Raw genomic sequence first — 53,865 nt, forward strand, 5'->3', positions numbered from 1 at the left:
AAGTCGTGGTTGGCCGGGTCGTAGGAGATGTTGCCGGTGCCGTCCTGCTTCTCGATGCCGCCGATCCGGTGCTCCAGCCCCGGCGTGCCCGGCACGGCCCACGGGCGGGCCAGCGTCTGCGGGTCGCGCTTGTACGGCCAGAACACCTCCGTGCCGTCGGCCTGCGTGTGGTTCGGGCCGGTGGCGAAGGGGGTGCGCAGGTCCGGCAGGCCGTTCACCTCGGGGATCCGCCAGGGCTCGGAGCCGTTGGCGAGGTAGCCGTCGGAGAGCAGGAAGACCGGCGTGCGGTACGTCAGCGCGATCCGCGCCGCTTCCAGGGCCGCGTCGAAGCAGTCGGCCGGCGTCCTCGGCGCCACGACCGGCACCGGCGCCTCGCCGTTGCGGCCGTACATGGCCTGCAGCAGGTCGGCCTGCTCGGTCTTGGTCGGCAGGCCGGTGGAAGGGCCGCCGCGCTGGATGTCGACGATCAGCAGCGGCAGCTCCAGCGAGACCGCCAGCCCGATCGTCTCGGACTTCAGCGCCACACCGGGGCCGGAGGTGGTGGTGACGGCCAGCGAGCCCCCGAAGGCGGCGCCGAGCGCGGCGCCGATGCCGGCGATCTCGTCCTCGGCCTGGAACGTGCGCACGCCGAAGTTCTTGTGCTTCGACAGCTCGTGGAGGATGTCGGAGGCCGGGGTGATCGGGTACGAGCCCAGGTACAGCGGCAGCTCGGCCTGGCGCGCGGCGGCGATCAGCCCGTACGACAGGGCCAGGTTCCCGGAGATGTTGCGGTACGTGCCGGTCGGGAAGGCGCGGGTGGCGGGGGCGACCTCGTAGGAGACGGCGAAGTCCTCGGTGGTCTCGCCGAAGTTCCAGCCCGCCCGGAACGCGGCCACGTTCGCCTCGGCGATCTGCGGCTTCTTCGCGAACTTCTGCCGCAGGAAACTCTCCGTGCCCTCCGTCGGCCGGTGATACATCCACGACAGCAGCCCGAGCGCGAACATGTTCTTCGAGCGCTCGGCCTCCTTGCGCGACAGGCCGAACTCCTTCAGCGCCTCGATCGTCAGCGTCGTCAGCGGCACCGGGTGGACGCGGTAGCCGTCCAGCGACCCGTCCTCCAGCGGCGAGGTCGCGTAGCCGACCTTCGCCATCGCCCGCTTGGCGAACTCGTCGGTGTTCACGATGATCTCGCCGCCCCGCGGCACGTCCCCGATGTTCGCCTTCAGAGCCGCCGGGTTCATCGCGACCAGCACGTTCGGCGCGTCGCCGGGGGTCAGGATGTCGTGGTCGGCGAAATGCAGCTGGAACGACGACACGCCCGGCAGCGTCCCGGCAGGCGCACGGATCTCCGCCGGGAAGTTCGGCAGCGTCGACAGGTCGTTCCCGAACGACGCCGTCTCCGAGGTGAACCGGTCACCCGTCAGCTGCATCCCGTCACCCGAGTCACCCGCGAACCGGATGATCACCCGATCGAGACGGCGGACTTCCTTCTCCGTGCCGTGGCGGGCCTCCGCCGGGGCGCTGCGCTGCTCCCCGAGCAGGGCCTCGCCGGCCTCGCTACTGACCTGGCTGGTCACTTACTGGACCTCCCTAGCGGCAAGCGGGACTCTTCGCCCACCCTACGACTGCGGGGTGTGCGGTCCCGGGGATTCTCACATGGTGGGCCTCGGTCTGAGATGCCCTTACGTCCTGCGTTGTCCCGTTCTGCGCCTACCCGGATTGCTCCGGAACGCGCCATTCCGACTCGTTCTTCCGTCCTAGGACCCCCGGCTCCCGGAGGGTCCACATCTGACAGGGTGTCAGAAGATCAAGGTTGCGCGGCTCACCGGAGCCGCCCCGGCGCGCTCACGACCTGAGGTACGTCAGCACCGCGAGCACCCGGCGGTGGTCGCCCTCGCTCGGCGACAGGCCCAGCTTCAGGAAGATGTTCCCGATGTGCTTCTCGACCGCCCCGTCGCTCACCACCAGCTGCCGGGCGATCGCCGAGTTCGTCCGGCCCTCCGCCATCAGACCCAGGACCTCCCGCTCGCGCGGCGTCAGGTGCGCCAGCACGTCCTGCTGCCGGCTCCGCCCGAGCAGCTGCTGCACGACCTCCGGGTCCAGGGCCGTACCCCCCTGCGCCACCCGCACCACGGCCTCCGTGAACTCCCGGACCTCCGCGACCCGGTCCTTCAGCAGATAGCCCACCCCGCGCGTCGAACCGGCCAGCAGTTCGGTGGCGTACTGCTCCTCGACGTACTGCGACAGCACCAGCACCCCGAGCCGCGGATACTCGGCGCGCAGCCGCACCGCCGCCCGTACCCCCTCGTCCGTGTGGGTCGGCGGCATCCGCACGTCCGCCACCACCACGTCCGGCAGCGCGCCCGCCTCCGCCAGCTCCGCCACCGTCTTCACCAGCGCGTCGCCGTCCCCGACCCCCGCGACGACCTCGTGGCCCCGGTCCGTCAGCAGGCGGGTCAGTCCCTCGCGCAACAGCACCGAGTCCTCGGCGATCACCACACGCACCCGGTCCGCCACCTCAGCCACACCCACGCCCGCTGCCCCCATGTCCCTGCTCGGCTCCTCGCGACCCGGTCGGTGTCGCGTGATCAGCATCGCAGGAATGGGCGTGCGAAGGGGGGCCGCCCGAAAGGCAGCCCCCACATTGCCGGAAACATGCCGGGACCGAACGGCCCCCGGCCCGCGGCGCCCCGCCGCACGGCACCCCGCCGGGGCGGCCCGACGGGGTGCCCCGACGCTCACCCCCGCCAGGGCAGCTCCGCCGTCACCGTCGTCGGACCGCCCGCCGGCGAGTCCACCGCCAGCACGCCGTCCACCGACCGCAGCCGCTCCGCCAGCCCCGCCAGCCCCGCGCCGCGCGCCGGGTCCGCGCCGCCCCTGCCGTCGTCCCGGACCTGCAGCATCAGCCGGTCCTCCGACCGCCACACGTCCACCGACGCGCGCCGCGCCGCCGCGTGCCGCTCCACGTTCCGCAGCAGCTCCACGACCGTGAAGTAGGCCAGGCCCTCGATCGCCGGCACCGGCCGCCCGGGCAGCTCCACCGTCACCGCCACCGGCACCGGGCAGCGCGCCGCCACCGCCGACAGCGCCGCGTCCAGACCCCGGTCGGTCAGCACCGCCGGATGGATGCCCCGCGCCAGGTCCCGCAGCTCCTTCAGCGCCAGCTTCACCTCGCCGTGCGCCTCGTCCACCAGCACCGCCGCCGCGCCCGGGTCCCGCGACAGCGTCTCCTTCGCCAGCCCCAGGTCCAGCGCCAGCGACGCCAGCCGCGCCTGCGGCCCGTCGTGCAGCTCCCGCTCGATCCGCCGCAGGTCCGCCGCCGCCGTGTCCACGGCCGCGCCCCGGTCCGACTCCAGCTCCGTCACCCGCTCCGCCAGCCGCCCCGGCCCCAGCAGCCCCGCCACCAGGACCCGGTCCACCGCCGCGAGACCCCGCACCACCGGCGGCCACGCCAGCACCACCAGCAGCCCGACCGCGCAGGTCACGCCCACCTCGAACGGCGAGTCGACGTACAGGGCCCGCTGCTCGTCCCCGTAGATCTGGATCCCGTCCTGGCTCAGGTACGCCGGGAACACCCACCGCCACAGCGGATACGTGAACAGGCCCCAGCCGACCGAGAAGACCGTCACTGACACGACGAACGAGAACACCGCCCACGGGAAGTGCACCAGCGCGTACAGCAGGTGCCGCCACGAGGCCCCGCTCCGCAGCATCGCCGCCATCCACGAGAACGGCCCGCCCGTCCGCCCGCGCACCGGCTCCGACGCCGGCACGTCCACCCCGAGCAGCCCCCGCACCCGGGCCCGCTCCACCGCCCCGAACCCCCGGCTCACCGCCAGCGCCGCCGCCAGCACCGGCACCCCGAGGAAGGTGATCAGCAGCCCGGCGCCCGCCGCCGTCAGCGACACCGCCAGCGAGAACGCCACCACGCTCAGCGGCAGCCCCACCAGCGTGAACAGGAAGGCCCGCCAGGTACGCCCCTGGAACGGGGCCCGGAGGGCGGAGGGAACGAGCTGCGCGGCCATCAGGACGTCCTTCACCGAGGAGGAGAGAGAAAGAGAAACCGGGAACCAGGAACCGGGAACCGGGAACCGGGTCCCGGACACGACTCCAGGGTTCCGTCCGGCACCCCCGCCGCACCATGAGGCGGGTCGGCGTCTCCCGAGGGGGGATATCCCCACCCCGGGCCGGCGGGCGGACGCTCAGCCCCGCCGGTCCCGCCACGGCAGCTCGGCCGTCACCGTCGTCGGGCCGCCCTCCGGCGACTCCACGACCAGCAGGCCGTCCACGGCGCCCAGCCGCTCCGCCAGACCGGCCAGCCCCGTGCCGCCGCCCAGCCGGGCGCCGCCCACGCCGTCGTCCCGCACCTGGAGCAGCAGCCGGTCCTCCGCCCGCCACACCTCCACCGACGCCGACCGGGCCCGGGCGTGCTTGGACACGTTCTGCAGCAGCTCGGAGACCGTGAAGTACGCGATCCCCTCGATCGCCTCCGCCGGCCGCTCGTCCAGGTCGACGCTCACCGCCGCCGGCACCGTGCACCGCCCGGCCAGCGACGCCAGCGCCGCCCCCAGGCCCCGGTCGGTCAGCACCGCCGGATGGATGCCCCGCGCCAGGTCCCGCAGCTCCTGGAGGGCCAGCTTCACCTCGCCGTGCGCCTCCGCGACCATCGCCGCCGCCGCGTCCGGATCCTCGTGCAGCTTCTCCTTCGCCAGGCCGAGACCCATCGCCAGCGCCACCAGGCGTGCCTGCGCACCGTCGTGCAGGTCCCGCTCGATCCGCCGCAGGTCCGCCGCCGCCGTGTCCACCACCACGCCCCGGTCCGACTCCAGCTCGGCGATCCGCCGCTCCAGCTCGTCCGACGGCGACAGCAGCCCCCGCACCATGCCCCGGTCCGCCGCCGCCAGGCCCCGCGCGATGAACGGCAGCACCGGCCACAGCGCCACCAGCGACACCAGCGTCACCGAGAAGGTCAGCACCCCCCAGGGCAGCCGGATCAGCCCGTACAGCTGCGTCCGCCACGCCACCGGGTCCTTCAGCCGCGTCCACAGCCACGGCAGCGCCCCGCCGCCCCGCGGCAGCCGCGACGGCTCGGCCACCTCCACGTCCAGCAGCCCGCGCGCCCGCGCCCGCTCCGACCGCCCGATCCCGCGCGCGCCCGCCAGGCCCGCCGCCAGCAGCGGCAGCCCGACCACGGTCACCGACAGGGCGACCCCGACCGCCACGGACGTGACGGCGTAGACGAAGCCCACGAGGGCGGCGGGCAGGTTCAGCAGCAGGAAGGAGATCTCCTTCCAGGTCTCCTTCCCGTACGCGGTCCGCCGCCGCGCGGGCGGGTCCACGGCCGCGACGGCGGGGTCCACGGCCGCGGCGGCGGGGACGGGGGAGCTCGGGTGATCAGCGGTCATGCCCCCAGCCTGCCGCCCCCCGGTCCCTCCCGGCCATGGGGGAGGTGGGTGTCGGCCCCGGGGGATAACCCCACCCGCGGCCCGGACCACCCCACCCGTGGCTGCTTACGCTCCTTTTAGCAGGGCCTAGACTCGCGTGCGTGAAAACGGCGGCGAGGGACTGAGGGGCGGCGGACGTGCGGGAACCGACCGTGATCGCGGCGGACTATTTCGATACGTACTCCGTCGTCGGCCTGCTCGCCGTCGTCGGCGTGCTCTTCGTGGCGGTCGCCTTCGGCGCCGGCCGGCTGCTTCGGCCCGTCGTGCCGACCCCCGAGAAACTGCTCACCTACGAGTGCGGCGTCGACCCCGTGGGGGAGGGCTGGGCCCACACCCAGGTCCGCTACTACGTCTACGCCTTCCTCTACGTGATCTTCGCGGTCGACTCGATCTTCCTCTTCCCCTGGGCGACGGTCTTCGCCGCGCCCGGCTACGGCGCCACCACCCTCGTCGAGATGTTCGTCTTCCTCGGCTTCCTGGCCGTCGGCCTGCTGTACGCGTACAAGAAGGGCGTCCTGGCATGGACGTAACACCCGCATCCGAGGGGAGCGCCGTGCCCCTGCCCGCCCCGAAGCTGGGCACGCTCTCCCGCCTCGCCCCCGAGCCCATGAAGGTGGTCCTGAACTGGGGCCGCCGCTACAGCCTGTGGGTCTTCAACTTCGGCCTCGCCTGCTGCGCGATCGAGTTCATCGCCGCGTCCATGGCCCGCCACGATTTCATCCGCCTCGGCGTGATCCCCTTCGCGCCCGGCCCCCGCCAGGCCGACCTGATGATCGTCTCCGGCACCGTCACCGACAAGATGGCCCCGGCCGTCAAGCGCCTGTACGAGCAGATGCCCGAACCGAAGTACGTCATCTCCTTCGGCGCCTGCTCCAACTGCGGCGGGCCCTACTGGGACTCGTACAGCGTCACCAAGGGCGTCGACCAGATCATCCCCGTCGACGTGTACGTCCCCGGCTGCCCGCCCCGCCCCGAGGCGCTCCTCCAGGGCATCCTCAAGCTCCAGGAGAAGATCGCCCGCGAGAACCTGGGCGAGCGGTACGGCACGACGGCACCGGCCTCGGTCGCCCAGCTCACCAGCCCGCTGGTCACCCCGCCGCCGGGAGGCGACGACCGATGAACCGCTACGACTCCCTCCCCGAAGCGGTGACGGACCTGTTCGGCGACGAGGCGGCGGCCGAGCGGGCGTACGACCTGCTGACCGTCGACGTCCCCGTCACGGAATGGCTCGACGCGCTGCGGACCGCCCGCGACGAGCTGGGCTGCACCTACTTCGACTGGCTCAGCGCGGTCGACGAGCCCGGCACCGGCTTCCGGGTCTGCGCCCACGTCGCCGCCGTCGGTGACGGCGTCCCGCGCCGGCTGCTGCTGCGCACCACCGTGCCGCACGACGCGCCCGCGCTGCCCACGGCGACCGGCGTGTTCGCGGGCGCGGCCTGGCACGAGCGCGAGACGCACGAGATGTTCGGCGTCGTCTTCGAGGGCCACCCGAACCTCACGCCGCTGCTGCTCCCCGAGAACTTCGAGGGCCACCCGCTCCGCAAGGACTTCGTCCTCGCCGCCCGCGTCGCCAAGGCGTGGCCGGGCGCCAAGGAGCCGGGCGAGTCGCACGACGGCGGCCCCAAGCGGCGCCAGATGCTGCCGCCGGGCGTCCCCGACCCCAACGAGTGGGGCCCCCTCAAGGGCCAGCTCCCCCCGGCCCCGGACCGCCCCGCCCGCGGCGCCGCCGACCGCCCCCGCCGCGCCCGCACCACCGCGGAGGGCTCGGCCACCCAGGACGCCCCGGTCCGCCGCACCCGCACGGCGTCGGCGGGCTCCGCGAGCCAGACCGCCCCGGCGGCGCCCGCGGCCCCGGACGCCCCCGAGGCGCCCGCCCGCCCGCCCCGCCGCACCCGCTCCGCCGCGGACGGCTCCGCGAGCCAGACACCCCCGGAGACCCCCGGGACCCCGCCGACCCCGGCACCCGGCGAAGCCCCGGCGGCCCGCCCCCGCCGGACGCGCTCGGCGTCGGAGGGCTCGGCGAGCCAGACGACCCCGGCGACCTCCGGGACCCCGGAGACCCCGGCGGCCCCCCGCCCGGCGCCGCGCACCCGCAGCGCGGACGCCCCCTGGCACCACGCCCGCCCAGCCTTCGACGACCCGCCAGAGACGAAGCCCGAGCCGCGACCCGACCCCGCCCCCGCGCCCGAGCCCAAGACCGACCCCGCCCCCCAGACCGACCCCGACCCCGACCCCGCCGGAGGCGATCCGCGTGACTGACGCACTCGACGTCGCCGTCCGGCTGCTGCTCGTCTTCGCCGCGTTCCTCGTGCTGCCGCTCGTCGTCGGCCAGACCGAGCACAAGGTGATGGCCCACATGCAGGGCCGGCTCGGACCCATGTACGCGGGCGGCTTCCACGGCTGGGCGCAGCTCGTCGCGGACGGCGTGAAGTTCGCGCAGAAGGAGGACGTCGTCCCGAAGGACGCCGACCGCCGGGTCTTCCAGCTCGCGCCGGCCGTCGCCCTCCTCCCGTACCTCCTCGTCCTCGTTGCGATCCCGGTCGCACCGGGCTCCGTGGGTGCGGTCGTCGACGCCGGCGTCTTCTTCGTGCTCGCCGTCATGGGCGTCGGCGTGCTCGGCAGCCTGATGGCCGGCTGGGCGTCCGCCAACAAGTTCTCGCTGCTCGGCGGCCTGCGGACGGCCGCCCAGCTGCTCGCGTACGAGCTGCCGATGCTGCTCGCCGCCGCGTCCGTCGCGATGGCCGCCGGCACCGTCTCCCTCACCGGCGTCCTCGACGCCTTCGAGTGGTGGTGGGTGCCGTGGCAGATCGTCGGCGCGCTGGTCTTCTTCGTCGCGGGCCTCGCCGAACTGCAGCGCCCGCCGTTCGACATGCCGGTCGCCGACTCGGAGATCATCTTCGGCGCGTACACCGAGTACACCGGCCTCCGCTTCGCGCTGTTCCTGCTCGCCGAGTACGCCGGCATCGTCGTCCTCTGCGGCCTCACCACCGTCCTCTTCCTCGGTGGCTGGCACGGCCCCGGCGGCGCGGACGGCCTCGGCTGGCTGTGGACACTGCTGAAGACCGCCGTCCTGGCCTTCGTCGTCATCTGGCTGCGGGTGAGCTACCCCCGGCTCCGCGAGGACCAGCTCCAGAAGCTGGCCTGGACGACCCTCGTCCCGCTCGCCCTGGCGCAGATCGCGCTCACCGGCATCGTGAAGGTGGCGATCCAGTAATGCCCCCGATCCCCGGCTCCGGCCTCGCCAAGGGCCTCGCCGTCACCCTCCGCACCATGACGCGCAGGAGCGTCACCGCGCAGTACCCGGACGCGCAGCCCGAGCTGCCGCCCCGGTCGCGCGGCGTGATCGGGCTGTTCGAGGAGAACTGCACGGTCTGCATGCTGTGCGCCCGCGAGTGCCCCGACTGGTGCATCTACATCGACTCCCACAAGGAGACGGTGCCGGCCGCCGTCCCCGGCGGGCGCGAGCGCAGCCGGAACGTCCTCGACCGCTTCGCCATCGACTTCTCCCTCTGCATGTACTGCGGGATCTGCATCGAGGTGTGCCCCTTCGACGCCCTCTTCTGGTCGCCGGAGTTCGAGTACGCCGAGACCGACATCCTGGAGCTCACCCACGAGCGCGACAAGCTCCGCGCGTGGATGTGGACCGTCCCCGAGCCGCCCGCGCTCGACCCGGCGGCCGAGGAGCCCAAGGAGATCGCCGCCGCCCGGAAGGCCGCCGAGAAGGCCGCCGCCCAGGCCGCGGCCGAGGCCCGCCGGCAGCAGGAGGGCGACGCGTGAACCTCGCCGCCCAGACCGCCCCCGGCTTCCTGTCGCCCACCGGCGTCGAGATCGCCTTCGTCCTCGTCGGCCTCGTCACCCTCGGCGCCGCGATCGTCTCCGTCACCACGAAGCAGCTCGTGCACGCCGCGCTCTGGCTCGTCGTCGCGCTCGGCGGCCTCGCCGTCGAGTACCTGCTGCTGACCGCCGAGTTCATCGCCTGGGTCCAGGTGCTGATCTACGTCGGCTCCGTCGTCGTCCTGCTGCTCTTCGGGCTCATGCTCACCAAGGCGCCCATCGGCCGCTCCCCGGACGCCGACTCCGGCAACCGTCCGGTCGCCCTGGCCGTCGCCGGCGCCGCCGCGGCGGCACTCGTCTGGGTGGTCGTGGACGCCTTCCGCACCACCTGGATCGAGCTGGACGGACCCGCGCAGGGCTCCACGGGAGTGACCGGCGAGATCCTGTTCCGGCACTGGGTGCTGCCCTTCGAGGCGCTCTCGGTGCTGTTGCTCGCCGCCCTGGTCGGCGCCATCGTCCTGTCCCGCAAGAAGCCGGAAGGGGAGCGGGACTGATGCACCTCGCCTACCCCGCCGTCCTCGCCGCGCTCCTCTTCTGCGTCGGCCTGTACGGCGTCCTCGCCCGCCGCAACGCGATCCTGGTCCTGATGTCGGTCGAGCTGATGCTCAACGCCGTCAACCTCAACCTGGTCGCCTTCGACGTCTGGCTCCGCGACGCCCTCCACGCCGGCCAGGCCCTCACCCTCTTCACCATCGCCATCGCCGCCGCCGAGATCGGCATCGGCCTCGCGATCGTCCTCATGGTGTACCGCAACAGCCGCACCTCGGACGTCGACCGCCTCCGCGACACGGCGGAGACCCGGCACGGCGCCGACGCGACCGACGCGACCGACGAGAAGGCCGAGGCCGCCGCGTGACCACCACGACCCTCGCCGTCCTCGTCCCCGTCCTGCCCTTCCTCGGCGCCGCCGCCGGACTCGCCGTCGGCCGCGCCGCACCCGGCTTCGTCCGCCCGCTCGCCGTCCTCCCGACGCTCGCCGCCGCCGTCCTCGCCGTCCTCGTCGCGGTCCGCCAGGGCGGGAACACCGTCATCGAGGCGGCCACCGAGCTCACGCCGACCGGCTCCGTCCCGATCACGCTCGGCGTCCACATCGACGGCTTCGCCGCCCTCGTCGCGGTCCTCGTCGGCGTCGTCGCGACCTGCGTGCAGATCTACTCGACCGGCTACCTCCGCGACGACCCGCGCTACCCCTCGTACGCGGCCCTCGTCTCCCTCTTCACCGCCGCGATGCTCCTCGTCGTCTACTCCGGCGACCTCATGGTGCTGCTGGTCGGCTGGGAGATCATGGGCATCTGCTCGTACTTCCTCGTCGGGCACTACTGGGAGACCCCCGAGGCGCGCTCCGCGTCCCTGAAGGCGTTCCTCGTCACCAAGCTCGGCGACGTCCCCTTCCTCTTCGGGCTCTTCGCGCTCGCCGCCGACGCCGGCACCTTCCGCATCGACGGCATCCTGTCGACCGTCGCGAGCGGCGGCCTCGACCACCCGACCGTGGTGGCGCTGCTGCTCCTCGCCGGCGTCGCGGGCAAGTCCGCGCAGTTCCCGCTGCACACCTGGCTCCCGGACGCCATGGCCGGCCCGACCCCGGTCTCCGCGCTCATCCACGCCGCCACCATGGTCGCCGCCGGCGTCTACTTCGTCGCCCGGCTGCTGCCGGTCTTCGCCGCCTCCGCCGCCGCGCTGACCGTCCTCGCCGTGACGGCCGCCGTCACCATGGTCGGCTCGGCGCTCGCCGCGCTCGCCCAGGACGACATCAAGCGGGTCCTCGCCTACTCGACGATCGGCCAGCTCGGCTACATGGCCGGCGCGCTCGCCGTCGGCGACCGGGGCGCCGCCGTCTTCCACCTCCTGTCGCACGCCGCCTTCAAGGCGCTGCTGTTCCTCGCCGCCGGCGCGGTCATCCACGCCGCCGGCACCAACTCGCTCACCGCCATGTCCCGGATGGGCGGCCTGGCGAAGCGGATCCCCGACGCGTACTGGACGATGACCGTCGCCCTCCTCGCGCTCGCCGCGATCCCGCCGTTCGCCGGCTTCTTCTCCAAGGAGGCCGTCCTGGTCGCCGCCGAGCACACCGCGCTCGGCGACCGCCCCGGCATCCCGTCCGGGGCCGGCTGGACCGTCCTCGCCGCCGGCCTGCTGACCGCCCTCCTCACCGCCGCGTACGCGCTCCGCCTCTGGCTCCGCGCCTTCCGGGGGAGGGGCGCCGAGGCCCCGGACCACGGCCGCCAGCCGATCGCCATGACGAGCGTCCTGTGGATCCTCGCGATCCCCTCCCTCGGCTTCGGTCTGAGCGCGCTCGTCCTCGACGACTGGTTCGACGGCGAGAGCCTGCTGCCGACCCTCACCACCGCCGTCCTCGGCACCGGCCTCGCCGTCGCCGGCGGCGCCGTCACCTACGCCGTCTGGCGGACCGTGTCCGCCAGGGCCGTACCCGTGCCGGCGGCCCCGCACGTCGCCCACCCGGACGCCGACGCCGGCCTGGTCGAGGCCGAGGCGCTGCACCTGCCGCACCCCGCCGAGGACCCGGCCGACCCCGGCCGCGTCCTCCTCGGCCCGCTGTACGGCCCGGCCGCCGCCGGCTTCCACCTGGACGCCCTCTACACCAAGGTCTTCGTCCGCCCGGTGCTCGGCGCCGCCTCCCTGGTCCGCTTCCTGGACCGCGAGGTCGTCGACACGTACGTGCGCGGCGCCGCCGGCACCGCCCAGGGCCTCGGCCGGCTCGTCCGCCGCGCCCAGACCGGCAACGCGCAGACCTACCTCAGCGCCCTGCTCGCCGGCTCCGTCGTCCTGGCGATCGCCGCCGTCGCCCTCGCCAACGCCTTCGCCGGAGCGTGAGCCGTGATCGATATCAGCGAATCCGTGATGCAGTACCTCCTCGCGTTCCTCGTCGCCGCGCCGCTCCTCGGCGCCGCCGCCGCCCTGCTGCCCGCCCCGCCCGGACTGAAGGGGAAGTCGCCCGAGCAGGCGGTGCTCCGCCACGGCGTCACCGTCACCGGCGTGATCCTGCTGGCCGCGATCGTCCTCGCCCTCGGCTTCGACCACGACGACCCGTCGCGGATGCAGGCCACCACGGACATCAGCTGGATCCGGGCGCTCGACGTGCGGATCCACCTCGGCGTCGACGGCATCTCGCTCCCCCTCCTGCTGCTGACGGCGCTGCTGACCTTCCTCTGCGCGCTGTACTCCTACTTCAAGCCGCCCGCGGGCCCGTCCCCGAAGGCGTTCGTCGCCCTGCTGCTCCTGCTGGAGGCCGGCACCCTCGCCACCTTCGCCGTCCTCGACCTGGTGCTCTTCTTCCTCGCCTTCGAGACGGTCCTCGTCCCGATGTACTTCCTCATCGCCCGCTGGGGCGGCGACGGCCGGCGGGCCGCCGCCGGGAAGTTCATCCTCTACACACTGCTCGGCTCCGTGATCATGCTGCTCGGCCTGCTCCTGATCGGGATCAAGGCGGGCACCTTCGACATGGTGGCGCTCGCCACCGACAACGGCCGCGGACTCACCACCTCGGTGCAGGTCACCGCCGTCCTCGCGATCGGCCTCGGGCTCGCCGTGAAGACCCCGATGTGGCCGCTGCACTCCTGGCTGCCGGACGCCCACACCGCCGCCCCCACCGTCGGCTCGGTGCTCCTCGCCGGCGTGCTCCTCAAGATGGGCACGTACGGCTTCGTCCGCATCGCCCTGCCCATCGCCCCCGACGGCATGCACACCCTCGCCCCCTACCTGGCCGCCTTCGCCGCCGCCGGCATCGTCTACGGCTCCCTCGCCTGCCTCGCCCTCGCGCGGCCCGGCGCCAAGGGCGACCTCAAGCGGCTCATCGCGTACTCGTCCGTCGGCCACATGGGCTTCGTCCTCCTCGGCATCGCCACCCTGACGCCCACCGGCGTCAACGCCGCCCTCTTCGCCAACATCGCCCACGGCCTCATCACCGGCCTGCTGTTCTTCCTCGTCGGCGCCGTGAAGGACCGGTACGGCACCGCCGACCTCGACACCCTCGCCGGCGCCACCGGCGCCGCCCTCTACGGCCGCGCCCCCCGCCTCGGCGCCCTCCTCGCCTTCGCCGCCGTCGCCTCCCTCGGCCTCCCCGGCCTGGCCGGCTTCTGGGGCGAGATGCTCGCCCTCTTCGCCGCCTTCGACCCCGCCGAAGGGCTGAGCCGCCCCGCGTACCTCGTCTTCATGGCGCTCGGCGGCCTCGGCACCCTGCTCACCGCCGCCTACCTGCTGATCGTGGTCCGCCGCGTCTGCATGGGCGGCCCCCGCCCCGCCGGCGAACCCGAGCTCGCCGACGTCCAGCCGTACGAGCTGGCCGCCTGGACCCCGCTCGTCGCCCTCACCGTCCTCGCCGGACTCTGGCCCGCGGTCCTCCTCGGCCTCACCGACCCGGCCGTCCAGCAGCTCCTCGCCGGAGGCACCCCGTGACCTCAGCCAGCAGCACGCTCGTCCAGTCCGTCGACTGGCTGACGATCGCGCCCCCGACGCTCACCGCCCTCGTCGCGCTCGGCGTCCTCGTCGCCGACCTCTTCGTCCCCCAGGAGCGCAAGCAGCTCCTCGGCTGGATCTCGATCGCCGGCCTCGCCGCCGCCCTCGCCCTCCTGCTGCCGCTGCGCTCCGGCGACCGGGCGACCTTCTGCCTCACCGCCGGCGCCCAGACCGACAGCCACGCCCAGACCGCCGGCTGCAGCTACACCGCCGACACCTTCACCCTGGTCGTCCAGCTCCTGGTGCTCGGCGGCGCGCTCCTCACCGCGCTGCTCTCGCTGCCCGCCACCCGCGCCAAGCTCCCCGCCGGCGAGTACTGGTTCCTGCTGCTGTCCTCCGCCGCCGGCGCCGCCCTGCTGCCCGCCGCCCGCGACCTCGCCACCCTCGTGGTCGCCCTGGAGGTCGCCTCGCTGCCCGCGTTCGCGCTCGTCGGCCTGAAGCGCGGCGACCGGCGCTCCGGCGAGGCCGCCCTCAAGTTCTTCCTCTCCTCGGTGACCGCCACCGCCGTCACCCTCCTCGGCGTCAGCTTCGTCTACGCCGCCACCGGCACCCTCCACCTCACCGAGATCGCCGCCCGCCTCGACGAGGTCCCCGGCGGCCTCCAGACCCTCGCCGAGACCGGCGTCGCCCTCACCCTCGTCGGCTTCGCCTTCAAGCTCGCCGCCGTCCCCTTCCACTTCTGGGTCCCCGACACCTACAGCGGCGCCCCGCTGCCCGTCGCCGCCTACCTGTCGGTGGTCGGCAAGGCCGTCGGCTTCACCGGCCTCATCCTCGTGACGGTCGTCGCCTTCCCCGCGTACGCCGACGTCTGGGGCCCCGCCCTCGCCGTCCTCGCCGCCCTCACCATGACCGCCGGAAACGTCGCCGCGCTCCGCCAGGACCCCGCCCGCGAGGGCAGCGCCGTCCGGCTGCTCGCCTGGTCCTCCGTCGCCCAGGCCGGCTACCTCCTGGTGCCGATCGCCTCCGCCGCGTACTCCAGCGACGACCAGGTCGGCGCCACCGTCGCGTACGCCCTCATGTACGCCGTCGTGAACCTCGGCGCCTTCGCCGTCGTCGCCCTCGTCGCCCGTACGCACCCCGGCAGGCGGATCGCCGACCACGCCGGGCTGTACGCGACGGCCCCCGCCGCCGCCCTCACGCTCGCCTTCTTCCTCCTGAACCTGGCCGGACTGCCCCCGGGTATCATCGGCCTCTTCGCCAAGGTGACCGTCTTCGCGTCGGCCGTCGACGCCGGCCTCGGCTGGCTGGCCGTGGTCATGGGCGCCAACGTCGTCATCGGCCTCGCGTACTACCTGCGGTGGACGGCCCTGCTGTTCCGCACGCCGGAGCACGCCGCCGACGGCACCCGGCACCGGGCCCCGGCGCCCGTCACCCTGGCGATCGCGCTGACCGCCGCGGCCGGAGCCGTCCTGTCGGGCTACCCGCAGTCCGTGCTCCGCTTCGCGACGGCCGGCCTCTTCTGACCCCCCACCCTGCACCACCCTGGGAGCAACACGCCGTGCTGAACGGATTCAAGGACTTCATCCTCCGCGGGAACGTCGTCTCGATGGCGATCGGCCTCGCCGTCGGCTCGGCGTTCACGGCCGTCGTCACCGGCTTCAGCAAGGCGTTCATCACCCCCCTCATCGGCCTCGCCACCGGCTCCGTCGGCGACTTCAGCGAAGCGAGGTTCAGCGTCGGCAAGACCGTCTTCCCGTACGGCCTCGCCATCTCCGCCACCATCGCCTTCGCCATCACGGCGCTCGTCCTCTACTTCCTCTTCGTCGTCCCCATGGCCAAGGTCCAGGAGCGGTTCGCCAAGGAGGAGGCCGCCGACCCCAAGTCCGAGAAGCGCGACTGCCCCCGCTGCTACACCGAGATCCCGGCCATCGCCACCCGCTGCGCCCACTGCACCAGCGAGGTCGAGCCCACCTCCCCGGCGGCCGTCCTGGACAGGATCCCCGCCACGCGCTGATCACCCGGACGGCCCAGCGCGCCTCCGGTACGGCCGGGGGAACCGCAGCCTCCCGCCTGGCGTTGACCAGTACGGGAGGGTCCACTGGAACGTGGACCCCAGCAAAGGGTTCCCCTGCCGCACCACCTGGAGGGCGTACCGTGCACCGCCGGCACAACGGGCTGAGGACCGCCGTACTCCTCGGAGGGCTCTCCGCCCTCATCATCGTCATCGGCAGCTTCTTCGGCCGTACGGGCCTGATCGTCGGACTCGTCGTCGCGATCGGCACCAACGCCTACGCGTACTGGAACAGCGACAAGCTGGCCCTGCGCGCCATGCGCGCCCGCCCCGTCAGCGAATTCGAGGCACCCGCCCTCTACCGGATGGTCCGGGAACTCTCCACCCAGGCCCGCCAGCCGATGCCCCGGCTCTACATCTCGCCCACCCAGGCGCCCAACGCCTTCGCCACCGGCCGCAACCCGCGCAACGCCGCCGTCTGCTGCACCGAGGGCATCCTCGCCCTCCTCGACGAGCGCGAACTCCGCGGCGTCATCGGCCACGAGCTCAGCCACGTCTACAACCGGGACATCCTCATCTCCTCGGTCGCCGGCGCGCTCGCCTCCGTGGTGATGTTCCTGGTCAACTTCGCCTGGCTGATCCCCGTCGGCCGCTCCAGCGACGACGACGGACCCGGCCTCCTCGGCTACCTGATGATCATCATCCTCGGTCCGCTCGCCGCCTCGATCATCCAGCTCGCCATCTCCCGCTCCCGCGAGTACGAGGCCGACGCCTCCGGCGCCCAGCTCACCGGCGACCCGCTCGCCCTCGCCGGCGCCCTCCGGAAACTGGAGACCGGCACCAAGCAGCTCCCGCTGCCGCCCGAGCCCCGGATCGAGACCGCCAGCCACATGATGATCGCGAACCCCTTCCGCCCCGGGCAGGGGCTGTCCAAGATGTTCTCGACCCACCCGCCCATGGCCGAGCGGATCGCTCGCCTCGAAGAGATGGCAGGTCGCCGTCCGTGAAGACCGTCCTCAACGTCATATGGCTCGTCCTCTCCGGCTTCTGGCTGTTCCTCGGCTACCTCCTCGCCGGCCTCCTCCTGTGCGTCACGATCATCGGCATCCCCTTCGGCCTCGCCGCCTTCCGGATCGGCCTCTACGCCCTCTGGCCCTTCGGCCGCACCGTCGTCGACAAGCCCGGCGCCGGCGCCGCCTCCTGCGTCGGCAACGTCCTCTGGCTGGTCCTCGCCGGCTGGTGGCTCGCCATCGGCCACATCGTCACCGGCATCGCCCTGTGCGTCACGATCATCGGCATCCCCCTCGGCCTCGCGAACTTCAAGCTCATCCCCGTCTCCCTGCTGCCCCTCGGCAAGGACATCGTCCCCACCGACCAGGCGTACGGCGGCCCGTCCCACCCCCAGCAGACGTACGGACGCCCGGGCTTCTGACCCGTGCGCCCGCCGCGCTACGCGCTGCTCGCCGGCCGTCGCGTCCTGGCCCTCTGCCACGACGTCGACGGCCTCTACGGCGACCCCGCCCCGCACCCCCGCCTCCGCCACGAACTCCGCGGCTGCGAACCGCGCGGCGAACTCGCCCGCGCCGTCACCCAGGCCGTCGTCGAAGGCACCGCCCCGCTCGGCACCCTCGACGTCGAGACCCCCGACGGCCCCTGGCGCTTCGACGCCGTCCGCGTCCTCGGCGCCCGCGGCGACGTCATCACCGTCGAGGCCGCCGGACCACCGCGCCGCCTCCCCGGCGGCGCCACCGGCGCCACCCCCTGCGCCCACCTCATCCCGCTCCCCGACACCCCGCCGCCCCGCACCGAGGTCACCTTCCTCGGCTGCGCCCCGCGCGGCCCCCTCCGCACCGCCCTCGCCACCGGCGCCGCACCCGACGGCGACGTCCGCTACCAGGTCCTCCGCGCCGACGGGAACCCCCAGCACGAGGCCGCCGCCGGCCCCGTCACCGGCTGGGACACCGCCCCCGGCCCCGGCGGCCTGCTCGACGTCACCGTCGCCTTCCCCCGCACCGGCCTCGTCCCGCCGCCCACCCGCGCCGTCTGGGACCTCTTCCACGACCACCGCGGCCCCGCCGAACCCGGCACCTGGCGCCGCTTCACCGGCGCCGCCCGCACCGCCTGGCGGCAGCAGGCCGCCCTCCGCTCGCACGACCTGCCCGAACCCGTCCCCGGCGCCACGTACACCCTCGACGGCCGGGGCGTCACCGACGAGGACGCGCTCGTCTGCGCCCTCACCGAGGCCGTCCACGGCCCCGGCCACGCCTACCCCACCGGCTCCCCGCGCGCCCTCGGCGCCGAACTCTCCGGCACCACCCTCGTCTGGCGCCACTCCGCCGTCGCCCGCGCCTGCCTCGGCGTCACCCCGCTGCTCGCCGAACCGCGCCCCGCCACCTTCCGGGAATGGGTCGCCGGACTCAGGGCCGAAGGTGTCCGGGTCGTCCTCGACTGACCGCGTACGCCACCACACCCGCCGCCAGCACCCCCGCCCCCGCCAGCACCGACCCCAGCGGCAGCGCCCCGGCCAGCACCGCGCACCCGGCCAGGCCCAGCGCCGCCAGGAACCGGTTCCGGCCGCCCAGCGTCCACGCCGACGCGTTGGCGACGCCGTAGTAGACCAGCACGCCGAAGGACGAGAAGCCGATCGCGCCCCGCACGTCCGCCGTCGCCGCCACCACGGCCACCACCGCGCCCACCGCCAACTCCGCCCGGTGCGGCACCCGGAACCGCGGGTGCACCGCCGCGAGACCGCCCGGCAGATAGCCGTCGCGGGCCATCGCCAGCGTCGTCCGCGACACCCCGAGGATCAGCGACAGCAGCGAGCCCAGCGCCGCCACCGCCGCCCCCGCCGTCACCACCGGCACCAGCCAGGCGGCGTCCGCCGCCCGCACCGCGTCCGCCAGCGGCGCGGCGGAGTCCGCCAGCGCCCGCGGCCCCAGCGCGACCAGCACCGCCACCGCGACCAGCGCGTACACCGCCAGCGCGAGGCCCAGCGCCAGCGGCACCGCCCGGGGGATCGTCCGCGCCGGGTCGCGCACCTCCTCGCCGAGCGTGGCGATCCGCGCGTACCCCGCGAACGCGAAGAACAGCAGCCCCGCCGCCTGCAGCACCCCGCCCGCCGAGACCTCCCCGCCGAGCCCGAACCGGCCCCCCGGAGCACCCGCGAACGAGACCGTGACGACCGCCGCGAGCACCGCCAGCACCCCCGCCACGATCACCCGCGCGAGCAGCGCCGACTTCTGCACGCCCCCGTAGTTCACGGCGGTCAGCGCCACCACCGCGGCCACCGCCACCGCGTGCGCCTGGTCCGGCCACAGATAGGCGCCGACGGTCAGCGCCATCGCCGCGCACGAGGCCGTCTTGCCCACCACGAACGCCCAGCCCGCCAGGTACCCCCAGAAGGGACTCAGCCGTTCGCGGCCGTACACGTAGGTGCCGCCGGACTCCGGGTACAGGGCGGCGAGCCGGGCCGACGCCATCGCGTTGCAGTACGCCACCACGGCGGCGATCCCCAGCGCGGTCAGCAGCGCCGCCGAGGTGCCGGCCGCGCCGGCCGCCGGCCCGAGCGCGACGAAGATGCCGGCGCCCACCATGGCGCCGAGCCCGATGACGACGGCGTCGAGGACGCCGAGGGACCGGCGCATGTCGGAGGTCACGGTCGGCCTGTCTCCCGGAGGGTGATGTTGAGCCGCCCGGCGAGCCCGAGCGACGGATCGGCGGTCCCAGGAAACACCTTCGGCACGCCGTGGTACACCCACCGCGACTCCCGTCCGAAGACGAACAGGTCCCCCGAGCCCAGCTCCACATCCTTCCAGGGCCGCCCGCGCCCCTCCGCGTTGCCCAGCCGGAACACGCACCGGTCGCCGAGGCTCAGCGACACCACGGGCGCCCCGGACCGCTCCTCCTTGTCCTGGTGCATGCCCATCCGGGCGCCGTCCCCGTAGAAGTTCACCAGCGCGGCGTCCGGCGCGAACCCGCCGTCGTCCCCGTACGCCTCGGCCACCGCCGCCCGCCCCAGCGCCACCAGCCAGTCCGGCACCGGCACCGCGACGGCGTCGAGGTAGCGGTACGGCACCCACTGCCGCCCCAGGCACAGCGACCGCACCGACATCACGCCCCCGCCGGGCAGCACGGTGTGCCGGTACGCCAGCGGTCCGCGCCCGAACTCCCGGCAGGCCGCGACCAGTTCCCGCTGCCGGTCGAGCGGCAGCCACCCCGGCACGTGCACCGCGCCCGGCGCCGGCTCCGCCCGCTCGCGCGGGAACAGCCCCTCGGTCACGCGAGGACTCCGAGCGCCCCCTCCAGGTCCAGCAGCGACCGCTTGCGCTCCGGACCGGCCGCGTACCCGCGCAGGGTCCCGTCCGCGCCGACCACCCGGTGGCAGGGCCGCACCACCAGCAGCGGATTGCGCCCGATCGCCGTCCCCACGGCCCGGACCCCGGCCCCCGCCGCCCCGACCCGCCGCCCGATCTCGCCGTAGCTGACCGTCGTCCCGTACGGGATCTCCTCCAGCGCCGCCCAGACCCGCCGCTGGAACTCCGTCCCCGCGTCCCCGGCCAGCGGCACGTCGAACCGCCGCCGCCGCCCCGCGAAGTACTCCTCCAGCTGCCCCACGACCCCGGCGAACGCCCCCTGGTCCCGGACCCAGCCCTCCCGGACCGTCACGCCGCCCTTCTGCCCCGGCAGCGACAGCGACCGCAGCACGGCACGGCCCCCCGTCGAGAGCCGCCCGGTCAGCAGCATCTCGCCCAGGGGGCCGCCGGCGTACGCGTACACGGTGATGTCGTCCATGCCTCCAGTGTGCGAGCCCCGCCGCCGCACCGCTGGCGGCTTCCGGACACGACCCTGGACGGCCGGACGCCGGGTCAGCGGTAGTTCACGAACTGCAGCGCGAAGTCGAAGTCCTTGCTCTTCAGCAGCGCCTGCACGGCCTGGAGGTCGTCCCGGCTCTTCGAGCTGACCCGCAGCTCGTCGCCCTGCACCTGCGCCTTGACGCCCTTGGGGCCCTCGTCCCGGATGGTCTTCGCGACCTTCTTGGCGTTCTCCTGCGAGATGCCCTCGGTGACCGACGCGAAGAGCTTGTACTCCTTGCCGGACAGCTGCGGCTCACCCTCGACGTCCAGCGACTTCAGCGAGATCCCGCGCTTGATCAGCTTGGACTGGAAGATGTCGAGGATCGCCTTCACGCGCTCCTCGCCGTTCGCCTGCATCAGGATCTTCTCGCCCGACCAGGAGATCGAGGCGTTGGTCCCCTTGAAGTCGTAGCGCTGCTGGATCTCCTTCGCGGCCTGGTTGAGGGCGTTGTCGACCTCCTGCCGCTCGACCTTGGAGACGATGTCGAAACTGGAGTCGGCCATGACTAGTGGCTCCTTGCTCGGATGCTGTGGGGTACCCCCAAAGCCTAGGGGGTGCGCCCCCGCCCGAACCCCTGATCACCCGTCGATCAATCCGGTGGCGAAGCACCCTCCGGGATCAGGTATTGTTTACGTCGTTGCCAGGGAGCACCGCCGAAAAGCGGGAAACCACGGCGACGGATCCCATGGCGGTGTGCCCGAGTGGCCAATGGGAGCGGACTGTAAATCCGTCGGCTTAGCCTACCCAGGTTCGAATCCTGGCGCCGCCACGCGATAAGAACGGCCCCTGATCTGCGGAAACGCGATCAGGGGCCGTTTCTGTGTAAACGTTGGACCGGGCGTGACTGTCTCACCCTGTCCCGCTCGATACCGCCCTCTACCAGCCCGTGTGGACGGCGCGTGGACGGGCGTCCGGGCCGATCAGACTCCGGCGGGGGCGCCGGCGCGGTGCTGGTTCAGCCGGGCGGAGATCTTGGCGTTGGCGGCCTCGTCGCCGCCCTTCAGGAACTTCGCGTAGACCCGGAAGAGGACAGCCACCGAGTGGCCGGCCCGCTGGGCCACCAGCTGAGGCTCCACCCCTGAGCTGAGCCACGTCGAGACGGCCGCGTGACGAAGGTCATACGGCCGCTTGGCCAGCTTCGAATCCTGCTCGGACGGGCTGAGCGCTTCCTGCCGGGCGTTCGCCCAGACCTCCCCGTAACCGCTCTCCTGAACCATCCCGCCGCGGGCGGTCCGGAAGATTCGGCCGTCCGCGTGGGTGCCGTACAGGGTCACGTGCCACCGCAGCATCGCGACCAGCTCGGGCGGGATCGGCACGTGCCGCACGGCCTTCCGCGTCCGGTGCTTCAGGCCGCGCCGGTCGTGGGCCTCGCCGCTGTCCGTCCAGGAGCTCCCGGACCGCGCGCGGCTCTCCCGGAGCCGGACGAGTCCCCACCCGCGCCGGGGCAGGTCGAAGTCCTGGAGCCGGATGCCGACCAGCTCCCCGGGCCGGGCGCCGGCGTAGTACAGGCACCCGAAGAACGCGGCCAGGTGGCGCCCGCGGTCGCCTTGCCGGCCGACGGCGGCGAGGAGGGCGGCGGCCTGCGCCGGGTCCGGCACGGCCTCGGGGTCGACTTCCTCCTCGACCCGCTCGGGTGCCTTCCACTTCAGCGCGGCCATGGGGTTCTCGCCCAGCAGCTCGGCGTCCACGGCGATGCCGAGGGCCTGGTGGAAGATGGCCCGCTTCCGGGCGATGACCGAGCCGGACGACGTCTTCCCGTCCAGCCGCCGGGCACAGGCGTCCAGGGCCCGGCGGACGAGCATCCGGTCGGAGAGCTGCGAGGTGGGAACGGACTTCCGCTCGACCCACGCGAGGTGCGCGGCCACGTCCGCGGGTGGCTCCTCCTTCCACCGGTTCACGTTGAAGCCCCAGGTGTAGAGCGAGCGGCGGACGGCCTTCTTGTCGCCCATGCCCTTGGTGTCCTTCACCAGGGCGAGCGTCACAGTGGCCATGGCCTCAGCCAGGTTCCGGCGGGTCGAGGCGGGGGAGTGGTCCCACTTCATCTCCACGTAGTTCCTGGCGTGCTGGTACCAGGAGATGTCCTTGGCCTTCTGGACCATCGACTTCGGCAGACCGCTGTCGACGTCCCACGGCTCGCCCTCCCGGGTCGCCGTGATGAACTGCGCCCGCCGGCTCTCGGCGAGCCCGAGCGTCAGGAAGGACTCGGAGTGCGGCCGCGTGCCGACCTGCCACCGGAGCTGGTACGGCTTGCGGTACGGCCGCTTCCTGATGCTCCAGATTCGTACGGTGTAGCTCCACTCGGTCACGCGGTCTCCAGCTCGTTCAGGAATGAGTCGAGGGCACTGCGGCGGACCCGCAGGTGCCCGTTGGGCAGGCGCTTCACCTCGGGGCCGTAGCCGCGGTTGCGCCAGCGGTAGTAGGTGGCTCGGGTGATGCCGATCTCGGCGAGGACGTCGGTCAGGGGAAGCCACTCGTCGGCGGGCTGACGGCGGCGGTCGGTGCGGGCCATCGTGTCTCCTCTTCCGAGTCACGTCGGTGGATGTGTCCGAGGTGCGGATTTCTGCGTCACTGCGTCATCAGCGTCACTTTTGGTGTCTGACCTGCGGTTCTTCGGTGACGCAGGGAGCGGCGGTCTGCGTCACCGGTGACGAAGCCGTCCGTCACGGCGTGACGCAGGTGACGAACGGTGACGCAGAGATTCAGGCTCTGCGTCACCGCCGTTGGCGCAGGTGGGGAGCGGTTTCCCGGGCCCCGGTGACGCAGGTGACGCAGGGTCTTCCTACTTAGGAAAAGTGGGGCCTGGGTTCTGTTGTTGTGCGCGCCTTCAGGCGTGAATGGGGAGCCGCGGAGCGGCACGCCCCTTGGGCGGCGGCAAGCCGCCGAAGAGCAAGAGGAGCACCCGGGCGCTGGGCCGGGGGTGCTCCTCTTGCTTGTGCGGATGGGCCCCGTAGCGCCGCCCATGAGACGTCGGCCGGCTCCCTGGGCTTACGCGCGAGGATCAGCGCATGCAAGAAGAGATGCTGAAGTTCCTTGCCGCGCGTATCGAGGAGGACCGGCGGCACATGGTCGGCGCCGGTGTCGGGGGCAGCCATCTGGAGCTGCTGGACTCGATCACGAAACTGACCGACGAGTACCGACGCTTCCCGGACCCCTGGGACGAGCGGGCGTACGGCTTGCTGTACGCCCTTCGGATCCTCGCCCGGACGTATGCCACGCACCCTGACTATCAGGAGGAGCAGTGGCATCCATAGGGCACCCGCAAGGCGCCGACTAGAAGACCCGGCCCTGCTCGTCGAGCGGGGGCTTCGGCCGGGCGATCTCGATGTAGCGGGCGCTGTTCTTGCGGCCCCAGTCGACCAGGACGCCGCGGGCGGCGAGGACGGGCTGGAGGCGCTTGAGGCGGTCGGAGAGAACCTTGCCGGTGGTGGGCCAGCCCTTGGGCAGCGGCCGGAACTCCCCCTCGCCGGTATAGAGCTGGGTGAGGCCGTGCAGCCACTCGGCGGACGTCATCCGCACGTCGGTACCCGGCTCGATCTCGGCGGCGCGCTTGAGGACAGTCTGGGCGAGGAGGTCGCCCTCGATCACGTCGTCGTTGAGGTCGTCCAGGCTCGCCCGGTAGGCGTCCAGGGCGCCGAGGCTGCGGGCGGCGTCGAGCTGCGCGCACAGGTGGGCGAAGTCGGCCATCCGCAGGTCGGTGGGGATGTCGGCGTCGGCCGCGCGGACGGTGACGGCGAGGTCGAGGACGGAGCCGAGGATCACGGGCAGAGACTGGGCGAACTCGGCCCACAGCTCCGCCTCGGTCCGCCGCACGCGGGGGCGTTCGAGGCGGAGGGGGAGGAGTCGTTCGGCGAGGTCGGGGCGGATGACGCCGACGTCGATGCCGGTCAGCAGCATCGGCCGGCGGTAGCGGGCGCGGACGACGTCGCCGTCGGTGAACAGGGCTCGCTTGATGTTCTCGGCGCCGGTGACGATGCAGCACATCAGGTCCGACAGGTCGGGGCCGAGGTGGGAGAGGTTGTCCAGGCCGGTGACCCATCCGGCCGCGACGGCGGTGATCAGGTTCTCCTCGTCCTTCGGCGCGCGCCGCAGGTCGCCGCTCATGCCCTCGATGATCCGCACGAGCATCTTCCCGGCGGTGGACTTGCCGGCGCCCTGCGGGCCGGTGAGGAACGGGGCGGGGACGGGCACGTCGGGGCCGAGGCAGCCGACGAGCCAGGCGAGGGCGAGGGACTCGGCGCGGGCGTCGCTGAAGTTGCACAGCCGCATGAGCAGGTCGATGCCCTTGCCGTTCGTGTCCTTGACCGGCAGCGGAAGTTCGCCGGTGAGCTGGGTGCGGCGCCAGCACACCTCGCGGGGGTCGGGGACGGTGATGTCCCAGCCGGTGGGGTGGATGCGGACGGACTGGCCGTCGTCGCGGCCGAGGTCGAGCCAGGTGGCGCCGTCGAATCCGGGGGCGACGCGGATGTGGACGGGCTGGACGTCCTCGGTGAGCGCGAGTGCTTCGATCAAGTCGAGTGCCTCCTTCAAGGCGGTTCCGTTGAAGACGCCGTGCCCGTCGCGGAACAGGCCGACCATGAGTTCCTGCCGGTGGCTGCCGGTGGTGCCCTGGGAGCGGATGGGGCGGGCGACGGGGTGGCCGTTGCGCTGGGCGTAGACGGTGCCGTCGACGGTGCGGAAGTACCGGAAGTGGGCGCGGGCGTAGTCGGTGATGACCTCGCGGGCCGGGTTCTTCTCGTCCTCGGACATCGCTACATCCCCAGTGCCGTGGTGGCGTTGGCCCAGGCGTCCGTGCAGTGCCGCGGGGACTCGCCCTTGGCCTGCGCGGCGGTGAACAGGCGGGCGATGTGGGCGTCGGTGAGGCAGCCGCACCGGCCGTGCGCGGAAAGCACCGCCAGGAACGTCCGGTACACGGTCGCGTGCACCCCGCTCGTGGCGGCGGTGATCCGCTGCTCAGCCATGGCAATCCCGCGCTCCAGGTAGACGGGCGAACGGTGCGGGCACCGCCCGCCGCCGGCCGGAGCGGGCACCGTGACGGCGCGCGGCGCGGGCCGGGCGGCGGACTTCTCCGCGGCCAGGGCGTGTACGGCGGCGGGGACGTCGGTCATGGTGCCAGTGCCGGGGCCGAGCCAGCGGGCGTAGGACATCAGCGACTTGATGTCGACGCCCGGCCGGACGGCGTTCACCGATCGCACGGTGCCGGAGTAGATCCAGTGCTCCCCGCGCGTCGTGGCCACGGTCGTCGTGGCCGGGAGCGTGTTCCGGGCCCAGTCGACGGCGTCGGCGTTGTCGAGGTCGACCACGGTGACCCCGGCGCCGCCGGGGTGATAGCCGATGGCGCGTGCGCGGCTCCAGGCCAGGCCCCACTGGCGGGAGGCGAGGACGGTGGGGTTGGTGGTGGCGGCGGCCCAGCCGTGGCACGGCCACGGGCACACGCACGGCCCGGGGGTCTTCATGTTCGGCCGGCCGCCGCAGGCGAGGTCGGCGCAGTCCCGGCAGTTCCCGAGAGGGCGCTTGTCCGCGCCCAGGGGCAGGACCGGGAGGCGGCCGTCAGCGAGGGCAATGGCGTTGATGGAGAGGCTGTTCACGCGGCCACCCCCGCGCGCTCTCGTCGGGACTGGGTCGGATGAGTCATGCTGGGCGTCTCCAGTTCTCTAGTCAGTGCTGGTAGGCGAGGGCGACCCCGGGTTCTTGGCGGAATGGGGGTCGCCCTCGGCGTTGCTAGAAGGGCGGTTCGTCGCTGTAGCCGTTGCCCCACGGGTCGACGTGGGGCCGGGGGCGGCGCGGGAGTCGCGGGAGCGGGAGGAGGGGCCAGCGGCGGTCCTCGTCCCAGCAGGGGCAGGGGTCCCACTCGGTCCCGGCGTACTCGCCGGTGGCGTAGTCGCCGTAGTCCCGGTTGTGCCCGCCGGCCCCGTTGCAGTCGGGGCAGCCGGGTCGGGGGGTGTCGGTCAGGATGAGCGTGCGACGGGGCCAATGGGCCAGCCGGAGGCGCAGACGAAGCATGGGCGGTTCCTCAGAGGTTGCCGACGGCGTCGAGGACGGCGTGGGCGAGCTGGTTGATGGGTCCGGCGGCGCCGGTGGAGGCGAGGAAGAAGCCGAAGCCGGCGGCGGTGAACGCGGAGCCGTAGCCGAGGGAGCCGGAGCGGAGCAGGAAGAACAGGACGAGCCCGAAGAGGAAGACCAGGGAGATCGTTATGGCCACGGAACTACTCCTTTGACGGCGGTTCTGGGGCGGTGGGAAGCTGCGGGTACCTCGGGTGCTGACAAGCTCGGGGGATGGCCGACGGCGCGTCCGCCTAGCTCCTGCTCGGAGCGGGGTACGTCTCATGACGGGTGCCGTCGGCCGCTTTCGTGCCCGCGCTCAGCGGGTGCCGGCGCGGTAGGTGCGGGAGAGCCGGTTGTAGATCCAGCGGCCGACGCGTATGCGCTTGCCGGTGGCGTGGCAGCGGCGGCAGTCCTTGCCGGGCTTGGCGTGCCCCTTGCGGTTGGTCTTGATCGCGTAGCCGCGTCCGTGGCACTTGCGGCAGTCGCCGAACGGCGACGCCATGCACCTCGCGACGTAACCGAGGGTGATGGCGAGCAGGCAGGCGATAGCGAGCAGGGCGGGGGTCATGACGGGCCCTCCCAGGCGGTTTCCAGGGGTTCTCGCAGGTGGGCCGCTATGCGCTAGCGGCCAGCTCAGAGCGGGTTTGGGGCGCTAGCGGAGCCGCTAACGTTAGCGGGGGCCGCCGCTATCGCTAGCGGTCCCGGGCGGTCATCCCGCGTCCCGCTTTCCGTCACGCTCCGCGATCGCGGTGGTGATGTCGGCGCGGGCGATGCCGCGCCGGTTGACGACCTTGCCGTCGACCCGGCGGCCCACCTGCACGGTGGAGATGCCGTGGGGCTTGAGGCCGGCGGCGAGCGCGTCGGTCTCCCAGCCGCCGTAGACGTCGGGCCGCAGCTCGGCGAGCCGGGACACGACGGTCTCGGACCACACCTTGGCCTCGGCGGCGGGGACGACGGCGAGGATGTCAGCGAGCAGGTCATAGGCCGGGCCGGTCACGGCCTCCGGCTCCTCGCCCATGGCGTAGCCGGACAGCAGGCCGGCCTTCTCGCGGGCGGTGCGGGCGCGGGCGGCGATGGCTTCGGCCCCGGGGGCGTCGACGTAGACGGAGGAGACGATCCGGGCGTCGGCTCCTTCTCCGACGAAGTAGTGGATGCCCTTGTCGCCCCAGGCGAACATCGTGGCCCGCACGCCCCGCTTGTAGGCGGAGGTACCCAGGACCATGTCGTTCTCGGTCTGGCCCATGACCTTCAGGCACCAGCGGGCGCCGGCGTTCGCCGAGATCCCGGTGGGTAGCGACTTGGCGTCGGGCCGCTGGGTGGCGAGCAGCAGCACGATGCCGGTGGCGGGGCCGCGCTTGACCAGGTCGGTGCAGATCTCCTCGAACTCCTTGCCGTGCTCCGGGTGCTCGAACAGCACCTGGCACTCGTCCACGCCGATCACGATCGGGTGCAGGCCGAGCGAGGGCTTGTCCGCGAGCTGGGACGTCACCTTCGACTCCGGGCAGATGTCCCTCGGCAGCGCGCGGATCGCCTTGGTGCGGCGGCGCAGCTCCTCGCGGACGGCCCGCAGGTCGGCGAGCGCGTAGGCGATGGCTTCGTCGTCGTCGCCGGCGGCGTGCCGGTGGGAGACGGCGTTGCCGACAGGGTCGAGGTCGCCGGTGCCCTTCATGTCGTACGTGTGCAGCTCCGCCCGCGGGTCCAGGGCAGCGATCAGCAGGAGCAGGCGCAGCAGGAACGTCTTGCCCATGCGGGGGATCGCTCCGATCACCCCGGCGATGTACATCAGGGTGACCTCGACCCAGCGTCCGCGCTGGTCGGTGCCGTAGGCGACCGGCTTGAACAGGTCGACCCCGCCCGACTTCGCCAACGGCCACGCGGGCTTCTTGGCCTTGGTGAGGTCCTGGTCGCCGACCCACAGCACCATGTGCCCGGGGTGTTCCTCGGACGCCGGTTCGGGCCACACGCAGCCGAGGGGACGGCGCAGGCCGGAGGCGAGGCGTTCGCGGCGCTCGATGATGTCGGTGACGGTGACGCCGTAGGGGAGGTTGCCCTGCGCCCGCCAGCCGGGTCCGTCGCGGGTGATCGGGGCGGTGAACTCGAACCCGTCCCGCCCCTTGCCCTGCGCCTGGTTGATCGCGGGGATGCCGAGAGCGCCGAGGGCCCGCAGGACGATGTCGGAGGTGAGCTTGGACGCCTTGGGGATCTCCACCGCACGGTGGACGACCGGGGCGTCGGCCTTGCGGCCGGCCCAGCCGAGCGCGAGCAGGACCAGACCGACCGAGACGGTCTGGAGCCAGCCCGGCGCAAGGACGTAGATGGCGAGGGCGACGGTGGCGCCGATGAACGTGGCTACGGCGGCGATCAGAGTGCGGAGCTTGACCCGGTCGTCGCGCTGCGCGGACAGCCGCAGGTACTCGACCGCGTCCTCCTTGCGGACGGCGGCGGCCCGGACCGGTTCACCCTCCCGGTCGGCCACCCACCGCATCACCCCGCCGACGAACCGGGCGGCACCGACCGGCGACTGGAGCGCGAGCCGCAGCGCGTACACGGGGGTGCGGAGCGCGTGGTAGCCGACGGTGTGGGCGTAGTGGCGGGCCACCCACCCGGCGGCCGTGCGCAGTTCAGAGGTAGACCGCAGCCAGACCGGGATCACGTCACGGCGCTTGGCAGAGGCCAGTCGGCCGAGGTAGCCCGGACCGGTGGCGGCCGGGGTCGGCTGGTCGACCACGAGCCGACCGGTCGGCTCCTCCGGCTCGACCGGTTCGGCGGTGGTCTGGCGGGCGGCGCGGGCCTTGCCGAGGTCAACCACCTCGGCCCCGCCGTCGTCGGTCGACCGGTCGGCGGTCATCTCGGCTTCCAGCCGGGCGAACAGCTCCTGGTCGTCGTCGGGGTGCTTCACTGAAACGTCCTCTCCTTGTGAGGGAACACGAAGGACCCGGGGGCGGCCTGATTCCTTGGCCGGGACGGCCGCCCCTGGGGCACAGCTACTTGCGCTTGGACTGGTTCTTCTCGGCGCGGTCGCGGGCGTGGTCGAGGAGCTTGTCGACCTTCTTCTCCAGGTCGCCCTGGTAGACGTTCTCTCCGGCGATGCCGCGCTTGGCCATGCGGGCGACGTACCAGGCGAACTGCGCCTTCTCACCGGTGGTGAGGGGCGGGTGGTCGGGGTCGTACTCGTTGCTCTTCTTGCTGGCCACGGTCGGTCCCTTCCGGGGCCGGGACTGTCCCGGCTCCCCTTCCACCCCCGACCACGCGGGCCGGGGGTGGGCGGGCAGTCGTCAGTCGATGGCGCGCAGTTCGTGGGTGTGGCACAGGACCGGGGCGATCCAGATGCTGATGCGGTCGACGGTCCACCGGCCCTCGGTGAGCGGGCCCGGGGGGACCTCGTCCAGGACGCGGCCGGTCTTGCCGACGGCGCGGGGGTCGTCCTCGCAGGCGACGATCAGGACCTTCTGTCCACCTCGGAACACGGTCACTTCCCCTTCCGGCCGCGTCGGGCCTTGCCGATGGCCTTGGCGGCCTGCTGTCCGTCGGGGCCGCCGACGGACTTGATGACGGTGTGGACGCCCCAGACCAGGACGGTGGCGAGGAACGCGAGCAGCGCCAGGTTCGCGGCGATCGCGGTCAGCGCGCCGACGAGGAGCGGGCCGAAGTAGACGCCGGCGGCGACGGTGCCGGCGCCGATCCCGGAGCCGAGCGCGATCCGCTGCACCGTGCGGTCGGGCGGGGCCTGGTGGATGTGCTGGTGCACCACCTGCGGCACCGGGGCCGCAGCGGGCTGAATGGGGGCGGGGAGGTGGTCAGCGTAGGTGTAGGTGCCGTCCGGGAGCCGGACGACCGGGGCGGGGTCGGGGAGGTTCGACATGGGTTCTCCCAGGTCAGAGGTGACGGTTAGAGTCACGGGCCATGGGGGCGATCGAGATCGAGGTGGACCCGCTGCCGTGCAAGTGGTGCGACCGGCCACTGGAGCAGCGCCGGTGGTGGGCCCTGAAGCGGTTCTGCAACCGCTGGCACCGGCTCAAGTACTGGGCGGCCAAGATCATGTTGTTCTTGGCGGACATCTAGCCGCAGGACGCGGCGGCGCTGGTGTCGGGGTAGGCGCAGGGCGTGCACATGCCGAGCGAGGGCGGGATGCGGTAGCCGGCGTCCTGCCCGCACTCCGGGCAGACCCGGCGGGCTGCGTTCGCCCGCTCCAGGGCCGCCCGCTTGGCCGGGGTCATCGGCCGCACCGGCCGGGCGAGGTCGATGCGGTAGAGGTAGGCGACCAGCGGTTCGCGCCGGCGGCGGGGGCGTTCGAGCTGGGCCACGACCGGCTGACCCGCCGGCCGCAGCCCCATCGCCCGAAGCTGCCGGAACGTCGCCAGCCCCTCCGGCGCCAGGCGCCAGCGGTAGACCGGGAGCGCGCTCACGCGGCCTCACCCCGCTCCGCGCGCAGGGTCTCGCGCAGCCACCGGCCCTTCTCCGGCGACGTACGAACCGCCCGCCGGATCCGGTCGGCCGTCAGGTTCTCCACCGGCCACGACTCCGTCAACCGCCGTGCCTCCGCGAGGAGTTCGTCGCGCGTGCGACGCGGCACCGGGGTCTTCGCCGCGTCCGGCACCCGGCGGGTCACCCGCTCGGGCCGGGCCGACTGCTCAGCCGCGACCACCCGCACCGCCGCCCGACCGGTCGACTCGATCGCAGCGAGCGGAGTGGACTCTTCCTCGCCCGCCGGGCCGGGGTCGGCCGGGGCGGGGGCGAGGGCGGGAAGCGGCTGGTCAGAGGTAGACCGTTCCGTACCGGTCCATTCCGATTCCTCCGCATTCACGGGGCCGACCGGTCGAGTCGACCGGTCGACCTCCAGCTCCACCGTGACGGCCTGCTCCGGCTCGACCGGCCCGGCGGCGGCGCCGAACATGTCGGCGAGGGCGGCGTGGGCGCCGGCGGTGACCTTCTCGCGCTGGGCGTCGACCAGTCGGGTGCCCAGGACGATGTCCCCCGCGCCGACCTTCTTCGCGAGCTTCCACGACTCCAGCTCCGCCTTCTTGCGGACCTTCGGATCGGGGTGCCGCTCCGCCATCGCCCGCTGATACGCGAGTGCCTGCACCAGATCGGCGGCGTGCGCTTCGGCCTCGGCGTCGCGGCCGTCGCGGTAGACGACGATCCGCCGCGCCAGGAACGCCGCACCCTCCGCGGACGCGGTCATCCCCATCGGCGTGAGGGCGTAGATCACGACCTCGCCGGGGGAGGTGGCGGCGGTGGCAGACATGGCCGCAGCCGCTGCGGGAAGAGCCCACAGCCCCGCCCGGATCACCCTCGGCGACGACTGCCCCAGCAGCGTCAGGCCGAGGAGGACGATCGCGAGGACGGCGGTGGCGCCCTCACCGGCCGCGACCGCGCCGACGGCGGTGCCGGAGCCGTAGGCGGCCTTGATGTTGGTGTAGGTGCCGTACCCGCCGGCGCCGCCCGTGACCAGCATCGGCACGAACGCCGCCCCCAGCACCACCCGCTGGAGCGTCCCCAGCTCCCTACCCGTGTCGGCGGTCACCGGGCGCCCCCGTTCCGGCGGGCCAGGACGGCGTTCACGGCCAGGACGCCGAGGCAGGCGAGGAGGCCGGCGTAGTGGACATCCCGGCGCTCGATGGCCAGCCCCAGGACGGCCACGGCCAGGCACAGCAGGGACAGGAGCCAGAAGGCGAGCGGCTTCACGCGGCACCGCCCGACTGCGCCAGGCCGACGCGGTTGGTGAGGTTGCGGCGCTCGTCCAGGACCCGGTTGCGGGCCCGGCGGATCCGCCGCTCGTCCAGCACCGTGGCCGGGCGGTCCAGCATCCAGATCTCCACGTCGAGCAGGTCGATCTCCGCCAGGATCAGCGGCATCTCCCACTCGATCGCGTCCAGCTCCGCATCCGACGGCTCACCGTCGAACCCGGCGGCCGTAACAACGGCCTGAAGTGCAGCGATGGACTTCATTGGGTCGTGCTCCCTTCTCGGACAAGGGGGTAGGAGCGGCCCGAACTGAACCCCCGGAGCTGCAACTCCGGGGGTTCTCCTTCGAGTGAGGCGGGCCGGCGCCCCGGCCGGGAGTCGAACCCGGCCTTGCGACCATCGGGGCTGAAGCGCGGTGGGTCACATGTAGTGCTTGCGGTAGTTCTCCCTCTCCGCCTGCACCGCGAGATCGGCGGTGTGGGCCTCCCAGGAGTCCTCGCCGTACTTGTTGGCGGTCTCGGCGTAGACGTCCCCGGCGTAGGTGAGCGAGCAGCGGTCCGAGTGCCCGTGGTCGACCTCGGGATCGCTGGAACGCTCGAAGGAACGGAACAGACCCATGACGGCTCCTTTGCAGGTGGATGATGTGTCGTGCGGGGAGTGCCCCGGCGGGAGTCGAACCCGTCCTTGCGACCATCGGGGCGAAGAGCTTCAGAGGCGGTCGGCGGCGGCCAGCACCAGCCGGTCAGCCGCGGCGATCGCGGCCGTGCGGCAGGCGTCGAGCGCGACGAGGTCGGCCGCGCCGCGCAGGTCGTAAGAGGCGCGGGCGGCCTGCGCGGCCTGCTCCGCGAGGGCCGGCGCGAGGATCCTGACAGCGGTCAGCGGCGCGGTGATCGCCGCACGCGTCATGTGGCTCTCGGCCCGCGCCTGCTCATAAGCGGTCTCGTCGCCCCCGTTCAGCCGCAGGTCCTCGCGGACCCACATCGCCCGCCGGTGCTCCGCGACCGCCGCGACCAGCTCGGTCACCGCCGCCAGACGCTCCCGCCGTAACTCGGCGGCCTGCACCTCGCCGCGCTCCCGGCGGGCCAGACGCTGCTGCAGAACCCCGGCGACAACCGCACCGAGCAGAGTGCCGAGAACGGCGATAACGCTGGTCAGGACAGCTTCCATGACGAACTCCCATCAGACGAACCAGGTGATTCCGGCTCCCCTCAACCCCGCCCGTACGGCACCGCGCGAACGGGGCCCGGACGGGCGGAGGAGGCAACCGGCCGCAGCCGCCGAACGGCTGCGGAGGTCAGATGACGCGGTGGGCACAGCCACTCCGCCGGTCCAGCGGAAGCAGCGCCCAGGGTCTTAAGCGCTTCACGTCGGCCTCCAGGGGCGGACATGGTGCGTGGCGTGGGTCGCGATCTCTGCCCTTGTCTCACCGCACGTGACGGGTCCCGCCGGCCTCGAAATGAAGGCCCGGGAGGAAGGTGCTTGCTGCTCGTGCGGCAGGGCCTGCGGCTTGTCGCAGATGCCTGTCGTTCTGTGTCCACTGTTCAGTTCTCAACCGTGACGGGCGCTTCCTTCGAGGCCGTTTCACGGGTCTCTCCGGGCGCTGGGCAGCACGCCTCACCGAGCCAAAGCTCCGTGAGGTACATGTATTACCTGTTCCTCATCATGCGGAGAAGGGTTCGCGCCGTCAAGCCCCTTTGGGTCTTCGGTGGCTGCGAGTCCGCCCCGCTCGATGTCTCAAGACTGGCTGGATCAGGGCAGACGCTGGACTCCGCGCATGTACGGCTCCAGGACGTCTTGGCTACGGTGAAGTCGTCCCAAGTCGTCCCACGTGGGGGAGTGCACGGCATGGCCAACGAGCGCTTACGCGGCGCGATCATCGAGCGCGGCATGACCCTGGACGAGGTAGCCGAACGGCTCGGGGTGTCGGCCAAGACGGTAGAGCGCTGGATCAACGACCCCAGGCGCCAGCCGTATCGTCGCTTCAAGTACGCGACGGCCTCGCTGCTTCAGCGGGAGGTCTCCTACCTCTGGCCGGAAGAGCGGACCTCGGCCGAGGTCACCGAGGCGGGCAACGCCGAGCTGGTCCAGCTCTACCCGCACCGTTCCGTCGTGCCGAACCGGCTCTGGCCGCAGCTCTACGCCGGCGCCCGGCGGCACTTCGACGTCCTGGTCTACTCGGGCTTCTGGCTCACCGAGGACGCCGCCTTCCACCAGGTGGTGAAGGAGAAGTCAGCCGACGGCGTGCCGGTCAGGTTCATGCTCGGCGACCCCGACTCGGCCGCGGTCGCAGTGCGCGGGGCTGACGAGGGAATCGGGGGTGCCATGGCCAGCAAGATCCGAAATGCACTGGTCAACTACGCGCCGCTGTTCGGGCTCCCCGGAGTCGAATTCAGGCTCCACTCGACCACGCTCTACAACTCCATCTACCGGGCCGACGACGCCATGCTCGCCAACGGGCACCTGTACGGCGTCGGCGCCTACATGGCCCCCGTCCTGCACCTTCAGCGTGTCCCCGGTGGCGAGCTGTTCGACGCCTACGCGGAGAGCGTGGAGCGGGTCTGGGAGAGCGCCCGACCGATCTCCTCCCCCACAGACCTCGGAGGCGCAGACGCATGACCCGGATCGACTACTTCCGTGACCCGAAGGCCCCGAAGGCGAACTCGGTGGTCCCGTCGGTCACCGTCGTTGTCCGCGACGGCGAGGGGCGGCTCCTGCTCATCCACAGGACTGACAACGACCTGTGGGCCCTGCCTGGCGGCGGACACGACATCGGCGAGCGGATCGGCGACACAGCCGTGCGCGAGGTCGAGGAAGAGACCGGTATCGCGGTCGAGGTCGAGGGCATCGTCGGGCTCTACACGGACCCGGAGCACGTCCTCGCGTACGACGACGGCGAGGTGCGCCAGCAGTTCTCCATCTGCTTCCGGGCCAAGCCGGTTGGCGGATCCCTCCGTACGAGCAGCGAATCGAAAGAGGTCCGCTGGGTAGACCCGGCGGACCTCGACGACCTCGACATTCACCCGTCCATGCGCCTGCGCATCCGGCACGGCCTGGACGAGACGCGCGGGGAGCCCTACATCGGCTGAGCGCCGGCGGCTGCGGCCATTCGCCGCTCCACGCGCTCGTTGGCCGCGTAGATCTCCGGCGCCGCCCGCTGGATGAACCGTCCCACGATGGTGTCCGGCCCGTACCGCTGCACGATCTCGTTCAGCCGCGCGGCCGGCGTCGTGTGCTCGCCGTCCGGCGCGGTCGTCATGTCGGCCACGATGAGCGCGTCCACCAGCTCCGGACGCTCCAGCGCGAACTCGGTCTCCAGCTCCTGCCGCAGACCCCGCTCCTCGGCCTCCAGGAGCGCGCAGGAGTGGTGGGCGACGAGCCGGGCGACTCGCTCGTCGGCCCCTTCCTGGTCTCGCAGGAACCGGGCCCCATCGAGCGGGTGGAAACCGGTGGTAGCCAGGGAGGGGGAGTAGCCGATGTCGTGCAGGACGGCAGCAGCCTCCAGCACGTCAGCGTCCCGCCCCAGGATCGGGCGCAGTGAGCGAGCCCGCTTGGCTACACCAAGGGAGTGTGCCCAGCGCCGCGGCAACGATTCAGACAGCAGGGATTCGGAAAGCGAGTAGGCCCACTCAATAAGCTCCATGCTTGCCAAGACTACGGTTTCTCTAGGGCAGAGGGTAGAGCGAGAATTGTGCGTCCCGTGCCGTGCTTTGTAGCGAGTAGCCCTCTTCCTTCCAACTGTGCTAGCGCCCGACGAACAGCGGTACGGGAGACGTTGAAGCGCTCGCAGAGTTTCGACTCAGATGGGTAGGTGTCGCCGACGGACAGCCCCTCGCTAGAAAAAAGGTCGACCATCTTGTCCAGAAGGGGACGGATCGGGCCGCTGGCTACGTGCCACCCAGAACCAGGAAGTGATGCGATCAGGTTCTCAGATTCCAGCTCCTTGAGAGCACGCCGAATGGTGTTGCGGGAGACACCGTACTCATCTGCGAGTAGCGCTTCCGAGGGTAGGCGCTTAACTCCAGGCTCATTCAACTTCATTCGCAGTTCTCTTGCGACAACGAGATAAGTTCCGCGCGGGTTAGATTCCGGCACGGTAGACCCTTCCAATGCTCCGAATTTTCCACCACTGTCGATGATTGCGTCAGGTGATCTTAGGATTCAGTCCATATTTCCAATCCGGCCTCAAACTTCCCTGATGTGACCTGACGCAGGTTGGCGTGTGCGATGGTGGTGCCAATTGCGGTGTTCGTGCAATTTGCAAGTTCTCTGCTCTGATACACGTCCAAGAGATTCCTGAGTGAAGGGTTGCCTTGTGTGAACTCGTCGAGGATCTCGGAGTCGCTCAACGCGGCAGTGTTGGCAACGCCTTTGAGTTCCTCCAGTCGATCTACTCTTCCTATCTCCTCAAGTTTCCTCTCCAGTGTTTCGGTGTCTACGGCATCGATTTGCAAATTCTCGGGATCTCTGATGCATCTAGTGAGTACCCCGGTCCCTTCGAGGTCTCCTAGCTGGGGGAACTGATCGATCTTGAAGCCCTTGGTGAAGAGTCCTGGGTAGGTTCGCCGGAAGATCTCGGCCGGGGTTATCGCACCGATTGACATGGTGATGCACCCCAGTCCAGCGAGGTACTGGACGTCAGTCCCGGTGAGCTTCTGAATCTCAGGTGCTAGAGGAGTTAGGTAGCCTGAGAGGCGATTGTAGAGAACCGGAGGGCTGGTTGCCCCTCCTACACGAACCTGCCGCAGGACGAAGATTGCGGTCAGTGCCGCAAAGTGTGCTGAGGTTAGCTTTTGTGCAGTCGAGATGGAGGCGCTTAGCGCGAGGCTGGTGAGGGTTCTTGGCCTTTTTGACGTTCGATCAACGAGGAGGTCGACGAGTATCTGTCCTAGCTCTATATCGCCGGTTTTGGCGTAACCGGACTGCGCCTCTAGGATGTCGGACTGAATTCCCGGGTCCTCGATATTGCTAAGAGAATCTCCGCCTCTCTCCTGGAGCTCAGTCAAGTAGTTTTCTGTGAACTCCTCTGCCCGGTCGTTGGCTGTCCGATAGGCGCCTTGGGTGAGTTTTGCAAAATTTTCATTGAATACATCCAGGGCGATTTGTTTGGCGTCTTTGTAGTCGATGCCGAATTGGACAACTTGGGATTGGATGTTGGTTGATCCATCGCCCCCGTTTTGCCTCTGTCGCCAAATCAAGGTGCGTCACCGAACCTATTGTTGTCGCCAATGGTTAGATCGCCAGCACTCTGAATGTTGGTGGAATTATTTCCCGACCGTTGCGTTTGGTGCGGAGTTGGCGGGGTGTTCGGTGACGTCTGGTTTCGCAATAGCTGATAGACCCCCAAAGAGAATCCTGCTACGCCAAAAATTGCGCTGATTATGCTGGATACCTTATCGGCTCTCTCTAGGCCCAAATATGCAGCCAGGCCAATGAGGAGGAGACCGGCAGCCACAGTGGAGCCCCAGAGAACCAAACGTCGCGTTTGCGTCATGTCAGCAGTGTGCGCCAAGGATGCGGGCCCCCGCAGCTCCTTGGGTACCCCAGTTCGCGGTGTCCCTGCTGGAGTTGCTCCCAGCCCTCATCTCTCATCCAGATGCGGGTGCGCAGGGGCTTCAGCATCAGAACCGGATAACCGCGTGCCGGCGGTCTGGGCGCTGCGGCTGGACGAGGCATGGACGACCCGCCTCCCACGCTTGGAGGGGCATGCGGTTCCTGCACTTCAGGTGGAGTGTGTGGGGGGTCGCACCGGAGGACTGTAAATCCGTCGGCTTAGCCTACCCAGGTTCGAATCCTGGCGCCGCCACGCGATACGAGAAGGTCCCCGGTGTTCGCACCGGGGACCTTCTTCGTCGTCCGCGCGGTCAGTTGCCCGCGACGTCCGTCACCGCGACCGCCACCGGCGTCGAGCCCGTGACCAGTTCCAGGGTCAGGCCGGCCGTGCCGGGGGAGTCCACCAGCTCCGCGAGGACCGCCGCCACGTCGTCCCGGGGGACCGGGCCGAGGCCCGTGCGGGCCTCCAGGCGGACCAGGCCCGTCCCCGCGTCGTCCGTCAGCATGCCGGGGCGCAGAACCGTCCACTCCAGGCCCGTACGGGACCGGATCGCGTCGTCCGCCGCGCCCTTCGCCCGCAGATAGGCGTCGAAGACCTCGTCGCCCGGGCGGCCGGCGTCCGCGCCCATCGACGACACGACCACGAAGCGCCGGACCCCGGCCCGCTCCGCCGCGTCCGCGAACAGCACCGCCGCCGCCCGGTCCACCGTCTCCTTGCGGGCCGCCCCGCCCTCCGCGCCCGCGCCCGCCGCGAAGACCGCCGCGTCCGCGCCCCGCAGGACCTCCGCGACCTGCTCCACCGGCGCCGACTCCAGATCCAGCACCACCGGCTCCGCGCCCGCCGCCCGCAGGTCCGCCGCCTGCTCCGGGCGGCGGATCAGCCCCACCGGCTCGTGCCCGCCCGCCGCGAGCAGCCGCTCCAGGCGCAGGGCGATCCGACCGTGTCCTCCAGCGATGACGATGCGCATGCTCCGACCGTACGGCTCAGCGGGCCGCCTGGCCTCCCGGGTCGGAGCGCGCCTGCCGGGGCAGGTCCAGCGCCGCCGCCGAGTCGCAGTACTCCCGCACCGCGCTCGTCCGCGCCACCACCCGCCCCCGGTGCACCACGATCCGGCTGTACGCCAGCGACAGCACGCCCGCCAGCCGCTCGCCCCGCACCGCCACCAGCTCCGCCGGGAAACCGGCCTCCACCCGCACCTCCGGCAGGCCCATCGCCTCCCGCGCCCGGGCGCTCACCGCCCCGTACGCCTCCGCCGGCCCCAGCCCCTCCACCGACGCCAGCAGGAAGGCCGCCTCCAGCGGGTCCCCGCGCCCCACCGGGTTCGCCGTGTCCCGCAGCGCGCCGCTCCCGGCCGCCAGCCGCACCCCCGCCGCCCGCAGCAGCCGCACCGGGGCCGTACCCCGCCGCTCCGTCCCCGCGCAGCCGCCCTGCGGCAGGCAGACCACTGTCACGCCCGCCGCCGCCAGCCGGTCCGCCGCCCGGCCCGCCACCTCCTCCGGCATCCGGGCGAGCCCCGCGCACGGGCCGATCGCCACCCCGGGCCGCAGCCCGCCCGCCATCGCCGCGAACCGGGCCAGCCGCGCCGGGTCGTCGCCGTCCGTGTGCAGGTCCACCGGCACCCCGTGCTCGGCCGCGACCTCCAGCACCGCCTCCACGTACCCCGCCGGGTCCGGGTCCAGGTCCGGGCAGCCGCCGACCACCCCGGCGCCCATCTTCACCGCGTCCCGCAGCATCGCGAGCCCGTCCGCGCCCGCCGCGCCGGTCAGCAGCCGCGGCACCGCCACGGCCGTCAGCTCCGCCAGGCCGTGCAGCGAGCGCCGGGCCTGGAGGACGGCCTCCAGCGGCCCGAGCGCGTCCACGCCGCCGATCCGCACATGGGCCCGCAGCGCCGTCGCCCCGTGCCCGAGCTGGAGCAGCGCCGCCTCGGTGGCCCGCCGCCGCACCTCCTCGGGGGCGTACGAGACCGGGCCGGGGCTCTCGGCGGACAGCGCGGTGTCGGCGTGGGCGTGCGGCTCGGCCGGCGCCGGCAGCAGCAGATAGCCGGCCAGGTCCACGCGGGCGCCGGCGGTGCTGAGGCTGCCCGCGGTGCCGACGGCCTCGATGCGGCCCCGCACCAGCCGTACGTCCACGGTCCGCCCGTCGGTGAGCCGCGCGTTCGACAGCAGGAGCGCGTGCGCGTCCTCGGTGGCCGCGCCGCCCCCGTCGTCCGAGGGCTGACGGGGCTGCTTGCTGTCGGCCGACATCGGGCTCCTCACCAAGTCACCAAGATCGAGATCACGCAGCGTGGGGCAGAGCCTAGGGGCGGGCGCCGCCGCCTTCGAGAAGGAGCGCAATAGTCGTACCGATGAGTGCACGAGTGGCGTACGGGGCGGGGGCGGCGCCCCGGGCGGGCGGCCCGGCGAAACGGATTTGGGTGATGGGCCGCAGACCGTGTAATGTCTTCCTCGCTCGCCCCAATAGCTCAGTCGGCAGAGCGTCTCCATGGTAAGGAGAAGGTCTACGGTTCGATTCCGTATTGGGGCTCTGGTGACGGGAATCCCGCCTTCGGGCGGGGATCCCGACATCAAAGCGGTGTAGCTCAGTCGGTAGAGCAAGCGGCTCATAATCGCTGTGTCACCGGTTCAAGTCCGGTCACCGCTACACACGGTAGCCGATTGTGGGGTCGGTCCTGCGATCGGCTACTCTTTCATGTCCCCCCGAACTTTCCGGAGCGCGGGGGTGCGCCCATCCATCCATCCGTCCGTCAAGGAGCACTCACGTGGCTGCCACCGACGTCCGCCCGAAGATCACGCTGGCCTGCGTGGAGTGCAAGGAGCGGAACTACATCACCAAGAAGAACCGGCGTAACAACCCGGACCGTCTTGAGATGAAGAAGCACTGCCCCCGCTGCAACTCGCACACCGCGCACCGCGAGACGCGCTAGTCAGGCTCGTTCGACGAGGCCGTCCCCAACCGGGGGCGGCCTCGCGGCGTTTGTCGGCAACAATCCTGGAGGTACCGAGGCATGGCGCTCGACCAGTCCTTCGTGGGCCGGACCTATCCGCCCACCGCGCCCTACGAGGTCGGCCGCGAGAAGATCCGCGAATTCGCCGAGGCGATCGGCGACGCCAATCCCGCCTACACCGATCCCGAGGCGGCCAAGGAACTCGGTCACCCCGATGTGATCGCCCCGCCGACTTTCGTGTTCGCCATCACCTTCAAGGCCGCCGGCCTGGTGATCGAGGACCCGCAGCTCGGCCTCGACTACAGCCGCGTCGTCCACGGCGACCAGAAGTTCGCGTACACCCGGCCCGTCCGCGCCGGCGACCGCCTCGCGGTCACCTCGACCATCGAGGCGATCAAGTCGCTGGCCGGCAACGACATCCTGGACATCCGCGGCGAGGTCCACGACGAGACCGGCGAGCACGTCGTCACCGCTTGGACCAAGCTCGTCTCCCGCGCCCCCGAGGAGGCCTGACCATGACCGCGAAGATCGCCTACGACGAGGTCGAGGCCGGCACCGAGCTGCCCGCGCAGACCTTCCCCGTGACCCGCGCCACCCTCGTCCGGTACGCGGGCGCCTCCGGGGACTTCAACCCGATCCACTGGAACGAGAAGTTCGCCGTCGAGGTCGGGCTCCCGGACGTCATCGCCCACGGCATGTTCACCATGGCCGAGGCGATCCGCGTCGTCACCGACTGGGTCGGCGACCCCGCCGCCGTCGTCGAGTACGGCGTCCGCTTCACCAAGCCCGTCGTCGTCCCCAACGACGACGCCGGCGCCGTGATCGAGGTCTCGGCCAAGGTCGGCGCCAAGCTGGACGACGGCCTCGTCCGGGTCGACCTGACCGCGACCAGCGCGGGCCAGAAGGTGCTGGGGATGAGCCGGGCCGTCGTACGCCTGGCCTGACCGGCGCCTCCGGTCAGGAGGGCGAAGGCACTCACGTGAGTACCCTTGGGCCCGTGCAGCAGCTCAAGGACGCCCCCCTCGCCCCCCTGACCACCTTCCGGCTCGGCGGCCCCGCCACCCGGCTCGTCACGGCCACCACCGACGACGAGGTGATCGCCGCCGTCCGCGAGGCCGACGCGGCCGGGACCCCGCTGCTGATCATCGGCGGCGGCTCCAACCTGGTCATCGGCGACAAGGGCTTCGACGGCACGGCCCTGCACATCGCCACCACCGGCTTCTCCCTCGACGGGACCCGCCTGGAGCTCGCCGCCGGCGAGGTCTGGACGGACGCCGTCGCCCGCACCGTCGAGGCCGGGCTCGCCGGGATCGAATGCCTCGCCGGCATCCCCGGCTCCGCCGGCGCCACCCCGATCCAGAACGTCGGCGCCTACGGCCAGGACGTCTCCGCCACCCTCACCGAGGTCGTCGCCTACGACCGCCGGACCGACGAGACCGTCACCCTCACCAACGCCGCGTGCGCCTTCTCGTACCGGCACAGCCTCTTCAAGGACCACCCGGACCGGTACGTCGTGCTGCGCGTCCGCTTCGCGCTGGAGGACGCCGGCGGGCTCTCCGCGCCGATCGCCTACCCGGAGACCGCCCGCGCCCTCGGCGTCGAGGCCGGTGACCGGGTGCCGCTCGCCCACGCGCGGGAGACCGTCCTCAAGCTCCGGGCCGGCAAGGGCATGGTCCTCGACCCCGAGGACCACGACACCTGGTCCGCCGGCTCCTTCTTCACCAACCCGATCCTCACGGCGGAGGAGTACGAGACCTTCCTCACGCGCGTCGCCGACCGGCTCGGCCCCGACGTCACCCCGCCCGCCTTCCCGGCCGGCGACGGCCGCACCAAGACCTCCGCCGCCTGGCTCATCGACCGGGCCGGCTTCACCAAGGGGTACGGCTCCGGGCCCGCCCGGATCTCCACCAAGCACACCCTCGCCCTCACCAACCGCGGCGAGGCGACCACCGAGGACCTGCTCGCCCTCGCCCGCGAGGTCGTCGCCGGCGTCCGCGCCGCCTTCGGCGTCACCCTCGTCAACGAACCCGTGACGGTCGGCGTCAGCCTGTAGTCACCGGCACCGCACCCGGCCCCGGCACGCGCCCCGCCGCCGGCGCCGGCGCCGCCAGCCAGTCGTCCACGCCCGCCAGCAGCTTCCGGCGCACGTCCTCCGGCGCCGCCGAGGCCCGGACCGACTGGCGGGCCAGCTCCGCCAGCTCCGCGTCCGTGAAACCGTGGTGCCGGCGGGCGATCTCGTACTGGGCCGCCAGCCGGGAGCCGAAGAGCAGCGGGTCGTCGGCGCCCAGCGCCATCGGCACGCCCGCCGCGAAGAGGGTGCGCAGCGGGACGTCCTCGGGCCGCTCGTACACGCCCAGCGCCACGTTGGACGCCGGGCACACCTCGCAGGTCACGCCGCGCTCGGCGAGCTTCCGCAGCAGCCGCTCGTCCTCCGCCGCCCGCACGCCGTGCCCGACGCGGGCCGCCCGCAGGTCGTCCAGGCAGTCCCGGACCGACGCGGGACCGGTCAGCTCGCCGCCGTGCGGGGCGGCCAGCAGACCGCCGTCGCGGGCGATCGCGAAGGCCCGGTCGAAGTCCCGGGCCATGCCCCGGCGCTCGTCGTTGGACAGCCCGAAGCCCACCACGCCCCGGTCCGCGTACCGCACCGCGAGCCGGGCCAGCGTGCGCGCCTCCAGCGGGTGCTTCATGCGGTTCGCCGCGACCAGCACCCGCATCCCGAGGCCGGTCTCCCGGGAGGCCGCGTCGACCGCGTCCAGGATGACCTCCAGGGCCGGGATGAGACCGCCGAGGTGGGGCGCGTACGAGGTCGGGTCGACCTGGATCTCCAGCCACCCCGAGCCGTCCCGCACGTCCTCCTGGGCCGCCTCCCGCACCAGCCGCTGGATGTCCTCGGGGGAGCGCAGGCAGGAGCGGGCGATGTCGTACAGGCGCTGGAAGCGGAACCAGCCGCGCTCGTCGGTGGCCCGCAGCTGCGGCGGCGTACCGCCCTTCAGCGCCTCCGGGAGGTGGACCCCGTACTTGTCGGCCAGTTCGAGGAGGGTCGAGGGCCGCATCGAACCGGTGAAGTGCAGGTGCAGGTGGGCCTTGGGCAACAGGGTGAGATCGCGGGGGTGCTCCATTGGCCGATCCTGCCTTACCCGAACGGCGGTATGCACGGCGATTCCCCGATCGGTACCCGTCCGAACGCAGAAACGGGCCCCGGTTCCACTGGAACCGGGGCCCGTCCCTCGGGGCGGGGAGGCTCAGTCGCGGGCCTCGGCCAGCAGCTTCTGGATCCGGGACACGCCCTCGACCAGGTCCTCGTCGCCGAGCGCGTACGACAGGCGCAGGTAGCCGGGGGTGCCGAAGGCCTCACCGGGGACGACCGCGACCTCGGCCTCGTCCAGGATCAGCGCGGCCAGCTCGACCGAGTTCTGCGGGCGCTTGCCGCGGATCTCCTTGCCGATCAGCTCCTTCACCGACGGGTACGCGTAGAACGCGCCCTCCGGGGTCGGGCAGAAGACGCCGTCGATCTCGTTGAGCATCCGGACGATCGTCTGGCGGCGGCGGTCGAAGGCGGTGCGCATCTCGGCGACCGCGTCCAGGTTGCCGGAGACGGCGGCGAGCGCGGCGACCTGGGCCACGTTGGAGACGTTGGAGGTGGCGTGCGACTGGAGGTTCGTCGCGGCCTTCACCACGTCCTTCGGGCCCACGATCCACCCGACGCGCCAGCCGGTCATCGCGTACGTCTTGGCGACGCCGTTTACCACGATGCACTTGTCGCGCAGCTCCGGCACGATCGCCGGCAGCGAGGTGAACGTCGCGTCGCCGTAGACCAGGTGCTCGTAGATCTCGTCGGTGAGGACCCACAGGCCGTGCTCGACGGCCCAGCGGCCGATCGCCTCGGCGTCGGCCTCGCTGTAGACGGCGCCGGTCGGGTTCGACGGCGACACGAAGAGGACGACCTTGGTCCGCTCGGTGCGGGCCGCCTCCAGCTGCTCCACCGACACGCGGTAGCCGGTCGTCTCGTCGGCGACGACCTCCACCGGGACACCGCCGGCGAGGCGGATCGACTCCGGGTAGGTGGTCCAGTACGGGGCGGGGACGATGACCTCGTCGCCCGGGTCGAGGATCGCGGCGAACGCCTCGTAGATCGCCTGCTTGCCGCCGTTGGTCACCAGGACCTGGGAGGCGTCGATCTCGTAGCCGGAGTCGCGGAGCGTCTTGGCGGCGATCGCGGCCTTCAGCTCGGGCAGGCCGCCGGCCGGCGTGTACCGGTGGTACTTCGGGTTCTTGCAGGCCTCGACGGCCGCGTCGACGATGTAGTCCGGGGTCGGGAAGTCGGGCTCGCCGGCGCCGAAACCGATCACCGGGCGCCCGGCGGCCTTGAGGGCCTTGGCCTTGGCGTCGACGGCGAGGGTGGCGGACTCGGAGATCGCACCGATCCGGGCGGAGACCCGACGCTCGGTGGGAGGGGTAGCAGCGCTCATACCCGCCATCGTCCCAGACCGTTTCCCGGCCCGGCACACAGGTTTCAGGGAGCGGACAGGACCGGTCGGCAACGGTCGGGAAGACGCCCGTCGGCAGGTTGCCGCGGTTCCTGTTCGACGGGAGGCCCCCGGACCACGTACACTCTCTCCTCGTTGGCCCGCACCGATCCGATCACCGATGGGGTAGGTTGGGGGACACCGCAAAGGGTCGTAGCTCAATTGGTAGAGCACCGGTCTCCAAAACCGGCGGTTGGGGGTTCAAGTCCCTCCGGCCCTGCTACACACACCGCCAGGTTGTGTGCGCATGTACGTACTTCATTGCACCGCCGTGCGGCTCCACCCGGGCGCGGCACGGCCACGACCCGGAATCAGGTGAGAGATCGTGACGGACGCCGTTGGCTCCATCGACATGCCTGATGCCGAAGACGACGCGTCTCCGGAGTCGAAGAAGAAGGGCCGCAAGGGCGGCAAGCGCGGGAAGAAGGGCCCCCTGGGCCGTCTCGCCGTTTTCTACCGCCAGATCGTCGCGGAGCTCCGCAAGGTCGTCTGGCCCACGCGGAGCCAGCTGACGTCGTACACGACCGTCGTGATCATCTTCGTGGTCGTGATGATCGGTCTGGTCACCGTGATTGACTTTGGCTTCCAGGAAGCAGTCAAGTACGTCTTCGGCTGACTTTTTGTTCCACCCCATCTGTATCGCAGGAAGAAGCAGCCACCGTGTCTGACGCGAACCTGAACGACGCCTTCGAGTCCGAGCCCGCCGAGGACGAGCTGGACGCCATCGAGGCCGCCGACGAGGACGAGGACCAGGCCGAGGCTGCGGACGCCGCGGCGGACGAGACCGCCGAGGACTCCGCCGTCGAGGACGAGGTGTCCGAGTCCGCCGACGAGGTCGAGGAGACCGACGAGGACGAGGCGGACGAGGCTGCCGACGCGGCCGAGACCGCCGACGCCGAGGACGCGGTCGAGGACGCCGAGGAGGAGGCCGAGCCGGCCGCCCCCGTCGACCCGGTCGCCGCCCTCCGCGAGGAGCTGCGCACCCTGCCCGGCGAGTGGTACGTCATCCACACCTACGCGGGCTACGAGAAGCGCGTGAAGGCGAACCTGGAGCAGCGCGCCGTCTCGCTCAACGTCGAGGACTTCATCTACCAGGCCGAGGTGCCCGAGGAAGAGATCGTCCAGATCAAGGGCGGCGAGCGGAAGAACGTCAAGCAGAACAAGCTCCCCGGCTACGTCCTCGTCCGCATGGACCTGACGAACGAGTCCTGGGGCGTCGTCCGCAACACGCCCGGCGTCACCGGCTTCGTGGGCAACGCCTACGACCCGTACCCGCTGACCCTGGACGAGATCGTCAAGATGCTCGCCCCGGAGGCCGAGGAGAAGGCCGCCCGCGAGGCCGCCGAGGCCGAGGGCAAGCCGGCTCCGGCCCGCAAGCTGGAGGTCCAGGTCCTCGACTTCGAGGTCGGCGACTCGGTCACCGTCACCGACGGCCCCTTCGCCACCCTCCAGGCCACGATCAACGAGATCAACCCGGACTCGAAGAAGGTCAAGGGCCTCGTCGAGATCTTCGGCCGCGAGACCCCGGTCGAGCTGAGCTTCGACCAGATCCAGAAGAACTGATCGTTCTTCTCGATCCACACGAGTTTCCGAACAGGTCAGAGGGGCTGCCACAGCCCCTCTGACCTGCTCGGTTTTTGGACGCGCAGCTATACCCGTTATCGTTGTGCGGTATGCCTCCATCCGGATGACCGGATGGATCGGCTGAAAACTCTCACTAGGACCCGGAGAGAGCTATGCCTCCCAAGAAGAAGAAGGTCACGGGGCTTATCAAGCTCCAGATCAACGCCGGTGCGGCCAACCCGGCCCCGCCGGTCGGCCCCGCGCTCGGTCAGCACGGCGTCAACATCATGGAGTTCTGCAAGGCCTACAACGCCGCGACCGAGTCGCAGCGTGGCTGGGTGATCCCGGTGGAGATCACGGTCTACGAGGACCGTTCCTTCACCTTCATCACCAAGACTCCGCCGGCCGCCAAGATGATCCTCAAGGCCGCGGGTGTGGAGAAGGGCTCCGGCGAGCCGCACAAGACCAAGGTCGCCAAGATCACCGAGGCGCAGGTCCGCGAGATCGCCACCACCAAGATGCCCGACCTCAACGCGAACGACCTGGACGCCGCGTCGAAGATCATCGCCGGCACCGCCCGTTCCATGGGCATCACGGTCGAGGGCTGATCACCCCCCCTCGTGACCGCAGTGGTAGGACCAGCGCTTGGTCCGCACCACGACTCCACACCTGAGACAACACAGGAGCAGCAGTGAAGCGCAGCAAGTCCCTCCGCGCTGCGGACGCCAAGATCGACCGGGAGAAGCTCTACGCCCCGCTCGAGGCCGTCCGCCTTGCCAAGGAGACCTCCACCACGAAGTTCGACGGCACCGTCGAGGTCGCCTTCCGCCTGGGTGTCGACCCGCGCAAGGCCGACCAGATGGTCCGTGGCACCGTGAACCTCCCGCACGGCACCGGCAAGACCGCCCGGGTCCTGGTCTTCGCGACCGGTGAGCGTGCCGAGGCCGCGGTCGCCGCGGGCGCCGACATCGTCGGCTCCGACGAGCTGATCGACGAGATCGCCAAGGGCAACCGCCTGAACGAGTTCGACGCCGTGGTCGCCACCCCGGACCTCATGGGCAAGGTCGGCCGCCTCGGCCGCGTGCTCGGTCCGCGTGGTCTCATGCCGAACCCGAAGACCGGCACCGTCACCCCCGATGTCGCCAAGGCTGTCAACGACATCAAGGGCGGCAAGATCGAGTTCCGCGTCGACAAGCACTCGAACCTGCACTTCATCATCGGCAAGACGTCCTTCGACGACACGCAGCTGGTGGAGAACTACGGCGCGGCCCTGGAGGAGATCCTCCGTCTGAAGCCGTCCGCCGCCAAGGGCCGGTACATCAAGAAGGCCGCCATCAGCACCACGATGGGCCCCGGCATCCCGGTCGACTCGAACCGCACCCGCAACCTCCTCGTCGAGGAGGACCCGGCCGCGGTCTGAGCCCTTCCGGCTCGGTAGCAGTCAGTCCTGAAAGCCGCCCCCCGTTCCTCTCCGGAGGAACGGGGGGCGGCTTTTATTGCGTCTCCGCTGTCGTAGGCGTGCGTTACGGTTCAAGAGAACGCAAAGACGATGATCAAGGGGTGGGGAACACCTATGGGCAAGTCGACCTGGAAGCGCGCGGGCGTCGCGCTCACCGCCGCGGGCCTCGTGGCGGGACTCGCGGGCTGCAACGACGACGGCAAGACGGGCGCCAAGTCCGGCGGCGCCGGCGACGTGACGCAGGTCCTGAAGGCCGCTTTCGAGAAGACCTCCGAGGCCAAGGCCGCCAAGATCCACATGACGCTCACCATGCCGGCCGGCATGGAGGGCGGCGGCACCATGGAGATGACCGGTGTCCAGGGCTGGGACCCCGCCCTCATGGACATCACGGTCAAGGGCTCCATGCTCTCCGCCGCCGCCGGTGCCGGCGGGCCGGAGCAGATGCGCATGCTCATGCTCGACAACGTCATGTACATGGACATGGGCGCCGAGCAGGCCGCCAAGCTCGACGGCAAGCGCTGGATGAAGTTCGACCTCAAGGGCATCGCCGAGGCGTCCGGCGACAAGAACCTCCAGAAGTCCATGACGGGCGGCATGGAGAACATGAACCAGGACCCGGCCAAGCAGCTGGCCCTGCTCCTGGACTCGCCGAACCTCAAGCACGTCGGCGCGGAGAAGGTCGGCGGGGTCGAGGCCCAGCACTACAAGGGCACGCTCACCCTGGAGCAGATGGTCGACGCCAACACGTCCTTCGACGTCCTCTCCGAGCAGGAGCGCAAGGAGCTCGTCGACGGGGTGAAGAAGGCCGGCATCACCGCGTACGACACCGAGGTCTGGGTCGACGGGAACGGCTACCCGGTGAAGATGGACGTCGGCATGAAGATGCCGCAGGGCACCGTGAAGATGGTCGCCGAGTACTCCGACTACGGCACCAAGGCCGCGGTCCAGGCCCCGCCGGCCAAGGACACGGTCGACCTCTTCCAGATGCTCAAGGACGCCGGCCAGGCCATGAAGGACGCCGACGCCGCTCAGGGCTGATTTGCCCCGGACGGACGACGTCACGTACTCTTCCACAGAAGCCAAAGACCGCTGGTCGTTGCTGTGCCCTTACCGGGTGCGGTGGCCGAAGGATCCGTTGACAACGGACGACCCGCGCAGGTGACTGTGGAGAGTTCCCGGATGTTCCGTCCGGTCGAGCTGAGCCCCGTGCGCCTGCGCCCGGGGCGTTTTCGTTTGTTCAGCCCCTTCTGAGCGGTCCTCATCACCCGGAAGGAGGCGAACGCACTATGCCGACGCCCAACAAGGCTGCATCGGTGGCCGAGCTCACGGACCAGTTCCGCAGCTCCAACGCCGCCGTGCTGACCGAGTACCGGGGTCTCACCGTGGCGCAGCTCAAGACGCTGCGTCGCTCGCTCGGTGAGAACGCCCAGTACGCCGTGGTGAAGAACACGCTGACCAAGATTGCGGCCAACGAGGCCGGGATCACCGCACTGGACGAGCACTTCGCTGGTCCGACCGCGGTCGCCTTCGTCACCGGTGACCCGGTGGAGTCGGCGAAGGCCCTGCGTGACTTCGCCAAGGAGAACCCGAACCTCATCATCAAGGCCGGTGTCCTTGACGGTAAGGCTCTCTCCGCCGACGACATCAAGAAGCTTGCGGACCTCGAGTCCCGCGAGGTTCTGCTCAGCAAGCTGGCCGGCGCCTTCAAGGGCAAGCAGTCTCAGGCTGCTCAGCTCTTCCAGGCTCTGCCGTCGAAGCTCGTCCGCACCGTGGACGCGCTCCGTGCCAAGCAGGCCGAGCAGGGCGGTGCCGAGTAATTCGGCTCGCGCATTGATCCGCGCCGCGTAGTGCGCGGGTCGTAGCGGGCCGTTACGCCCGCCTCTATAGACACATCGGCACCTGCCGAATTAGTGGAAGGATCGCCCATCATGGCGAAGCTCTCTCAGGACGACCTCCTCGCCCAGTTCGAGGAGATGACCCTCATCGAGCTCTCCGAGTTCGTGAAGGCCTTCGAGGAGAAGTTCGACGTCACCGCCGCCGCGGCCGTCGCCGTTGCCGCCCCCGCCGCCGGTGGTGGCGACGCTGCCGGTGCCGCCGAGGAGCAGGACGAGTTCGACGTCATCCTCGAGGGTGCCGGCGACAAGAAGATCCAGGTCATCAAGGTCGTGCGCGAGCTCACCTCCCTGGGCCTCAAGGAGGCCAAGGACCTCGTCGACGGCACCCCGAAGCCGGTCCTCGAGAAGGTCGCGAAGGAGGCCGCCGAGAAGGCTGCCGAGTCCCTCAAGGCCGCCGGCGCCACCGTCACGGTCAAGTAAGACCGTTTCGGCTCGCTGAGCTGACTCTCGCCCCCGTGTAACGCGGAGGCACCGAAAGGCGATCATCCATCTGGGTGGTCGCCTTTCGGCGTTCCCGGGACCCGCGTGGCGGGGGTCCCGCGGGCCTCCGGAAGCGGAGTATGGTGATCTTCGCCGTGCGCCGCACACCGGCGGGGGCCTTGACGAACGGCACGCCGCGCGCAATTCTCAGGACGCGTCGTCACAACGATCCGTTTCCGAGGCATGGATCGACGACCGAACGGGCAGTATCGAGGTGCGCCGCACGGCGCGAGTACCGCGGAGTTGAGAGCAACGAGGGTCGCGCAGCAGTCGCCCTGGACATCAGTGAGCCAAGTGGCTACACTGACCCTTTGCGCTGCCTGTTAGCTGCCCCCTGCCCGTCACCAGGGGCATACCTTCGCATCAGCTTCGTGGACCGACCCCGTCTGACCTGGTCTTTTGGCCACTTCAGGAAACGTCTGCCGTGAAGCGTTGCTGGGGACCGGTACGCGCGTAGTGAGTCCGAGCCCTCGGAAGGACCCCCTCTTGGCCGCCTCGCGCAACGCCTCGAACAACATGAACACCGGCGCAAGCACCGCCCCGCTGCGCATCTCCTTTGCAAAGATCAAGGAGCCCCTCGAGGTTCCGAACCTCCTCGCGCTGCAGACCGAGAGCTTTGACTGGCTGCTCGGCAACGCCGCCTGGAAGGCTCGCGTCGAGGCTGCTCTCGAGTCGGGACAGGACGTCCCCACGAAGTCCGGCCTGGAGGAGATCTTCGAGGAGATCTCCCCGATCGAGGACTTCTCCGGGTCGATGTCGCTGACCTTCCGCGACCACCGCTTCGAGCCGCCGAAGAACTCCATCGACGAGTGCAAGGACCGTGACTTCACGTACGGCGCCCCGCTCTTCGTCACCGCCGAGTTCACCAACAACGAGACCGGCGAGATCAAGTCCCAGACGGTCTTCATGGGCGACTTCCCGCTCATGACCAACAAGGGCACCTTCGTCATCAACGGCACCGAGCGTGTCGTCGTGTCGCAGCTCGTCCGCTCGCCGGGCGTCTACTTCGACTCCTCCATCGACAAGACGTCCGACAAGGACATCTTCTCCGCCAAGATCATCCCGTCCCGGGGTGCCTGGCTGGAGATGGAGATCGACAAGCGCGACCTCGTCGGCGTCCGCATCGACCGCAAGCGCAAGCAGTCGGTCACCGTCCTCCTGAAGGCCCTCGGCTGGACCACCGAGCAGATCCTCCAGGAGTTCGGCGAGTACGAGTCCATGCGCGCCACCCTGGAGAAGGACCACACCCAGGGCCAGGACGACGCGCTGCTCGACATCTACCGCAAGCTCCGTCCGGGCGAGCCGCCGACCCGCGAGGCCGCGCAGACCCTGCTGGAGAACCTGTACTTCAACCCGAAGCGCTACGACCTGGCCAAGGTCGGCCGCTACAAGGTCAACAAGAAGCTGGGCGCCGACGCCCCGCTGGACGCCGGGATCCTGACCGTCGAGGACATCATCGCGACGATCAAGTACCTGGTGAAGCTGCACGCCGGCGAGACCGAGACGGTCGGCGACAACGGTTCCTCGATCGTCGTCGAGACCGACGACATCGACCACTTCGGCAACCGCCGCCTGCGCAACGTCGGCGAGCTCATCCAGAACCAGGTCCGTACGGGTCTCGCCCGTATGGAGCGGGTCGTGCGCGAGCGCATGACCACCCAGGACGTCGAGGCGATCACGCCGCAGACCCTGATCAACATCCGGCCGGTCGTCGCCTCCATCAAGGAGTTCTTCGGCACCAGCCAGCTGTCCCAGTTCATGGACCAGAACAACCCGCTCTCGGGTCTGACGCACAAGCGTCGTCTGTCCGCGCTGGGCCCCGGTGGTCTCTCCCGTGAGCGGGCCGGCTTCGAGGTCCGAGACGTGCACCCGTCCCACTACGGACGCATGTGCCCGATCGAGACCCCCGAAGGCCCGAACATCGGTCTGATCGGTTCGCTCGCCTCGTACGGCCGCGTCAACGCGTTCGGCTTCATCGAGACGCCGTACCGCAAGGTCGTCGACGGCCAGGTCACCGACGAGGTCGACTACGTCACCGCCGACGAGGAGGACCGGTTCGTCATCGCGCAGGCCAACGCCGCGCTCGACGACGACCTCCGCTTCACCGAGAACCGCGTCCTCGTCCGCAAGCGTGGCGGCGAGGTCGACTACGTCGAGCCCGCCGACGTGGACTACATGGACGTCTCGCCGCGCCAGATGGTGTCGGTCGCGACCGCCATGATCCCGTTCCTCGAGCACGACGACGCCAACCGCGCCCTCATGGGCGCGAACATGATGCGCCAGGCCGTCCCGCTCATCAAGGCGGAGGCCCCGCTCGTCGGCACCGGCATGGAGTACCGCTGCGCCACCGACGCCGGCGACGTCCTCAAGGCCGAGAAGTCCGGTGTCATCCAGGAGCTGTCGGCCGACTACATCACGGTCGCCAACGACGACGGCACGTACAACACGTACCGCCTGCACAAGTTCTCCCGGTCGAACCAGGGCACCTCGGTCAACCAGAAGGTCGTCGTCGCCGAGGGCGACCACGTCATCGAGGGCCAGGTCCTCGCCGACGGTCCGGCCACCGAGAACGGCGAGATGGCGCTGGGCAAGAACCTGCTCGTCGCGTTCATGCCGTGGGAGGGCCACAACTACGAGGACGCGATCATCCTGTCGCAGCGCCTCGTCCAGGACGACGTCCTCTCCTCGATCCACATCGAGGAGCACGAGGTCGACGCCCGTGACACCAAGCTCGGCCCCGAGGAGATCACCCGGGACATCCCGAACGTCTCCGAGGAGGTCCTCGCCGACCTCGACGAGCGCGGCATCATCCGCATCGGTGCCGAGGTCGTCGCCGGCGACATCCTGGTCGGCAAGGTCACGCCCAAGGGCGAGACCGAGCTGACCCCGGAGGAGCGCCTGCTCCGTGCGATCTTCGGCGAGAAGGCCCGTGAGGTCCGCGACACCTCGCTGAAGGTCCCGCACGGCGAGACCGGCAAGGTCATCGGCGTCCGCGTCTTCGACCGCGAGGAGGGCGACGAGCTTCCCCCGGGCGTGAACCAGCTGGTCCGCGTCTACGTCGCCCAGAAGCGCAAGATCACCGACGGTGACAAGCTCGCCGGCCGCCACGGCAACAAGGGTGTCATCTCCAAGATCCTCCCGATCGAGGACATGCCCTTCCTCGAGGACGGCACCCCGGTCGACATC

General features: G+C 71.2%; 62 protein-coding genes and 5 tRNA genes (1 of these 67 only partly in view). 35 read left to right on the forward strand and 32 right to left on the reverse strand.

Annotated features, from left to right (window positions below; all coding sequences use genetic code 11):
* The 4 genes from ACFVQZ_RS32360 to ACFVQZ_RS32375 all read right to left on the reverse strand — a co-directional run.
* Positions 1-1,556: 2-oxoacid:acceptor oxidoreductase subunit alpha (locus ACFVQZ_RS32360; RefSeq protein WP_383628348.1), on the reverse strand; the 1,556-nt coding region annotated here is incomplete at its 3' end.
* A 268-nt stretch (positions 1,557-1,824) separates the two neighbouring features.
* Positions 1,825-2,484, reverse strand: a complete 660-nt coding sequence (locus ACFVQZ_RS32365) for a response regulator transcription factor (RefSeq protein ID WP_321193579.1) — start codon at positions 2,482-2,484, stop codon at positions 1,825-1,827.
* Positions 2,485-2,717: 233 nt separating this feature from the next.
* Complete coding sequence (locus ACFVQZ_RS32370; RefSeq protein WP_383628350.1) at positions 2,718-4,004, reverse strand: sensor histidine kinase; 1,287 nt, start codon at positions 4,002-4,004, stop codon at positions 2,718-2,720.
* A 177-nt stretch (positions 4,005-4,181) separates the two neighbouring features.
* A complete protein-coding gene (locus ACFVQZ_RS32375; protein WP_081959736.1) occupies positions 4,182-5,384 on the reverse strand; it encodes a sensor histidine kinase in 1,203 nt (400 codons plus the stop codon).
* A 176-nt stretch (positions 5,385-5,560) separates the two neighbouring features.
* Between ACFVQZ_RS32375 and ACFVQZ_RS32380 the strand changes: the two genes are divergently transcribed.
* The 14 genes from ACFVQZ_RS32380 to ACFVQZ_RS32445 all read left to right on the forward strand — a co-directional run bounded on the left by ACFVQZ_RS32380 (position 5,561) and on the right by ACFVQZ_RS32445 (position 18,133).
* Entirely contained in the window at positions 5,561-5,953 is a 393-nt protein-coding gene (locus tag ACFVQZ_RS32380) for an NADH-quinone oxidoreductase subunit A (RefSeq protein WP_030498740.1), read from the forward strand.
* The gene (locus ACFVQZ_RS32385; protein WP_383628352.1) at positions 5,944-6,543 is read left to right on the forward strand and encodes an NADH-quinone oxidoreductase subunit B; all 600 of its coding nucleotides are present in this window, start codon (positions 5,944-5,946) and stop codon (positions 6,541-6,543) included. Before ACFVQZ_RS32380 ends, ACFVQZ_RS32385 begins: the two co-directional genes overlap by 10 nt.
* Entirely contained in the window at positions 6,540-7,682 is a 1,143-nt protein-coding gene (locus tag ACFVQZ_RS32390; RefSeq protein WP_383628354.1) for an NADH-quinone oxidoreductase subunit C, read from the forward strand. Before ACFVQZ_RS32385 ends, ACFVQZ_RS32390 begins: the two co-directional genes overlap by 4 nt.
* Entirely contained in the window at positions 7,675-8,637 is a 963-nt protein-coding gene (locus ACFVQZ_RS32395; RefSeq protein ID WP_030494189.1) for a complex I subunit 1 family protein, read from the forward strand. Before ACFVQZ_RS32390 ends, ACFVQZ_RS32395 begins: the two co-directional genes overlap by 8 nt.
* Positions 8,637-9,200: a NuoI/complex I 23 kDa subunit family protein gene (locus ACFVQZ_RS32400; protein WP_383628357.1), complete on the forward strand. Its 564-nt coding sequence runs from the start codon at positions 8,637-8,639 to the stop codon at positions 9,198-9,200. The genes ACFVQZ_RS32395 and ACFVQZ_RS32400 overlap by 1 nt, the downstream gene beginning before the upstream one ends.
* The gene (locus tag ACFVQZ_RS32405) at positions 9,197-9,751 is read left to right on the forward strand and encodes an NADH-quinone oxidoreductase subunit J (RefSeq protein WP_030494191.1); all 555 of its coding nucleotides are present in this window, start codon (positions 9,197-9,199) and stop codon (positions 9,749-9,751) included. The genes ACFVQZ_RS32400 and ACFVQZ_RS32405 overlap by 4 nt, the downstream gene beginning before the upstream one ends.
* Positions 9,751-10,113 carry an NADH-quinone oxidoreductase subunit NuoK gene (gene nuoK / locus ACFVQZ_RS32410; protein WP_030494192.1) on the forward strand — a complete coding sequence of 121 codons (363 nt, stop codon included), beginning with the start codon at positions 9,751-9,753 and terminating at the stop codon, positions 10,111-10,113. Before ACFVQZ_RS32405 ends, nuoK begins: the two co-directional genes overlap by 1 nt.
* Positions 10,110-12,089: an NADH-quinone oxidoreductase subunit L gene (locus tag ACFVQZ_RS32415; protein ID WP_383628360.1), complete on the forward strand. Its 1,980-nt coding sequence runs from the start codon at positions 10,110-10,112 to the stop codon at positions 12,087-12,089. Before nuoK ends, ACFVQZ_RS32415 begins: the two co-directional genes overlap by 4 nt.
* 3 nt (positions 12,090-12,092) lie before the next feature.
* On the forward strand, positions 12,093-13,670 hold the full coding sequence (locus tag ACFVQZ_RS32420; RefSeq protein ID WP_383628362.1) for a NuoM family protein: 1,578 nt from the start codon (positions 12,093-12,095) through the stop codon (positions 13,668-13,670).
* Positions 13,667-15,193, forward strand: coding sequence for an NADH-quinone oxidoreductase subunit N (locus ACFVQZ_RS32425; RefSeq protein WP_383628363.1), 1,527 nt, complete (start codon positions 13,667-13,669; stop codon positions 15,191-15,193). The genes ACFVQZ_RS32420 and ACFVQZ_RS32425 overlap by 4 nt, the downstream gene beginning before the upstream one ends.
* A 35-nt stretch (positions 15,194-15,228) precedes the next feature.
* Positions 15,229-15,684, forward strand: a complete 456-nt coding sequence (gene mscL, locus ACFVQZ_RS32430; RefSeq protein ID WP_030494196.1) for a large conductance mechanosensitive channel protein MscL — start codon at positions 15,229-15,231, stop codon at positions 15,682-15,684.
* 140 nt (positions 15,685-15,824) lie between these two features.
* Positions 15,825-16,688, forward strand: a complete 864-nt coding sequence (htpX, locus tag ACFVQZ_RS32435; protein ID WP_030494197.1) for a zinc metalloprotease HtpX — start codon at positions 15,825-15,827, stop codon at positions 16,686-16,688.
* The gene (locus ACFVQZ_RS32440; protein ID WP_030494198.1) at positions 16,685-17,113 is read left to right on the forward strand and encodes a YccF domain-containing protein; all 429 of its coding nucleotides are present in this window, start codon (positions 16,685-16,687) and stop codon (positions 17,111-17,113) included. Before htpX ends, ACFVQZ_RS32440 begins: the two co-directional genes overlap by 4 nt.
* Positions 17,114-17,116: 3 nt before the next feature.
* Positions 17,117-18,133, forward strand: coding sequence for a hypothetical protein (locus ACFVQZ_RS32445; protein ID WP_383628365.1), 1,017 nt, complete (start codon positions 17,117-17,119; stop codon positions 18,131-18,133).
* On the opposite strand, the gene ACFVQZ_RS32450 is transcribed toward ACFVQZ_RS32445, so the two are convergent.
* From ACFVQZ_RS32450 to ACFVQZ_RS32465, 4 genes are all read right to left on the reverse strand, one after another.
* Positions 18,099-19,325 carry an amino acid permease gene (locus ACFVQZ_RS32450; RefSeq protein ID WP_030494200.1) on the reverse strand — a complete coding sequence of 409 codons (1,227 nt, stop codon included), beginning with the start codon at positions 19,323-19,325 and terminating at the stop codon, positions 18,099-18,101. The genes ACFVQZ_RS32445 and ACFVQZ_RS32450 overlap by 35 nt on opposite strands.
* An 8-nt stretch (positions 19,326-19,333) precedes the next feature.
* Complete coding sequence (locus tag ACFVQZ_RS32455; protein WP_030494201.1) at positions 19,334-19,960, reverse strand: alpha-ketoglutarate-dependent dioxygenase AlkB; 627 nt, start codon at positions 19,958-19,960, stop codon at positions 19,334-19,336.
* Complete coding sequence (locus tag ACFVQZ_RS32460) at positions 19,957-20,472, reverse strand: methylated-DNA--[protein]-cysteine S-methyltransferase (RefSeq protein WP_030494202.1); 516 nt, start codon at positions 20,470-20,472, stop codon at positions 19,957-19,959. The genes ACFVQZ_RS32455 and ACFVQZ_RS32460 overlap by 4 nt, the downstream gene beginning before the upstream one ends.
* Positions 20,473-20,546: 74 nt before the next feature.
* Complete coding sequence (locus ACFVQZ_RS32465; RefSeq protein ID WP_030494203.1) at positions 20,547-21,038, reverse strand: YajQ family cyclic di-GMP-binding protein; 492 nt, start codon at positions 21,036-21,038, stop codon at positions 20,547-20,549.
* Between the two features lie 184 nt (positions 21,039-21,222).
* Here ACFVQZ_RS32465 and ACFVQZ_RS32470 point away from each other — a divergent pair.
* A tRNA-Tyr gene (locus ACFVQZ_RS32470) sits at positions 21,223-21,304 on the forward strand.
* 151 nt (positions 21,305-21,455) lie between these two features.
* Here the strand turns inward: ACFVQZ_RS32470 and ACFVQZ_RS32475 are convergent.
* Entirely contained in the window at positions 21,456-22,841 is a 1,386-nt protein-coding gene (locus ACFVQZ_RS32475; RefSeq protein WP_383628368.1) for a tyrosine-type recombinase/integrase, read from the reverse strand.
* Complete coding sequence (locus ACFVQZ_RS32480; protein ID WP_383628370.1) at positions 22,838-23,044, reverse strand: helix-turn-helix transcriptional regulator; 207 nt, start codon at positions 23,042-23,044, stop codon at positions 22,838-22,840. The genes ACFVQZ_RS32475 and ACFVQZ_RS32480 overlap by 4 nt, the downstream gene beginning before the upstream one ends.
* A gap of 496 nt (positions 23,045-23,540) precedes the next feature.
* Between ACFVQZ_RS32480 and ACFVQZ_RS32485 the strand changes: the two genes are divergently transcribed.
* Positions 23,541-23,786, forward strand: a complete 246-nt coding sequence (locus tag ACFVQZ_RS32485) for a hypothetical protein (RefSeq protein ID WP_383628372.1) — start codon at positions 23,541-23,543, stop codon at positions 23,784-23,786.
* A gap of 19 nt (positions 23,787-23,805) precedes the next feature.
* Here ACFVQZ_RS32485 and ACFVQZ_RS32490 read toward each other — a convergent pair whose 3' ends face one another.
* The 9 genes from ACFVQZ_RS32490 to ACFVQZ_RS32530 form a co-directional block, all read right to left on the reverse strand.
* On the reverse strand, positions 23,806-25,281 hold the full coding sequence (locus tag ACFVQZ_RS32490; protein ID WP_383628374.1) for an ATP-binding protein: 1,476 nt from the start codon (positions 25,279-25,281) through the stop codon (positions 23,806-23,808).
* 2 nt (positions 25,282-25,283) lie between these two features.
* Positions 25,284-26,120, reverse strand: a complete 837-nt coding sequence (locus ACFVQZ_RS32495; protein WP_383628376.1) for a DNA primase — start codon at positions 26,118-26,120, stop codon at positions 25,284-25,286.
* Positions 26,121-26,253: 133 nt separating this feature from the next.
* A complete protein-coding gene (locus ACFVQZ_RS32500) occupies positions 26,254-26,535 on the reverse strand; it encodes a hypothetical protein (RefSeq protein WP_383628378.1) in 282 nt (93 codons plus the stop codon).
* Between the two features lie 10 nt (positions 26,536-26,545).
* Positions 26,546-26,734 carry a hypothetical protein gene (locus tag ACFVQZ_RS32505; RefSeq protein WP_383628380.1) on the reverse strand — a complete coding sequence of 63 codons (189 nt, stop codon included), beginning with the start codon at positions 26,732-26,734 and terminating at the stop codon, positions 26,546-26,548.
* Between the two features lie 159 nt (positions 26,735-26,893).
* Positions 26,894-27,145 (reverse strand): hypothetical protein, encoded by a 252-nt coding sequence (locus ACFVQZ_RS32510; RefSeq protein ID WP_383628382.1) that lies wholly within the window; start codon positions 27,143-27,145, stop codon positions 26,894-26,896.
* Between the two features lie 141 nt (positions 27,146-27,286).
* Positions 27,287-29,476 (reverse strand): cell division protein FtsK, encoded by a 2,190-nt coding sequence (locus ACFVQZ_RS32515; RefSeq protein WP_383628384.1) that lies wholly within the window; start codon positions 29,474-29,476, stop codon positions 27,287-27,289.
* A gap of 85 nt (positions 29,477-29,561) precedes the next feature.
* Positions 29,562-29,771 (reverse strand): DUF6257 family protein, encoded by a 210-nt coding sequence (locus ACFVQZ_RS32520; RefSeq protein WP_383628386.1) that lies wholly within the window; start codon positions 29,769-29,771, stop codon positions 29,562-29,564.
* Positions 29,772-29,852: 81 nt separating this feature from the next.
* A complete protein-coding gene (locus tag ACFVQZ_RS32525; protein WP_383628388.1) occupies positions 29,853-30,044 on the reverse strand; it encodes a hypothetical protein in 192 nt (63 codons plus the stop codon).
* Positions 30,045-30,046: 2 nt separating this feature from the next.
* Positions 30,047-30,439, reverse strand: coding sequence for a DUF6251 family protein (locus ACFVQZ_RS32530; RefSeq protein WP_383628390.1), 393 nt, complete (start codon positions 30,437-30,439; stop codon positions 30,047-30,049).
* A gap of 41 nt (positions 30,440-30,480) precedes the next feature.
* Here ACFVQZ_RS32530 and ACFVQZ_RS32535 point away from each other — a divergent pair, with 41 nt between their 5' ends.
* Positions 30,481-30,639, forward strand: a complete 159-nt coding sequence (locus tag ACFVQZ_RS32535) for a hypothetical protein (protein ID WP_383628392.1) — start codon at positions 30,481-30,483, stop codon at positions 30,637-30,639.
* Here the strand turns inward: ACFVQZ_RS32535 and ACFVQZ_RS32540 are convergent.
* The 6 genes from ACFVQZ_RS32540 to ACFVQZ_RS32565 all read right to left on the reverse strand — a co-directional run bounded on the left by ACFVQZ_RS32540 (position 30,636) and on the right by ACFVQZ_RS32565 (position 33,428).
* Positions 30,636-30,983: an RRQRL motif-containing zinc-binding protein gene (locus ACFVQZ_RS32540; protein ID WP_383628394.1), complete on the reverse strand. Its 348-nt coding sequence runs from the start codon at positions 30,981-30,983 to the stop codon at positions 30,636-30,638. The two genes, ACFVQZ_RS32535 and ACFVQZ_RS32540, sit on opposite strands and share 4 nt — an antisense overlap.
* Positions 30,980-32,032: a conjugal transfer protein gene (locus tag ACFVQZ_RS32545; RefSeq protein ID WP_383628451.1), complete on the reverse strand. Its 1,053-nt coding sequence runs from the start codon at positions 32,030-32,032 to the stop codon at positions 30,980-30,982. The genes ACFVQZ_RS32540 and ACFVQZ_RS32545 overlap by 4 nt, the downstream gene beginning before the upstream one ends.
* 65 nt (positions 32,033-32,097) lie before the next feature.
* Positions 32,098-32,262, reverse strand: a complete 165-nt coding sequence (locus tag ACFVQZ_RS32550; RefSeq protein ID WP_383628396.1) for a hypothetical protein — start codon at positions 32,260-32,262, stop codon at positions 32,098-32,100.
* Complete coding sequence (locus ACFVQZ_RS32555) at positions 32,259-32,525, reverse strand: DUF6284 family protein (protein WP_383628398.1); 267 nt, start codon at positions 32,523-32,525, stop codon at positions 32,259-32,261. Before ACFVQZ_RS32555 ends, ACFVQZ_RS32550 begins: the two co-directional genes overlap by 4 nt.
* A gap of 156 nt (positions 32,526-32,681) precedes the next feature.
* Positions 32,682-32,879, reverse strand: coding sequence for a hypothetical protein (locus ACFVQZ_RS32560; RefSeq protein ID WP_383628400.1), 198 nt, complete (start codon positions 32,877-32,879; stop codon positions 32,682-32,684).
* A gap of 90 nt (positions 32,880-32,969) precedes the next feature.
* Complete coding sequence (locus ACFVQZ_RS32565) at positions 32,970-33,428, reverse strand: protein kilB (protein WP_383628402.1); 459 nt, start codon at positions 33,426-33,428, stop codon at positions 32,970-32,972.
* A gap of 678 nt (positions 33,429-34,106) precedes the next feature.
* On the opposite strand from ACFVQZ_RS32565, the gene ACFVQZ_RS32570 reads away from it, so the two are divergent.
* Positions 34,107-34,877, forward strand: coding sequence for a helix-turn-helix domain-containing protein (locus ACFVQZ_RS32570; protein WP_383628404.1), 771 nt, complete (start codon positions 34,107-34,109; stop codon positions 34,875-34,877).
* A complete protein-coding gene (locus tag ACFVQZ_RS32575; RefSeq protein ID WP_383628406.1) occupies positions 34,874-35,347 on the forward strand; it encodes an NUDIX hydrolase in 474 nt (157 codons plus the stop codon). The genes ACFVQZ_RS32570 and ACFVQZ_RS32575 overlap by 4 nt, the downstream gene beginning before the upstream one ends.
* Here the strand turns inward: ACFVQZ_RS32575 and ACFVQZ_RS32580 are convergent.
* Genes ACFVQZ_RS32580 through ACFVQZ_RS32590 form a run of 3 tightly spaced genes read right to left on the reverse strand, consistent with a single transcriptional unit; the run spans position 35,335 to position 37,456 of the window.
* Positions 35,335-35,901 (reverse strand): HD domain-containing protein, encoded by a 567-nt coding sequence (locus ACFVQZ_RS32580; protein WP_383628408.1) that lies wholly within the window; start codon positions 35,899-35,901, stop codon positions 35,335-35,337. The two genes, ACFVQZ_RS32575 and ACFVQZ_RS32580, sit on opposite strands and share 13 nt — an antisense overlap.
* A gap of 11 nt (positions 35,902-35,912) precedes the next feature.
* A complete protein-coding gene (locus tag ACFVQZ_RS32585) occupies positions 35,913-36,353 on the reverse strand; it encodes a GntR family transcriptional regulator (RefSeq protein WP_383628410.1) in 441 nt (146 codons plus the stop codon).
* A 59-nt stretch (positions 36,354-36,412) separates the two neighbouring features.
* Positions 36,413-37,456 carry an LPO_1073/Vpar_1526 family protein gene (locus ACFVQZ_RS32590; protein WP_383628412.1) on the reverse strand — a complete coding sequence of 348 codons (1,044 nt, stop codon included), beginning with the start codon at positions 37,454-37,456 and terminating at the stop codon, positions 36,413-36,415.
* Positions 37,457-37,983: 527 nt separating this feature from the next.
* Between ACFVQZ_RS32590 and ACFVQZ_RS32595 the strand changes: the two genes are divergently transcribed.
* A tRNA-Tyr gene (locus ACFVQZ_RS32595) sits at positions 37,984-38,064 on the forward strand.
* 58 nt (positions 38,065-38,122) lie between these two features.
* On the opposite strand, the gene ACFVQZ_RS32600 is transcribed toward ACFVQZ_RS32595, so the two are convergent.
* Positions 38,123-38,779 carry an NAD(P)H-binding protein gene (locus ACFVQZ_RS32600; RefSeq protein WP_030494204.1) on the reverse strand — a complete coding sequence of 219 codons (657 nt, stop codon included), beginning with the start codon at positions 38,777-38,779 and terminating at the stop codon, positions 38,123-38,125.
* Positions 38,780-38,795: 16 nt separating this feature from the next.
* Complete coding sequence (locus ACFVQZ_RS32605) at positions 38,796-40,055, reverse strand: amidohydrolase family protein (protein WP_030494205.1); 1,260 nt, start codon at positions 40,053-40,055, stop codon at positions 38,796-38,798.
* A 207-nt stretch (positions 40,056-40,262) separates the two neighbouring features.
* On the opposite strand from ACFVQZ_RS32605, the gene ACFVQZ_RS32610 reads away from it, so the two are divergent.
* The 6 genes from ACFVQZ_RS32610 (at position 40,263) to ACFVQZ_RS32635 (ending at position 42,809) form a co-directional block, all read left to right on the forward strand.
* Positions 40,263-40,335: transfer RNA gene (locus ACFVQZ_RS32610), tRNA-Thr, on the forward strand.
* Between the two features lie 44 nt (positions 40,336-40,379).
* A tRNA-Met gene (locus ACFVQZ_RS32615) sits at positions 40,380-40,452 on the forward strand.
* Positions 40,453-40,570: 118 nt separating this feature from the next.
* Positions 40,571-40,735, forward strand: coding sequence for a 50S ribosomal protein L33 (gene rpmG, locus ACFVQZ_RS32620; protein ID WP_003956487.1), 165 nt, complete (start codon positions 40,571-40,573; stop codon positions 40,733-40,735).
* A gap of 81 nt (positions 40,736-40,816) precedes the next feature.
* Positions 40,817-41,269, forward strand: coding sequence for a MaoC family dehydratase N-terminal domain-containing protein (locus ACFVQZ_RS32625; RefSeq protein ID WP_030494206.1), 453 nt, complete (start codon positions 40,817-40,819; stop codon positions 41,267-41,269).
* Between the two features lie 2 nt (positions 41,270-41,271).
* Positions 41,272-41,700, forward strand: coding sequence for a MaoC family dehydratase (locus tag ACFVQZ_RS32630; protein ID WP_030494207.1), 429 nt, complete (start codon positions 41,272-41,274; stop codon positions 41,698-41,700).
* Between the two features lie 53 nt (positions 41,701-41,753).
* Positions 41,754-42,809 carry a UDP-N-acetylmuramate dehydrogenase gene (locus ACFVQZ_RS32635; RefSeq protein WP_383628416.1) on the forward strand — a complete coding sequence of 352 codons (1,056 nt, stop codon included), beginning with the start codon at positions 41,754-41,756 and terminating at the stop codon, positions 42,807-42,809.
* On the opposite strand, the gene ACFVQZ_RS32640 is transcribed toward ACFVQZ_RS32635, so the two are convergent.
* Positions 42,799-43,875 (reverse strand): adenosine deaminase, encoded by a 1,077-nt coding sequence (locus ACFVQZ_RS32640; protein ID WP_383628418.1) that lies wholly within the window; start codon positions 43,873-43,875, stop codon positions 42,799-42,801. The two genes, ACFVQZ_RS32635 and ACFVQZ_RS32640, sit on opposite strands and share 11 nt — an antisense overlap.
* 123 nt (positions 43,876-43,998) lie before the next feature.
* The gene (locus ACFVQZ_RS32645; RefSeq protein WP_030494210.1) at positions 43,999-45,225 is read right to left on the reverse strand and encodes a pyridoxal phosphate-dependent aminotransferase; all 1,227 of its coding nucleotides are present in this window, start codon (positions 45,223-45,225) and stop codon (positions 43,999-44,001) included.
* A 204-nt stretch (positions 45,226-45,429) separates the two neighbouring features.
* Between ACFVQZ_RS32645 and ACFVQZ_RS32650 the strand changes: the two genes are divergently transcribed.
* The 9 genes from ACFVQZ_RS32650 to rpoB form a co-directional block, all read left to right on the forward strand.
* Positions 45,430-45,502 (forward strand) — tRNA-Trp (locus ACFVQZ_RS32650).
* A gap of 105 nt (positions 45,503-45,607) precedes the next feature.
* Positions 45,608-45,898 (forward strand): preprotein translocase subunit SecE, encoded by a 291-nt coding sequence (gene secE, locus ACFVQZ_RS32655; protein ID WP_030494211.1) that lies wholly within the window; start codon positions 45,608-45,610, stop codon positions 45,896-45,898.
* Positions 45,899-45,942: 44 nt separating this feature from the next.
* A complete protein-coding gene (nusG, locus tag ACFVQZ_RS32660; protein ID WP_383628421.1) occupies positions 45,943-46,845 on the forward strand; it encodes a transcription termination/antitermination protein NusG in 903 nt (300 codons plus the stop codon).
* Positions 46,846-47,018: 173 nt separating this feature from the next.
* Positions 47,019-47,453, forward strand: coding sequence for a 50S ribosomal protein L11 (gene rplK / locus ACFVQZ_RS32665; protein WP_030494213.1), 435 nt, complete (start codon positions 47,019-47,021; stop codon positions 47,451-47,453).
* Between the two features lie 83 nt (positions 47,454-47,536).
* The gene (gene rplA, locus ACFVQZ_RS32670) at positions 47,537-48,265 is read left to right on the forward strand and encodes a 50S ribosomal protein L1 (RefSeq protein WP_030494214.1); all 729 of its coding nucleotides are present in this window, start codon (positions 47,537-47,539) and stop codon (positions 48,263-48,265) included.
* Between the two features lie 153 nt (positions 48,266-48,418).
* Positions 48,419-49,342 carry a hypothetical protein gene (locus ACFVQZ_RS32675; RefSeq protein ID WP_030494215.1) on the forward strand — a complete coding sequence of 308 codons (924 nt, stop codon included), beginning with the start codon at positions 48,419-48,421 and terminating at the stop codon, positions 49,340-49,342.
* 248 nt (positions 49,343-49,590) lie between these two features.
* Positions 49,591-50,121, forward strand: a complete 531-nt coding sequence (rplJ, locus tag ACFVQZ_RS32680; RefSeq protein ID WP_030494216.1) for a 50S ribosomal protein L10 — start codon at positions 49,591-49,593, stop codon at positions 50,119-50,121.
* Positions 50,122-50,232: 111 nt separating this feature from the next.
* On the forward strand, positions 50,233-50,619 hold the full coding sequence (gene rplL, locus ACFVQZ_RS32685) for a 50S ribosomal protein L7/L12 (protein WP_030494217.1): 387 nt from the start codon (positions 50,233-50,235) through the stop codon (positions 50,617-50,619).
* Between the two features lie 546 nt (positions 50,620-51,165).
* Positions 51,166-53,865, forward strand: partial view of a DNA-directed RNA polymerase subunit beta gene (gene rpoB, locus ACFVQZ_RS32690; RefSeq protein ID WP_030494218.1) — the 5' portion only. Its footprint extends 783 nt past the window's final position; 2,700 of the gene's 3,483 nt are visible here — the first part of the coding sequence; the start codon lies at positions 51,166-51,168; its stop codon lies beyond the right edge, outside the window.

The sequence above is a fragment of the Streptomyces sp. NPDC057854 genome, assembly GCF_042797055.1.
In the GTDB taxonomy this organism is placed as follows: domain Bacteria; phylum Actinomycetota; class Actinomycetes; order Streptomycetales; family Streptomycetaceae; genus Streptomyces.

Excerpts from the sequence above, each read along its gene's own strand:
- nuoK (WP_030494192.1), top strand. The coding sequence starts at position 9,751 with ATGCACCTCGCCTACCCCGCCGTCCTCGCCGCGCTCCTCTTCTGCGTC.
- ACFVQZ_RS32640 (WP_383628418.1), bottom strand. The coding sequence starts at position 43,875 with ATGGAGCACCCCCGCGATCTCACCCTGTTGCCCAAGGCCCACCTGCAC.
- ACFVQZ_RS32535 (WP_383628392.1), top strand. The coding sequence starts at position 30,481 with ATGGGGGCGATCGAGATCGAGGTGGACCCGCTGCCGTGCAAGTGGTGC.
- ACFVQZ_RS32675 (WP_030494215.1), top strand. The coding sequence starts at position 48,419 with ATGGGCAAGTCGACCTGGAAGCGCGCGGGCGTCGCGCTCACCGCCGCG.
- ACFVQZ_RS32560 (WP_383628400.1), bottom strand. The coding sequence starts at position 32,879 with ATGGGTCTGTTCCGTTCCTTCGAGCGTTCCAGCGATCCCGAGGTCGAC.
- ACFVQZ_RS32485 (WP_383628372.1), top strand. The coding sequence starts at position 23,541 with ATGCAAGAAGAGATGCTGAAGTTCCTTGCCGCGCGTATCGAGGAGGAC.
- ACFVQZ_RS32385 (WP_383628352.1), top strand. The coding sequence starts at position 5,944 with ATGGACGTAACACCCGCATCCGAGGGGAGCGCCGTGCCCCTGCCCGCC.
- ACFVQZ_RS32450 (WP_030494200.1), bottom strand. The coding sequence starts at position 19,325 with ATGCGCCGGTCCCTCGGCGTCCTCGACGCCGTCGTCATCGGGCTCGGC.
- ACFVQZ_RS32490 (WP_383628374.1), bottom strand. The coding sequence starts at position 25,281 with ATGTCCGAGGACGAGAAGAACCCGGCCCGCGAGGTCATCACCGACTAC.
- ACFVQZ_RS32565 (WP_383628402.1), bottom strand. The coding sequence starts at position 33,428 with ATGGAAGCTGTCCTGACCAGCGTTATCGCCGTTCTCGGCACTCTGCTC.
- ACFVQZ_RS32375 (WP_081959736.1), bottom strand. The coding sequence starts at position 5,384 with ATGACCGCTGATCACCCGAGCTCCCCCGTCCCCGCCGCCGCGGCCGTG.
- ACFVQZ_RS32530 (WP_383628390.1), bottom strand. The coding sequence starts at position 30,439 with ATGTCGAACCTCCCCGACCCCGCCCCGGTCGTCCGGCTCCCGGACGGC.
- ACFVQZ_RS32390 (WP_383628354.1), top strand. The coding sequence starts at position 6,540 with ATGAACCGCTACGACTCCCTCCCCGAAGCGGTGACGGACCTGTTCGGC.
- ACFVQZ_RS32645 (WP_030494210.1), bottom strand. The coding sequence starts at position 45,225 with ATGAGCGCTGCTACCCCTCCCACCGAGCGTCGGGTCTCCGCCCGGATC.
- ACFVQZ_RS32370 (WP_383628350.1), bottom strand. The coding sequence starts at position 4,004 with ATGGCCGCGCAGCTCGTTCCCTCCGCCCTCCGGGCCCCGTTCCAGGGG.
- ACFVQZ_RS32630 (WP_030494207.1), top strand. The coding sequence starts at position 41,272 with ATGACCGCGAAGATCGCCTACGACGAGGTCGAGGCCGGCACCGAGCTG.
- ACFVQZ_RS32545 (WP_383628451.1), bottom strand. The coding sequence starts at position 32,032 with ATGCTGGTCACGGGCGGCGCCGGCGGGTACGGCACCTACACCAACATC.
- ACFVQZ_RS32570 (WP_383628404.1), top strand. The coding sequence starts at position 34,107 with ATGGCCAACGAGCGCTTACGCGGCGCGATCATCGAGCGCGGCATGACC.
- ACFVQZ_RS32555 (WP_383628398.1), bottom strand. The coding sequence starts at position 32,525 with ATGAAGTCCATCGCTGCACTTCAGGCCGTTGTTACGGCCGCCGGGTTC.
- ACFVQZ_RS32580 (WP_383628408.1), bottom strand. The coding sequence starts at position 35,901 with ATGGAGCTTATTGAGTGGGCCTACTCGCTTTCCGAATCCCTGCTGTCT.
- ACFVQZ_RS32480 (WP_383628370.1), bottom strand. The coding sequence starts at position 23,044 with ATGGCCCGCACCGACCGCCGCCGTCAGCCCGCCGACGAGTGGCTTCCC.
- ACFVQZ_RS32400 (WP_383628357.1), top strand. The coding sequence starts at position 8,637 with ATGCCCCCGATCCCCGGCTCCGGCCTCGCCAAGGGCCTCGCCGTCACC.
- ACFVQZ_RS32460 (WP_030494202.1), bottom strand. The coding sequence starts at position 20,472 with ATGGACGACATCACCGTGTACGCGTACGCCGGCGGCCCCCTGGGCGAG.
- ACFVQZ_RS32600 (WP_030494204.1), bottom strand. The coding sequence starts at position 38,779 with ATGCGCATCGTCATCGCTGGAGGACACGGTCGGATCGCCCTGCGCCTG.
- ACFVQZ_RS32465 (WP_030494203.1), bottom strand. The coding sequence starts at position 21,038 with ATGGCCGACTCCAGTTTCGACATCGTCTCCAAGGTCGAGCGGCAGGAG.
- rplL (WP_030494217.1), top strand. The coding sequence starts at position 50,233 with ATGGCGAAGCTCTCTCAGGACGACCTCCTCGCCCAGTTCGAGGAGATG.
- ACFVQZ_RS32605 (WP_030494205.1), bottom strand. The coding sequence starts at position 40,055 with ATGTCGGCCGACAGCAAGCAGCCCCGTCAGCCCTCGGACGACGGGGGC.
- ACFVQZ_RS32510 (WP_383628382.1), bottom strand. The coding sequence starts at position 27,145 with ATGACCCCCGCCCTGCTCGCTATCGCCTGCCTGCTCGCCATCACCCTC.
- rplJ (WP_030494216.1), top strand. The coding sequence starts at position 49,591 with ATGCCGACGCCCAACAAGGCTGCATCGGTGGCCGAGCTCACGGACCAG.
- rplK (WP_030494213.1), top strand. The coding sequence starts at position 47,019 with ATGCCTCCCAAGAAGAAGAAGGTCACGGGGCTTATCAAGCTCCAGATC.
- ACFVQZ_RS32625 (WP_030494206.1), top strand. The coding sequence starts at position 40,817 with ATGGCGCTCGACCAGTCCTTCGTGGGCCGGACCTATCCGCCCACCGCG.
- ACFVQZ_RS32575 (WP_383628406.1), top strand. The coding sequence starts at position 34,874 with ATGACCCGGATCGACTACTTCCGTGACCCGAAGGCCCCGAAGGCGAAC.
- ACFVQZ_RS32500 (WP_383628378.1), bottom strand. The coding sequence starts at position 26,535 with ATGCTTCGTCTGCGCCTCCGGCTGGCCCATTGGCCCCGTCGCACGCTC.